Source organism: Synechococcus sp. UW105 (genome assembly GCF_900473935.1).
Classification (GTDB): Bacteria; Cyanobacteriota; Cyanobacteriia; order PCC-6307; family Cyanobiaceae; genus Synechococcus_C.
Window position 1 is genome coordinate 283,696 of sequence record NZ_UCNN01000030.1, and the last position, 53,907, is coordinate 337,602.

The following is a 53,907-nucleotide window of genomic DNA, read 5'->3' on the forward strand; positions in this document are numbered from 1 at the left end:
GACCTCCAACACCCGGTCCTCAGCGCTGAGGTCAGAGGCCTCAAGGATGTGATCGAGCACGCGTGCATCACGAAGCCAGTGCTGACCGAAGCGTTTTCGAGCGGTGTGACCAGAGAAACTCATCACCCCAGCCTGAAGGATCAAGGGGAAGGATGGACAGGCGTCATGTCCATTACAGGGATCCAGCGAACGGGACCATGAGCAGGCGGAAGGGGAACCAAGGCCAAGATCAGCTCGAGCAAGAAGTCATCACTCCAGGGATGAGCCTGTCGCCAACAGTCAACAGCCCGAATCAGTCTCCGACGCTTGTTGGCAGTCAACGAAGACAGACCCCAAGCATCACGACCACAGCGACTTCGACCTTTGACTTCGACCACTAACAAGCGCTGTTTCAGACCTGAGGATTTGACCATGAGGAGATCGATTTCTCCGTAATGACAACGCCAGCGCTGATCCAAACAACACCAGCCACTTGCAAGCAACAGATCGCGGGTGTGTCGTTCAGCCCAAAGGCCAGGATCCAAGCTCAAACGGGGATAGCACATGGCAGACAGGTCATCGCTGATCAGAACCATTCCCCATCGCCGATGCCAGAACACGTTCAATCGAGAAAATGTTGATCAGGGCCAAGCCCTCTTCAAGAGATCGACACTGACCAACCAGAATCCATGGTGACAAGCAAAACAGTGCCAAGAGAACGCGAGGACGACAGCCACCAACTCAGACCACAAGCACGAAGAGCAAAAGAGACGAAGATCAGTTGATTGCTGGGACGAGCAACTAGAAACCGCTTGACGACAAATCCCAATCAATGGATTCGATCGATTGATCACACGAATGATCCACTAGAAAGAAATGATAGGAATGAAACAGGATGCATATTGCAATCAGTGGTACTCATTCCCAGAACGAAGTGACCTTTGTGCGTGACTAGGTCAACCGTCATGCCCATAACGCCAGAAAAGAAGAGCCTTACCGTGCACGAGATCACGAGGGCTACAAGATTGGATGTCGCGATCAATGCAGCAAACTAGACAACGGCGCCCAGTTGTATTACAGAACTGGTCGAATCAATACCAAACAAAACCGCACGGATTGCGTCATGCTTGATCGGTGGCCAGTTGATGAGATTGCATACTCTCAATACACTGCAAACTGCAAAACAAGTGACATCAGCAACAACTTTGTGACAGATATGTTGCCGCATGCAAGAGAATCAATCCAGCACTTAGATCTACTGGTCTGGCTTCCCATCACCAATGCATGGCCTGTCGAGATGGAAGATGACGGCATCAGAACCATTGATCTGCCAGGTCGTGATGACGTCGATGCGATCTTGAAGCAGATTTGTCGAGAGCAACGGGTAGTTGTGATGAACGATTGCATCGCACCAGCCTTCATCGAACTTTGGGATGCCAGGGAGGAACATCTCGACAAACTCGTACAAGCAATCAAGAAGCCAATGGCCTGATCACCAACAACCGCTGATGGACCGAACCAAAACCTGCCCGCCTGAATGCGGAAGCGGCCTAGGCTTGACGGGTGCATACCATCCCCCGATGTGTCGACAGCTGCTGAACGCCTTGATCGCACTAGTCCTGGTGATCACCCTGCCGCTGGCTCCTGCTGAAGCCGCGATGGACTATGCCAAACAGGTCTTGATCGGGGCTGACTTTGCCGATCGTGACATGCAGGGAGTGACCTTTAACCTCACCAATCTGAGGGAGGCAAACTTGTCTGGAAGCAATTTGCAAGGGGCCAGCCTCTACGGAGCCAAGTTGCAGGATGCCGACTTCAGCAACAGCAACCTACGAGACGCCACTCTCGATTCAGCAGTACTGGAAGGCACTGACCTCACCAATGCTGTGCTCGAAGACGCCTTTGCCTTCAATACAAGGTTTATCAACGTCAAAATCAGCGGTGCTGATTTCACCAACGTGCCTGTGCGTGGGGATGTGCTGAAATCCCTCTGCGCAGCAGCAGAGGGAACAAATCCCGTCACTGGGCGCGAGACACGCGACACGCTTGGCTGCTGATGAGCTTTGACCCCCGTAGCTTGGAACGATTACGGCAACTCGGTCGAGAGTTGCCACAGCCACTTGACGCACCACAGCAAAAGACTGCGCCAGATTCCAAATCAAACCCCAAACGGCATCGTGTCGAGACGGAAGACGATCCCGAACTGCTCTTTCATGAGCTAATGAAGGTCAGCAATGACGGAAACGTTCCTGAACATCTAATGGCACGGCTAAAAAAGGCCGAACAAAAGAAGGATGAAGAGCGTCGACGCAAGGATCGATCGTCAGCACAACACGGTAATGAAAGTGGTGGTCAAGATCCATCTCAAGCAATGGAAGAGCTCACGAAAGGCTCCAGAGGAGAGAACAAAAAGGGTAAAAATACACGGCCCCGCCAGTTAACAGCGCCTCCAGGCAGCGAAGAGGAAAGCCTGTATGTGACGTTCGGACAACTCTTATTGGAAGACGACGAGGACGAGTCTTGAACCCAAGCCGATGCCGAATCCTGGCCGTGGGGAAGGTTCGCAAGGCATGGGTTCAGGAGGGGATCTCGATCTACCTCAAACGGCTTCCGGGCCTGACTGTGACCGAACTACGGGACAGCACCCCAGAGAAGGAGGCTGAGTGCATACGCCAAGCCCTGAAACCCGATGAGACCACAGTGATGCTGGCGGAAGAAGGAGATAGGTTTGATTCTGTGAATTTCGCCGCACAACTTGAGCGGTACGGATCGGAACGACTTGCCTTTGTGATTGGTGGTGCGGATGGGCTCACACAACAGCTCAAGCAGTCGGCCACATGGAGGCTGTCCTTATCACCCATGACTTTTCCACACGACCTGGCCCGATTGCTCTTACTGGAACAGCTGTTCAGAGCCAAAGCAATCCAATCAGGAAGCCCCTATCACCGCGGATAAAGGCAACAGACAGGGCCAGCAGGAGCATCAAAATACTCTCCTAGCGACACGTTAGATCCATACTTAATTCAAAAGCAAGAAGAAGAAGATAATGATGAGCAAAGACAAGCAACAATAGTATTCAAACCAATCGGAAGATGGCAAGCAAGTAGAAGAGCGAACAAATCGACTATCAAGCGAAACAGGAGAACATCATGCTCGAGTCTCTCTAACAACATTGCTGATCAGGTGTAGGCCAACAGGGCCCAAAGGAGAGAAACAATCCGATCAGAAGCATTGGTGACAACAAGAATGAGCCACTGATCACCACAGGCCGACTCATTGCGGAGCGAAACGCATCATTGACCGAAGAAAGTAGAGGTGACTCAAGGGAGGTCGTCCCTTTGGGTTGATCCGGGACTGAGGGGTGATGGCTTCCCCTCAGGCTCCTCGGGTGGACGGTTGTTGGGCTGGTGGGGGCTTGGAAATTTCCACCAGCACAACCCAGAACCTGATGGCTGAATGGGTGAAACAGATCATGCCCAAGCTGCGTGGATCCAACAGAACATCAAAGAGCAGAAGCAGATGACGACGACAACTTGCGTGACCAGGAAAGAATGCAGCGAACAATCCAGTCGAATCACTGCAGCAAGGAAAGCAGAGAAGAGCACGAGCAACTCTTCTCTACTCACCAAGACAGGCTCAGAGATGCTCGCCCTGAACCCGAATGATTGTTCATCGGATAAAGGGGTGATGAACACAAAATGATGCGACGGAGAGCAACCAAACAACAGGCCACGATGTCAAAAATGCTGCGAGACAATGACTTGATGGTTGACGAGACAAAAAAGCAGCCAAGGCCACAAGAATGATCGATCCAATAGGGGGGTGACGAGGTAAGCAGGAAATAACAAGTATGATGCCAGCCACCTTTACAATGGGAGGCGTGATCACAAGAACAAGACGCAATGAAAAGAATGAAACCTGACACAGTCTGTTCTGCTGAGATTTCAGTCGCTCCGATGAATGCGCAGATAACGAGAGCGAGAGAGAGGAACATTTAGGCTGCTGATGACGGGTAAGCAGAGAGACGATTATGTTGGATTGGCGTAGAGCTTGCCTGCCAATCACAGTATTCTCTCGATGCATCGCCTGATCAGCGGCCAAGCACATGCTTAAAGAAAAAGAAAAGGATCAACAGTGGTCTAAACAGCTCGAGTGAGGTGAACTGATGACAGAGAGAGGATCAACGGCACACCAATTCAACAAACAAGCAAACAGATGAACTACATTGCATCACCAACGCGGCGACGAACATCAGCGGCAATACAATCCGACAAATAAGGAGCAACGATGAAGCACCATTAGCACGAACGGGGAGCATCATTGATCACAAACAAAATAAAAAAATAAGCAGAAGAAGAAGATCCTATCCTCCACCCAATGACTCCATCACCGATAAAGTCATCAAGACTCTGGGGTGGTCGACACCTTGATTCACCCGGGTCAGAGAGGTGATGGCTTCCTCTCTGCCACCTGGGATACAGTGATATCGCACAAAAAGGCCGGCAAACTTATCACTAACAACATAAGTGACTAAGGAAGATCATTGGAATGAGTACAACCCGAAAAATGAGTCTCTGGTGTCAACAATCACAATCAATTCAGAGACAAGGATTGGATCAGCGAGAGTCTTTCTGGTCAAAATCTTACAAATCAAAAATAGAGCCAATAAACAGCCTGCATTTTGCCAATCATCAAAAGAATCAATGGTTTGACAGAGTGAATAATTTCTTTCGATCGTATAGACGCGGTAATAGAATCACTTGGCTACGCATGTGAGGATCAAATAAAACAAGCTTTGGTATGGAGCTGACATCAAGTTCCGACAGGGCAAGGCATCCTATTGAGAGACCCCATAAACACGATGGATCTACGCCTTATAGAATTCCTGGCACGATGCGAAGAAGAAGAACGAGAAGCCGTTGATCGTTGGTTCAACGAGTTTCAACCTATTGCACTTGAAACAATAGGTACGATGAAAGTGGCCCGTGGAACATCAATCAGTAGCGATTACTCAAGAAAGGAAAAATAGGGAACCAACGAGATCAGATCCCGGGAAGATTGATAGAGCAGCAGAAACTGCAATAACCATCAGCCATTTCAGGCGTACTTAGCGGTTATAAGGAATCGCAGCGATTAAATTAATCCAGAGCCAAACATATTAGAAGCCTCAATAAGCATTCAATCTCAAAAATAGTCAGCAAGTCGATCAATATTCGATCAACAACCAAAACCGAAACAGACGCACAATTGCAGAGGGCACTCACGTGCACACGCTACAAAGCATCGAATCATTCACTACAACAGTATTGAGACCAAATCCATTTGAATGGCGATGTGCAGGGTTAATTCCATGAGAGCCGAAAAGGTGATCCCTATGCCACGATGGTCGAATTCACAGCTCGAGGAATTCATAGACCATATCGAGTCAAATACAAAGGAACGCAACAATTGGCTTCAGTTAATCCGGACTATTGGCCTCGAAGAAACGTTGTCATTTTTCCGTCCTTCAAGTAATGGTATTGCCAATACGAGTGAGCAATTATGAGTTCGAAGCGTGAATAAAAAATCACCCTCTTGACGCTCATTGATCAAGGCGCTGAAGCGCATGACGGTTCAATATAAAAGTGTTCAGATTGCTTTTTCATGAGCCCCACAATTTTCTTCGCAACGTCCACTGGTAAAACAGAAGATATCGCTGACCGTCTAAAAGAACTACTACCCGGTTCGGAAGCCAAAGATGTGGATGATCTCGGGTCCGCAGACGAACTTGTGAATGCTGAATCATTAATCTGCTGCGTACCAACATGGAATACGGGTGCAGATGAAGGTCGTTCCGGCACATCATGGGATGAACATGTTACCGAAATTCCAAATATGGACTTTGCTGGTAAAACAGTAGCCATCGTAGGCCTAGGAGACTCCTCTTCGTATTCCGACTTTTTCTGCGATGCTATGGAAGAGCTGTATACAGCATTTTTAGCCGCTGGGGCAAATATAGTCGGCAAAGTAGATATTGATGGTTATACATATAATGCCTCTAAAAGTGTGGTTGATGGGAAGTTTTGTGGTCTTCCTATTGACGAGGACAATGAGCCTGATCTATCAGATGAAAGACTACAGAACTGGGTCGGACAAATAAAATCATCCTTGTGATAGAGCAGGGCAGGAACAATATTTCCTGCCCACCTCTATTATCGGTGAACCCAGTCGACCTTGAAATCGGTTCGGGTATTGAGGTATTTATCAATCGACATAGCCGCTATACAGCCATCAGAACTGGCCACTACAGCTTGCTTGAAAGGTGTATTACGGATATCACCAATTGCCCAAACCCCATCCATCTCTGTTTTCAATTCTGCATCTGTTTTTACTCCACCAAATTGATCCAATGGAATTTGGCCATGCAAAAAATCGATAATCGGTTTTGTTCCGTCAGCATAAATAAAAGCACCATCAATACTGAGCTCGAATTTGCGTGAGTTTGATTTCTCGTATAACATTAACGACTGTATTCCCTCTGAATTGCCTTGAATAGAGACGAGGCTGGTACGTTTTAAAACAGAAACATTAGCCTTGTCAGTCAAAGTATCGATATTATTTAATTTATTTGAGGGTTTAGAAGGTTGAATCCAGTACAGTTGCTTAACAAGCTTCGCCAACACGAGAGATTCATCAATCGACTCTTGGTTTGAACCATACACAGCCACATCCTGTTGCTTGAAAAAGGCAGCATCACATGTTGCGCAGTAGCTGATGCCTCTACCAAGGTAGGCTTCCTCTCCCTCAAAGGTCTTCTCCCGAGCCATCGCTCCAGTCGCCAAAACAAGAACCTTACCCCGATAGACACCATCAGGAGTGAAGACTGATTTATAGTCTTCATCTAGTTGAACTCCATAGACCTGAGCAACTTTGTACTCTGCTCCATATTGAATAGCCTGCTCACGCATCATCTCAAGCAGATTTAAACCTGAAATACTAGTTTTAACACCTGGATAGTTTGCAATTTTATGTGTAATTGCCAATGCTCCAGCACCAGGATTTTTATCGAGAATCAGTGTTTTCAGTGATGATCGGGATGTGTACAATGCACAACTACAACCCGCTGGCCCTCCACCAATAATGATGACATCGTAATCAAATGAATCCATCATTAGCCTGCCAAAAGAGTGAGTGTGTTAGGGATTGATAAATTGCATGTCATCATCAGAAATCGTTCAATTTCTGATGCACATTGTCTCGATTTGAAAAGCTGAGGGAAGTGATATCCGTCTTCAATAAAAGCAAATCTGTCTCCACTTTTGAGTAAATTTTGCCAGCGCTGCTCTGACTGTCGGTCAACGACAAAGTCTTTATCACCAACTAGTACCAGAACAGGTAGGTTTTGGGGGATCTGAATCGATTCCATATTAATAGGCTTAAGGACTGAGCCTTTGCAGTATTCCTTATCGAGTGTATTGAGGAATAAACCACTTATTTTTTGATGATCCACTCGATTGTCACTACCAAGCAACATTGGCACCAAATGATTAATAACCTGTTGGCGCTCAAGGTTTTCGTATAGATTTCTCATTTGATAATAATGAGAAAACCAATAGTTAGAGGTCTTTGTGTCAACTGAAATAAGAATCAATCCATCAACAAGGTCAGGATGTTTAGCAGCAAAATTGCTAGCAAAGAGGCCACTGATGCCATGGCCGATCAAAACTGGCTTTTCATCCTTGTTTTTGCGCAGTTCTTCAAGTAGATAGGATTCGATCAGTTGCGTAGTGCAATATTCGTCAGGCTCTTGATGAAACTCCCAGCGTCTGACAATATGATTAATAGTGGCCAGTTCGCAAGATAAACGTTTGCTAAAAGGTTTAAGACTTGGCTGTAGATCAATCCATAGCAGTTCTATGGGTTTTTGAAGTAATTTTGCCTTGAGTTGACTATAGGAATTCATTGGTAAAAGTTTGAATAGTCCTTGGCCTTGGTTCTTGTGGTAACTTTGATCAAGCCAGAACGAACCTCTGACAAGAGCTTGTCGACAAGTTTCTTGTCTGAACTGTCTTCCCATTGGTTGCTTTCTAACCAATGAAGATCAGTTTCGTTGATCACTTGTGCTGTAACTGAAGAAAGGTACACATCAACGATTTGTGGTTTATTTGGAATGGTAGTAGAGCGCTTATAATTCATTGAATAACCCATTCTTCAGCTGTAAGTTTGCCTATGATTTGAGGGGTTTGATTGGGAATCGGCTTAATGACATAGGTCACTCCCATTGGCTCAGGATAGATTCCAGTTGAGGCTTCAAAAGGATCATCATGTCCGACTAAAACAATATTCTTTCCAACACTTGGCGCTTGATTCAGTAGGGGGTCGACTCGTTGCTTATATTGAGATATTTGATCTTGATTACATATCTCACAAGGCAGGAAATTAAGTTGATCTGTTTTCTGATATTGACCAAATGCAAGCTCAGCGGTTTTCCATGCTCTACAGTATTCACTTGTTTGTACAGACTCTACTGGGATTGCATGGAATTTGATTCCTTCTCCGATCTGTTTTGCCTGATTGATTCCTTGTGAACTTAACTTCCTCTGAGTGGAACAATCATCAATATCTAACTGTGGTGATGCTTGATCAGCCCAGTCCTCAGTTGTTTGAGCATGGCGAATATAAAGAATGTATCCACCATCCTGGATCAAATCAATTAACTGCTCGCTAGAGAGCTCTGTCTGTGTATCAGCATGATTGTTCAAGGAACATCCCCCGATAAGCAAACCCAGGGCTCCCATCGAAATCAGTTGCTTAAGCTTCATCGTGCTATCTATTTCAAGTTAATTTATCCAGACACAGCTAACATTCGCTTTGATGCGATACGAAGAGAGATGATTTTCGACACGTTATTGTGTGATATTTAATCCTATGGCTACCCAAAAAAAATCCCCCTTCTGCTAGGGGGACTTCAGAGTATGACGCCTGAGTGTGATCACATCTCGAGGCAGAGGATCGATGGCGCGATTAGCTAACTTTACTTTCCCCAAGGTTGTCGAGTGCTTGACCAACTTTTTTGAAGTCAAAGCCCATCCCACGTAGAGCATGCCAAAAATGGCCTTGAAGGAAGAAGAAGCCTAGGTAGAAATGGGTATTCGCCAACCATGCACGCGCAGTATGTGCATCCCCTGTTAGCTGAGCAGTATCAGAAAAATAGGGTGAAAAGGCAAACTGAAGTTTCAGAGGTTCCCCATACAGCTCAACCGGATAAATAGTTGTATTCTGTGCACACCAAATGGCAGTCACAAAACCCATCAGTGCTAGACCGGCCAATGAATAGGAAAGAATTGACTCCCCATTGAAAATCAGAACCTTTTTAAATGGCCCAAAAGGAGAACTGATGATGTGCCATACACCACCGATGGTCAAAGCAAAGGCCAATACCGCATGGCCACCCATCACATCTTCAAGACTGGAAATTGAAAGGAAGTTGGTCTGATAACCCCAAACCATCCCCAAATCAATGTTTGGTTCAACAGTTCTTACTGCTCCCAGAGCAGCATCATAAATTCCATGATGCTTGGCCCATTCCACGAAGGCAATGGCACCTAAACCGAGAAAGATTAGGTGATGGCCAAGAATGAAGCTGAGTTTCTTCGGGTCGTCCCAGGCAAAGTCAAACTTCTTGGCTCGTCCCTCTGCTTCACCCAAGTCTTTGGGTGCGCGAAGCGTGTGCCATAGGCCTGCAGCTCCCAACACTGCAGATGAAACCAGGTGAAAGGCTGCAATCGCGATGTAGGGCTGTTGATCTAGCTGTGTTCCAACCCCGTCGTAGCCAAAACCTAATCCCGCCAGATGGGGCAGCAAAATGAGACCTTGCTCACCAAGAGCAATCGATGGGTCGTAGTGAGCTAGCTCAAACAGAGTAAATGCACCTGCCCAAAACATGATGAGGCCGGCATGGGCAGCGTGTGCCGCAATAAATGACCCTGATCGTTTCGCTACACCAGAATTACCTGCCCACCAGTCGTATGTGACTGATGGATTCCCATAGGACTGCATGATTTGAATGAGATGGCTTCTCGAAGCTAGTCCTCATCAACAATCCAATACTGTTGGTGTTTACATAGCTTTTTGCCGTCGTATTATCCAGTACTAAGCATTGTCAAATACAGCACATTTAAGTCTGTACGTATTTTACATGGGCGCACATCTTTTGGACTCTGTATCTTTTGAGCGTTTATCGACAAAGACCAAAGCACTTCTGTAACGGGTCTAAGACGTCGTTCCGGCACCCTTCTTGTGCATCTTCCCTGTATCACCTGAACCTCGCTCCGTACGGTTTGTTCTTTGTCACTTATGCATGCAGGGTATAAAAGTGATCCATGACTCAGAACTCAAATGCGATTTTCATACTCCTTGGGATCAATGTATGAATGGCGAGAGAAGCGGCTCGCCATGGCTATTGCTCTTCGTGCACAAAACTGGCCTTATTCAAAGATCTCCCAACATTTATGCATCTCACCAAAAGGAATCATGAGAGACATTAAGTGTTACTATCAAAAGCTTTACTCGGCCAACACTTAGGCCTTCCACGCTCGTATTAACAACAATAAATCGATTCAGTCAAACCATATCCATTGGTTCGATAAAGCTGTTTGCCTACAAATGTTCATTCGGCAATACTTTTCTGACGGAGAAGAGTGAATATCAGATCAAACTCAACCAACTGATCATCTGTGGACTGTTTTACTTCCCATTCCGTTTTAATAGAAATGATCAGGCTACGCTGGCTTGGCCTCTCAGTTCAATTAGGCTGCTTGACTTTTGACTTTTCAGCCTGAGCAGTATTCTCTGCTTTTTGAGTTGATACCTTATCTGGCTTGTCTGTCGGCTTTTGATCTCCCTTTGTGCTTTTCGCAGAGGTTTTCACAGTGGTCGTCGCAGTGGTTTTCTTCTTTGTCTGCGTACTGACTAGATTTTTCTCACCCATGCCTTTGTAGAGGCCAAATATAATTGCTGATAGTACTGGGATAGAGCTAATACCACCAACGGCCACTTCAAATTGACTGAGACTCATCTGAGTTTAATTTCACAGCTGTTCGGCAACCTTAATCCTAAGACTCGCTTTGCCTGTATACGTTGACCTCCTGGCCGGCCTCATACCCACGCCATACCTGTAGCAAATGAGTCGATCCAAATCCGTTGGCGTCTTGCCGCAATCCTCTTGATTCAGGCCTAGCTGAGAGTCCATGATCGAGCCGGATCAATCCCTAGTTTGATCTTGAGTATCAACCTGCTACTGCTTTTAACCACGGCATAGGGGATCAGCCATCAACCAAGCTCCCTGCCTTGAACGTGACCTATCGATCCGAAGCTGCTTCTGCTGGTGTGCACTCTGATGAGAGGAGGCGAGTGAGTTTATTGCAACGTTCAAGACTTGAAGACCTCCCTCTTGACCATCAATTCGCTTGCCTCCTGATCCTTTAAGCGATTCGAGGCTAAAGCCTCTGTCATTAGGCCAGAATGGAATACTCAATCCCGACTCAATCCATTCATTCTCGAGTCTCTGGATGGCTTTCAAGCAGCGCAGTGATCAAACACTGCGCCATGAGGCATCTCTAAATATCATCACTGGCCGATTCCAGTAAAGCCATCAATTCTTGAAGCTCTGTTCTGCTTAGCAGCCAATCACCATCTTGATCTTTGATCACATGAGATGTCTTCAGCATCCATGAGTCTTCCAACTTGATGAGCTGGAAGTGCTTTGAGTTGTGATCAGCCATGACAGAGTTAATTCCCTCGCAAGCTTAGCGGTGAGTTTAGGGATTGACTCTTAATTCCTGACCAAAATAGCCTTCATCATTCAACCAGTCTCAGCACTTGTCATCGCCTTGGTTGCTGACATCTCGATTGCAAAGCCAGACAGCTTTAGGCAAAAATGCCCCTGGTCGCATCGCTGCAGAGCTCGCACGATGACCCCATCATTCAGCAGGAATCGTCATGCATGTCACCACGCTGGAGGATGGCTGTCTGAGGGTGTGCCTCCAGCAAGATGGTTTTGAATCATGCTGTGTGGTCTCCAGTCACCACCTTGTAGACAGTAAAAAACGTCAGCTTGAACGGGCCAATCTCCGCCTTGCTTCCACAGCCATGGGTCTGGGTTGTGACCAGCATCACAGCAGTTTGTGAGCTGAATTATCGAATCGGTTGACCAGAACAGCGACGTTGATGGCATCCGGAGGTCAGAACCTCCACCAGCCTGAATCAATGATGTCGTTTGAATCTGGTCTGATCGGAGCCTTGCTGGCTCTCACCTCTGCCTTCACCCTCAACACGGCCGAGCCAATCACTCCCCTCGCCCCGTCCTCCTCCAGGATCCAGCTCTCGTCAATCTCAGCTGACCCCTGCACCACCACCCTTCAGTGGCAGCTGAAGTCAAGCGAAGAAGGGGTTTCACAACCCACCAGAGCCGAGCAGCTCTTGACCGGCTGAAGCATGACGATGCTTGATTATTCGCCAAATGGCTGAGCATCAGCACCTAAAGGCTCGCCTACCTCAGCCCGCAACCAGGCGGGGCGTTCAGAGCGAGGATGTCTCCAGGCCAGGCTCAGGAGCGACTGAATGACCCGAGGCCTGGGAGGCCAACGACACGCCGGAGAAGACTCTCCACTGCTGGGTGTCGTTGACATGGCTGACGAATGCATCACTTCCACCTCCAGGGGTACGTCCGGTCTAAACAAGGTGACGCAGGGATGAATGAGAGCAATCGCTTAATTCGTCGCCTGCTTTAGGTATTCCTCCTCAAGCGCGCAGGCCCAGTCAGTCCGAGGATGACTCCAACCGGAGACAGCCAATCATGCGCATGCTCAGAACCTCCTCCGGATTCACCGCTGACTTCATCCAAGGCGGTCGCTTCCGCATCTGCGACGCCGGCGATCACTGCCATGTCGTGAACGATCGCCTCACGGCCTACCGCCTTGTCACGACTGCAGAAACACGGGGCATCTCCCTGGATGCAGCCATCGCCGAACGTGACGGACGCTGAGCCGCCGTTGCCTGACCACCGACGCATCCTCTGTTTCGGTGATTCCAACACCTGGGGATTCAATCCCAATGGCAGTGGTCGAATTGCCGATGGTCTGCGCTGGCCACAGCAACTGGCAGAGAATCTCCACGAGCGTCGACCTGCCATGCAATGGCATGTCATTGAAGAAGGGCTGAATTCCCGCACATGGCTGTTGGACGATCCCATCGGAGCAGCGCGCTATGGAGCGGATTACAGCTGCAGCGGCCGGAGCACGTTGATGACATCTCTCCACAGCCACAAACCTCTCGATACGGTGGTTCTGGCCCTCGGATGCAATGACTGCAAGGCCTATCTCAACCTTGCGGCTGAACAGATCACCACAGGGGCGCAGATTCTCATTCACGACATCCGCAGAGCCCATGACTGTGGCCCCAGAGCCATGCCAAAGCAATCTCCGGCGATCATTCTGATGACGCCTCCTGCTATCCAGATCACTCCCCAGTCCTTGGCTTGGGGATTTGAAGGCGCCGACGAGAAGTCGATTGCCCTGGCCGAGCTCTATCGCCAACTAGCGGCGGAGATGGGAGTGATCTATTTCAACGTGCAGACCGTCGCGAGCCCATCCCAGGTCGACGGCGTTCACTTCGACTGCAGCAACCAGGCATTGATCGCTGACGCTCTTGCCGAGCTCATCGCGGCCAAGGCGTGAAGGTGAGTGGCTGAAACTTCTCGATTGCAACCGTCCAGGCCCTCCCAACGATCGCCTGCAGTCCCTCCTGAAAAGCCTCGGTGTCACCTGTGTTGAGCCAAGCCGCTTTGAGCGCCGGCAGATCCTCCGGGAGACGCTCCATCGGCAACTCCACCAACAGAAAACTGGCGGGGCCCGCCGCCCGCTGCAGAGAACCCTCATCGCTGCGCTGCCAAACCCGCAGCAGCAACTCGAGAGCCAGCTCACGGGCGATCGCATGGGGATTGTCACCGGTCAAATCAGAAGCGGCATCGGCCGGCAGAGATCGTCCTCCCAGCGGCAGGGCACGGCGCCCGTTCTGCTCCATCAACGCCAGAGCAACGAGATAAGGGGCGTCAGCCATCGCGAAAAGCCTTGTTGAGCAAGCATCCTCCGCCACCGGGCCACAACCACACCACTCCTCAATAGAACACCTGTACCATTAAAGGCAGATGCATGGTTCGCGCGTTGGAGCTCCCGAACACGCCGCTGCCGCTCCGGTCCCGGCGCCGTCTACTTGCACTCCCCCTCGCCGAAGCACGTGTAGCAGCAGGGTTCCCCTCCCCAGCCGACGACTATGTGGACGTCGGGATTGACCTCAATGAGCAGCTGATTCACCACCCCAGCAGCACGTTCTTCTTACGCGTCAGCGGCGACTCGATGATCGGTGCCGGCATCCATGACGGCGACCTGCTGGTGATCGACCGCAGCCTCGAGCCCAGGCCGGGCCGAGTGGTTGTAGCCGTGCTGGATGGCGCCTTCACGCTCAAGCGCCTGATGCGTGATGGGCATGGTCTGCACCTGGAGGCCGCCCATCCGGACTATCCAAACCTGGAGCTTCAGCGCTGCATCGATGTGCAGATCTGGGGCGTAGCCATACACGTGATCCACCCACTCTGATGCCCCAGGCCATCGCATTGATCGACGCCAACAACTTCTATGCCTCCTGCGAGCAGAGCCTCGATCCAGCTCTACAGGGGAAGCCGGTGGTGGTGCTCTCCAACAACGATGGCTGCATCGTGGCCCGCAGTGCTGAAGCACGGGCCCTGGGTATCGCGATGGGAACACCCTTCTTTCAAGCCCAACGGGAGCTGCAACGCCTGAATGTGGTGGTGCGCAGCTCTAATTACGCCCTCTACGCCGACATGAGCCAGCGTCTCATGAGCTTGCTGGAGGTCCAGGTGGAAGAGCTCGAGATCTATTCGATCGATGAAGCCTTCGCCCATCTCACCAGGCCCGCCAACGGCGATCTGAACGCATGGGCCCGGCTGCTGCGCGCCCAGATCAAACGCAACCTGGGGCTACCGATTGCCATCGGCCTGGGAAGCAGCAAAGGCCAGGCCAAGCTCGCCAACCATCTCGCCAAAGGCATGTCCTCCCATGCCGGCGTGTTTGATCTGGGGCACTGCGCCGATCCCGATCCCTGGCTGGAGGCGATCCCGATCGAAGACGTCTGGGGGATCGGCCGGAAGCTGGCCCATTGGTGCCGAAGCCGCGGCATCACCAATGCAAGGGAATTGCGCGATATGCCCACCGGCGTACTCCGGTCGAAAGCAGGCGTGGTGGGTTGTCGATTGCAGCGAGAACTGCAAGGCCAAGCGTGCCTGCCCCTTGCACTGGCACCAGCTCCGAAGCAGGAAACCTGCGTGAGTCGAAGCTTCAGCCGACCGATCACCAACATCGAAGAACTACGGGAAGCGATCGCCTCCTATGTGGTGCGCGCGGCTGAAAAACTACGCCAACAGAGACAACACACCGCTGCCCTCACGATCTACACCCGTACCAGCGCTTTCAGTCCGGGGTTTTACAGCAAAGCAGCCAGCACCAGGCTCGACTTACCCAGCAATGACACCACCGTTTTACTGAAGGCAGCACTTCCCCTGGTCACACGCATTTTTCAACCGCATCGGCCGCTGGCGAAAGCCGGCGTCCTGATGCAGCACCTCCAAGCAGCCAACCAACTACAGCACCACCTGCTGGTCCCCTGCAGCCCCAAGGAGCAACAACGACGGGAGGCGTTGATGCACACCATCGACCGACTGAATCAACGCTACGGAAACGGCACGGTCGGCTGGGCCGCCTGCGGGATGGCACCGAGCTGGATGATGCGGCGTCAGCGACTAGGGCGCGCCGCCACAACACGACTGAGCGATGTGCCGGTGGTGCGGGCCTGAATGGATCAATGCCCGCTCACCATCGCCTGCACGATCTCCTGCATTTTGGGCTCAGGAATGTTCTTGAAGATGAGATCCCTGATCCAGGCCCGGACACCGGCGGAGGTGGAACGGTCAAGACTCTGGCGGGAATCTTGGATCACCGCATCGGCCACTGGCTTTCGTGCCTGCTGAAAACACTCAAAAATCTCTGGAACCGGCCGGCCCGATCCAATCAGTTCCGCCAAAGCCGCAGCATCGGCAATCGCTGCACAGGCCCCCATTCCGGCATAGGGACTGGTGGCATGGGCCGCATCACCGATCATCAAGACTCGATCGCGATACCAAGAGGAAAGAGCAAGAAGATCACCCGCCTGGGTGTAAACCATCTGATCTTCATTGGTGAGATCCAAACAGTGCTGAATCAGATCGGGAATGGGGTTCAGTCGACTCAAGATCTGCTGTTTCTTCGACACGGTGGCACTGGCCTGCATCTCCGTGAATGCGGCGTACCATCGAGTTTCACCATGGCCAAGCTGGGCGACACCGGCCTTGCAACCAGGTAACCAGAAATCCATCTGATAGCCGAGGGGGAGGCCAGGAGGGATCTGATCGATCACCGCGATCCAACCTCCAGACCCCAGCATGTTCAGCGCCACATCGGGATGGAGGAACTGGCGCACAACGCTATTGGCGCCATCACAGGCGATCACCACATCAGCCTGCAAACGACGACCATCGGCGAAGGTCACCATCGCTTGTTGCGGAGTGCTGTCCACAGAGACGCATTCATCGCCAAGCCTGAGGTCATCACCCACCATCTCCGCAAGCGTCTGGGAGAGACGTAAACGGTTGACCTCATAACTATCCGCCCCATTGAGACGGGAGATCTCACCGATCGGCATATCAACCACAAACCGACCTTGACGACCGTGCATGCGGAAGACCTCCAGCGGAGCGCCAAACGCGTCCACGGGGACTCCAAGATCCTGAAGGATCTTGATGGCGTAACTCCAAATCAGAAACCCGGTGGGGTGACTCTGATAGTGGCTGTATTTTTCGTGTACCGACACCTCGATTCCCTGTCGCTTCAGGGCGATCGCGAGAGTCAAACCGGCGATGCCACCGCCGATGATTGCCACCTTGTTCACGGCAAGGGTTGACGATGCCATAGCAGCAGCACAATCACACCCCTAAAGGATGCGGGACTGAACGCAAGGTGGGGTTGGAAAAGATGCCATCTCAATCAACTGAGAGGAAAGATTGAGAGCAGATCATGAGCGCAGTTCGTGAGCGCAGTTCGTGAGCGCAGTTCGTGATGGTGGATCATCAACAAGAACAACCTGCCAGCACACCCACTAGAGATCACAAGACATGGAATTCAGAAGCTGGAGAGCCTTGGTCTGCATCAGCTTGATCGGCATTGGCGCGTCAGGATTCACAGCCGCCAAGCCACGGCTCTGTCGGCTCGAAACAGCCACGACAGTCGTGCCTGTGTATTGGGCTCCTGGAGAAGGAATCAGGACCAACATCATCATCAGCGACTCCACACAGGTGGAGGTGGTCGGCTACGCGAACACCAGCTCAGGCAGACGGTGGGCGAAGGTGTTCATGGCCAATGAGATGCTGCCGGGCTGGGTGGAGGCAAACGTCCTGACCAACTGTCAGCCCGGTTGCCTCAAAGACACCTTCTTTCATGGTCCTTGCCGACCAGATCAGACATGGGAGCGCGACTGACGCCACCACAGACCCCTCAGAGGGATGAAGGTCAGCCCCAGATCAACTGCAGCTCCTGGGCTCGCTTAGACAGGATGAGCACCATGCCATTGCCATGAGCATTCAGGCCGGTCTGTTCCCGGAGCAGCACCGAACTGGCCAGAGCAATTCCACAGGTCTCAATGAACAGCACTGGCACGGTGCCTTCTTTGCCGTGCATGCTCTGTAGATCGAGGGCCTGACGCACGGCCTGCTGAGACCGCGTTGTCCCCAAACGCTCCACAAAGGAGGGCCAGAGATGGTTAACGGCCGTAAATGCCGCGAAATCGAAGGACGACTCAACCATCAGGGCAACTGCTGCACAAGGGCTTCGCTGATCATGGATGCGCTGAGAGCAATCGTCTCCAACGGATCCTCATTGTCGAGATAGGCCTCAAAGGATGAAAAGCGTTCAATCCTGGGCTCGGCTCCCTCTGCTGCGCAGGCGGCTTCCCAGTCGCCGTCTTCGGGCTTGACGGACACATAGGCCTGCAGCGCCTCCTCGAGGTCACCGCCATCGCCGATGCCCTCCCCATGCCAGAACGCTTCGAGAAATGCCGTCATCGCACAACACCGAATAGAGCAGGCCAGCGAACGATGCCGCTGTTTCAGCCATCATCGGGCTCCGGCCGCTGAACCTGATCCGGTAACCATGGCTAGAGAGCCAACAACAGTCGCTAACGCGAGGGTGATGCAGTCAATCGAGGAGTACTGCAAGGTCTTTCAGGGGTTCGATCAGCCCTGGCCAGCTCTGCCTTTGAAGCCCTCTGCCCAGGAGCGTTGGTGGGCCGAATGGCTGGCCAATACAACGGCCGATCAGTCTTGGTCGACCCTGCGCAAGGGGCTGCCCCAGCTCTGGATAACGCCCCATCCGGACGCCGCCAACAGTGAGGCCTACAAACGGCTTGTGCTGCGGGGGGAGTCCCCAAACGCCAGCGATCAGGCGATGGCCCCAAGCTTGCAGGATCCAGAAGGACTGACGATCAGCCTGGCCGCCCATCCTTGTGGATCGATACCGGTGCTCGAGTTCCGTCATCACGATGACTTCGTTCTGGTCGTGCGCTGTCTTGCACATCGGTGTGCGAGCTCCACGATCCAGCCCACCGTCCATGCCCAGGCGGTGGCAGGCCTAATCCACTGGGGATTGATTCGTGAGCTCGGGAGAGATCAACGTGCCCAGTTGCTGATCCTGCACCGGGCGCCCTACAGCTCCCTCTCCAGCAGTGTTGTGCCGGGGCAACTCAGTGAAGAGGAATGGATCGAACGGTCGAGGTGCTGGCGTTTGGAACATGAACTCACCCACATCGCCTGCAAGCGCCTGGTCGGGGAGATGCGCATCAACCTGTTTGATGAACTGATCGCCGATGCCCTGGGGATGCTCGCAGCAATGGGCTGGTTTAACGCTGAGCTGTTTCGCCTCGGGCTCGGTTGCAGTGACGCAGGTGACTTGCGTGACGATGCCCGTGCCCATGTCTATCTCCAGGAGCTGGCAACAGATCACCATCGCGACGCCTGCAGGATGGTGATGCAACGGGCTCGGGAACTGGAAGCCATGCTGCAGCGCAAGGAACTGCCAAAGAACACGATGCAGCTGCTGCACGTGCTGACGCACAACCGTTTGGATCAACCACTAACGCGATGTCCATGACCGAGGAGCAATCGCGAGGAGATTGCCAACACCGTCAGGTCAGGGTGTTGATCGTGGGCCTCGGGCCTGCAGGTTCCGCCTGTGGCATGGGGCTTGCTGACAGCGAGCTTGATGTGCTGGCCATCGACCGAGCCCATTTCCCCCGCGACAAGATCTGCGGTGATGCCCTGCCGCTCAATAGCCAGACCCTGATTGAGAGGCTGGGACTGAACGACCAATCACCACAGCTGCAGAAACGGAGCTTCCTGGCGGAGCAGGGCAGTGTGAGAGCCAGGCAGTACAGCAACAGAAACAGTCATGGGGGCTGGCATAGGAACGGCAATGGAATTCTGTCCGGAACACCATGCATGCAAACCGTTCGTCGCCGCGAGCTTGACCACTGGCTGATGCAGCGCTGCAAAGATCACCAGCTCGTGATGCAATTCGGATGGCAGGCGGAGAGGCTGCACTGGGACGCCAATGAGCAGCGTTGGAAGGTGAGCGGCAGCATTCACGATCCAGCCGGACAACGAACGGGTCAGTTTGCGATCAAGGCAGAGTTCGTGGTGGGCTGCGATGGCGCCGGGTCGATGATCCAACGACACTGCCATCTGTCGCAGGGGCGACCTCTGCTTGCCTTGGCCAGTCGCTGTTATCTGGGAGACGAGGCCATGGCACGCTCAGATCGTGGTTCAGGCGAGCCAATCTCCCGCATTGACTACCGCTGGCCTGGAGAAGCCACCTATGCCTGGGCCTTTGCTGTGCCGGGCGGCTACAACTGCGGCGTGGCGGCGATGCCGACACCCGAAGGTGGCCATGGATTGCGGGGAAAGGAGCTGATCAAGCGCACACGCCTCTGGATCGACCATCTGCTTTGCCAACTGGATGGTCAGAGACCGATCAAAAGGCACGATGCGACGGCCTCCTCCCAAAGGGAGATCAGAACCATGGCAATTCCGGTGTTGCATCCCATTGCTCAACTGCAGCCACCTGCGGGGGTACTGCTCACCGGAGATGCTGCATCATTGGTCGATCCTCACCAAGGCCACGGCATCGACCGAGCCATGGAAAGCGGTGCCCTTGCCGCTGAGGTGCTTCGCAATGGGATTTCTGCAGGACTGGGCCCGCAAGAATTGACCGAACATTTTCAAGATCGTCTACACACCTGGATTGAGATCTGGCGGCAGGACTGGCACGCCCTGGCTCTGGAACGGATGGATGATCAGGCGCTCAATCAGGCACTAGTGGGCCTGAGCTGACCAAGCAACACACAACACGAAGCTGCACTCAAGCCGCAGGAGGAACGTCGTCTGTGACGACCTCATTGGGATTGGCATAACCGGCGCAACGCTGCTCATCGAGGTGGGCGATGTGTTTCCGCTCGCAGTAGTAGAGCTCCTGGAAGCGAAGAGCGTCGGCATTGAGGTCTTCAAACAGGGCGTGGATGCGCTGCTCCATATCGATGTTGGCCAGTGCCTGCGGCTGATCCTGCTCCTGGGCGATCAGCGATGCGATGCAACGTTCAAGCGTCTGCAGGCGTTGCCCACCCCAGGCTTCAAGCAGATGGCGACAACGCTTCAGACTTTTCTGACGTTCGAGAACGGCAGCTGTGCCGCGCAGCTGCTGCAGAGGGTTACTCAAGGCAAGTCGCTGAAGTTCACCCGGTTCGAGCAATGGGGTGAGCCGCGACACCAACGCACTGTTCTCAAGCAGAAGCTGATCAGTGAGCAGACGTGGCAAATCAAGGTCTGCCAGGTCCTCGCCACTGTCCTGACCGCGACTGACGGCCTCCAGCCGGCCGGAGCCGATGTTTGTTTCCTCCAGATCGGTGAGAGTTGCCCAGAGCAGCCGGTGATGTTGCAGCGCGAAATCTTCTAATTCGCGCTGACGCAGTTCCCGCCGAATCGCACTGCGATAGGAGGGGCAGTGGAGATACAGGCGCAGGATCTCGGCCTCAGAACGCTCCCGTTGGCTGGATTCGCCAGGTTGTTCGAACCGGGCCGATCGACCATGCCAGCGCTGACCCTTCACCTGCTGTCGCAGATCCTCCTCAAGCTGCAATGCCAGTCGTCCCTGCCCACCACTGAGTCGTTCCGCGACCCGTTGGAGGTAATGGGTGCGAATCGCTGATTGGGGCAGCTTGCCCAGCAGGGCCACCAAGGCACTAACACCCTGCTGGAACTGATCCGCTTTCGCCAGATCGCGGCCTTCAAGCACCTGCTCAATCTGCCAATCGAGCCAGAGCGGCGCCTGATCTAAGAGGGCGCGGTAATCACCGGAGCCGTGCTCCTTGAGGTAGTCATCGGGATCCTTGCCGGAAGGCAAGTGGAGCACCCGCAACTCAAGCTGGCCCTGAAGAGCCAACTGTTCCACCTCACCAATGGCACGGTTGGCGGCCCGAACCCCGGCACCATCGGCATCGAAATTGAGCACGATGCGCTTACCGTCACTACAACGGCAGAGCTGAGTGATCTGTTGCCCACTCAGGGCTGTGCCAAGGGCTGCCACAGCATTGGTGATGCCGGCGGCATGAAGAGCAATCACATCGAAATAGCCCTCCACGACAACAGCCCGGTCGTCTTTGCGAATGGCGTTGGCAGCTCGATCGAGACCAAACAGATGCTTGCCTTTCTCGAACACCTCCGTTTCTGGGGAGTTGAGGTATTTGGGCTCGCCTCCATCCAGACTGCGACCACCGAAACCGATCACCCGACCTTGACGGTCTCGGATCGGCACCATCACCCGATGGCGGAAACGGTCATAAAAACCATTGCCACCCTTACGGGGCACCACAAGACCGGCCGCCTCGAGGAGTTCCGGGGCCAAGCCTTCCACCTCCTGAAGGTGCTTCAGCAGGCCATCCCACTGTTCCGGGGCATAACCGAGTTCAAAGGCATCAAGAGTGGCCTCACTGAGCCCCCGGCTCTCGCGCAGATACTGCAGAGCACCCTGGCCAGCCTCACTGCGCAACTGAGTGCGGAACCAGCCCGAAGCCAAAGCCAGTGCGCGATGCAATTTCTCTCGCCGTGAGAGCTGCTGGCGGAGACGTTCCTGCTGCGGACCGTCGACGGTCTCCACAGGCAACTGATATTTGCGTGCCAGCTCCAGCACAACGTCGCTGAAGCTCTGCCGCTGCAGTTCCATCAGAAACTTGATGGAGTTCCCGCCTGCACCGCAAGAAAAGCAGTAATAGAACTGCTTGGCGGGCGACACCGTCATCGACGGCTTGCTGTCGTCATGGAACGGACAGATGCCGACGAACTCACGCCCCTTCTTCTTGAGAACGACGTGCTCACCGACCACATCAACAATGTCGGCCCGTTCCTTGACGGCGTCGATGGTGCGGGGGTGAAGACGGGGCATCGCCATGGCCCCATTCTGCGAGACCTTGCGCACATCGGTGAGGCAGCGTGCGGTGCGAAGGTTGGCCCGTGATCAACAACGGCCACGGATGCACCCTCTGCTGAATGCAATCCGAGGCAGTCAGTCGCCGAAGGAATGGCGCGCCTGCGCACTGCTGATTCTCTGCGCGCTGGCGTTCAGTGTGATGACCGTTTGCGTGAAGCAACTCGGTGGTGAGCTGCCTGTCGCAGAGATCGTGCTGGTTCGCTCATTGATCAGCATCCTGATCACCCTGGTGATGCTGAAACAAGCCCAGGTCTCCCCCTGGGGTCAGCAGCGAAGCCTGTTGCTGCTTCGTGGCGTCCTTGGCACCACGGCACTGCTCTGTTTTTTTGAAGCCCTGGCCCGTCTGCCCCTGGCAGCTGCCACCCTGCTGCAATACACCTACCCCACTCTGACGGCTCTCAGCGCCTGGGTTTGGCTAGGGGAACCGATCAGGCGACGGATCGGCCTCGCGGTGTTGCTCGGCTTGGCGGGTGTCATGCTCGTGGTCCAGCCTGAATGGATCGGAAGCCCCGTGTTGGGCTCACTGACAGGCTCAAGCACTACGAGCTTGGCCCCATCGACGGCAGCCTTGCCGGCCATAGCGGTGGTGATCGGCTTGGCTGGCGCCTTACTCACCGCTCTGGCCTACGTGAGCGTCCGACAATTGTCGGTGCGCGAACACCCGCTGGTGATCGTGTTCTATTTCCCATTGGTGTCGGTACCGGCCACGCTTCCGTTCCTCTGGGGAGACGCGATCTGGCCCAGCAGCGTGCAATGGTTTTGGCTTGTGGGTGTGGGAGTGTTCACCCAGCTCGGCCAGGTGTGGCTCACGGAAGGATTGGCAACGCTACCGGCGGCGCGAGCCACCTCGATCAATTACGTGCAGGTGGTCTTCGCGGCCCTCTGGGGTGTGATGTTTTTTGCTGAGCCGATCACGAGCACCATGGTGGTCGGTGCGGCTTGCGTGCTTGGAGCAACACTGATCAGCCTCAGCGCCCGTCAGCCACGCTGAGCAGTCATGCGCTCAGCCAGCATCAATCGGCAGGGGGAAGGTGAGCCAGTCCTGGGATCCACCGTCACTGCTGCCAGCCGGTTGAGCCAGACGCCAGCTCTCGCCCCGCTCTCCACGCTCCAAAAACAATTCGAACGGACTATCGACTCTCACCCTGTCACCAGGCAGACGCCAATCGAAGCGCCCGGTGAGATGCAAACCACGATGGTCAGCCAATGTGATCGCTTCCTGTGACTCCACCCTGACTCGACTGACCTCAGGGGCACCAGCTGCATCGAGGTCGAGGGAGGTGGCGATGGCGGACTGGGTGAGTTCGATCTGCAAACCCAGAGCTTTCAGCAGAACGGAGCGAGGAGGCTGATTCACACCCGTACAAGCCGTCATGCCCAAGCCGAGCACAACCACGCAAATCAAGGCAAGACCTCTTTGCATCCACCGTCTCAGACGGAGAACAAGGGGTGAAAGACTCGACAGGTCAGGCAGCATGGGCAGATCAGGAGCAACCCCATGATCGGCTGGCTGCAAGGGGATCGGATCGACACCTGGTCTCAAGGTGGGCGTCAGGGACTCGTCATCGCTTGCGGTGGCGTGGGTTACGAGGTTCAGTTCACATCTGGACATCGCATCAAACTGGAAGGTGAACGTCGCTGCACGGCATGGATCCATCAGGTGCAGCGCGAGGACGGATGCAGTCTGTTTGGATTTATTGAGCGACGCGAGCGGGATCTGTTCCGAACATTGATCAGCGTCAATGGTGTCGGACCCCAGATGGCTCTGGCCCTGCTCGAATGCTGTGGTGCCGAGGCTCTAGTGGAGGCGATTGTGGATGGGGATCTACGCCGTCTCAGCCAGGCCCAAGGTGTGGGGAAACGCACAGCTGAACGACTGGCCGTGGAATTGCGCGATCGCCTCAGCGAATGGAAGACACCAGACGCAGACAGCTTGTCGTTGGTAGATCGCAGCGATCTCAAAGCGCTACCGATTCAGGGGGACCCCCTCCAGGAGCTGCAGCAGACCCTAGAGACACTCGGCTACGAAGACTTGGAAATCCGCCGGGCGATGCGCGCCGTTGCATCAGGGGCTGAACCACCAGCAACAACTGACACCGATGGCTGGCTGCGCGAAAGCCTGCGTTGGCTCAGCCGATCATCGGCATAGGGGCAGGCGAGGGGGTAAATTGGTTGTTTGCACTGTCAGGGCCAGACGCCGCGCATGTCGCTCGATACCACTCAGAAGCAGCAACTGATCAACACGCACCAGACCCACGCCACCGATACCGGTTCGGCTGAGGTTCAGGTGGCCATGCTGACCGAGCGCATCTCGAAGCTCAGCAGCCATCTGCAGCAGAACATCCACGACTTCTCCTCCCGTCAGGGTCTGCTCAAGATGATCGGTCGCCGCAAGCGACTGCTGACCTATGTGCGTAACCAGAGCGAGCAGCGCTACAGCAATCTGATTGGCAAACTGGGCATCCGCGGCTGATTCGCCGCACCAGCAAGCTTTCTGCCATGGTCGACCAGCGCAAACCCTTGCCGTTTGAACCCCGCAGGTCAGCCGAGGAGAACAGCGGCAGCACAGGCCGCGCATCGGCAAAAGCGTCGTCCGAACCCATCCCCAAAGCGGTGGCGAATCGGATGGCGCGTCGTGTCGCCATTGCTACGGGTGTGCCCTCCGTGATGGGCATGGCGGTGTTTGTGATCAGCTATCTGCTGGTGAGTCGTCAGATCCTCGATATTCCACCAGGCGTCACCCTGATCAGCTCAGGCGCATGCTTCCTCTTGGGCCTCCTGGGCTTGAGTTATGGAGTGCTGTCTGCAAGCTGGGAACCGCAGCCTGGAAGTCTGCTGGGCATTGAGCACATCAAGCCCAACATGCAACGACTGCGGTCGTCAATGAAGGCACAGAACAGCAAGACCTGATCGTCCAACTCGTGAAGGCTTGCCAGGTCAGGGTGATTGGGCAGATGGGGCCCCACTAAACAGGGCTTTGGTGCTGGCTTCAAAGGCCTGCTCCTTGAGGTGACTGGCCGCCAGCTGGGCATTTTTGACACAGAACTGGGATCCCAAGCGCACATAACGCACGTCGGCCCCGTTGCGCACTGCGGCAACCACGGGAACACGCACGCCAAGTTCGTCCTGTTCCGGACGGTGGGCATGCAGGCATTCCCGGAGTTTGTGCTGCACAGCCACATCACTGGCCTGATCGGGTTGGAGCTCAACCAAGAGAAGATGCAGATCATCGATCGCCCGACAGTCATCGACGATCAGTTGCACGCGTTCATCCCTGCGATCAACGACTGCCCACACCAGCAAGCGTGCTTCCGCCATCAGATGATCTGAAAGACGGGCGTAGCTCTTGGGAAACACAACGGCTTCGCAGCTGCCGGTGAGATCTTCCAGGGTGAGAACCGCCATACGGTCTCCCTTTCGCGTCGTCACCTGGCGATATTCACTCACCATGGCGATCGCACTCACCTTGGCCTTGTCGGCCTGCTCCTCAAGGCTGCCTAAACCGATCGGTGCTAGCAGCTTGGCCGGGGCTGTGAGTTGCTTGAGGGGGTGATCGGAGAGATAAAAACCAACCAGTTCCTTCTCAAGTCTGAGCTTCTCAGTGGGGTGGTAATCAGGCACAGGGGAGGCCTTCGGAGCCATGCTCAGATCATTGGCCGTCTCGCCTTCAGTCGAGGTGGCGGCAGCCATCAGATCAAACAGATTGCCCTGGCCGCTCTGCCGATCCTTTGCCCTGGAGGAGGCCCAATCGAGAAGCAGATCAAGATCCGCCATCAATTGCGCACGGTTGGCATTGAGCTCAAGAGCATCAAGAGCTCCGCAGTGAATGAGCGATTCGAGGCTGCGACGATTGAGTACCGAGGAGGGCAGGCGATCACACAGATCAGGCAGCGATTGGAACGGACCGTCGGCCTCCCGGCTCGCAATCAGATGACGGATGGCGCCATCGCCAAGATTCCGAACAGCGGAAAGTCCAAACAGGATGCGCTGCCCCGTTGGGGTGAAGTCGATGCCTGAAGCATTCACATCGGGAGGCATCACTTCAATCCCCATGGCATTGCAATTGGAGATGTAGCGCTGCACCTTGTCACTCGCTCCGGCATTCACCGTGAGCAGAGCCGCCATGTACGCCACCGGGTAGTGGGCCTTGAGGAAAGCGGTTTGATAAGTGACCGCGCCATAGGCGGTGGAATGGCTCTTGTTGAAGCAATACTCAGCAAACAGAACCATCTGATCGAAGAGTTCGTCGGCAACCTTCTCGGCAACCCCACGTTCACTGGCACCCTTCACAAAGATGCCGCGATGCTTCTGCATCTCGGACACCTTTTTCTTGCCCATCGCACGGCGGAGCAGGTCGGCTTCACCAAGGGAATAACCCGCCAGATCCTGAGCGATCTTCATGATCTGCTCCTGATACACCATGATCCCGTAGGTCTCCTGGAGAATCGGCTCCAAGGCCTGATGAGCAAAATCAATCGCCTCACGCCCGTGCTTCCGGTTGATGAACTTGGGGATTAAGCCGGCATCCAGGGGCCCCGGTCGATAGAGGGCAAGAATCGAGGAAATGTCCTCCAGGGACGAAGGCCTTAGGTCGCGCACGATCTGGCGCATGCCGCTGGATTCAAGCTGGAAGATGCCCTCCAGGTCGCCACGGGCGAGAAGAGCAAACGTGTCTGGATCCTGGGGAGGAAGCTTGTCGGGATCGATGCGCTCACCAAAATTCGACTCCACCAGTTCCAGGGTCTTGTCGATCATCGTGAGGTTCTTCAACCCCAGGAAGTCCATCTTGAGCAGGCCCATCGACTCAACGTCTTCCATGAAGTATTGAGTGATCACCTGACCGTCGTTGTTGCGCTGTAACGGCACCAATTCGTCGAGGGGATCGGCTGCGATCACCACACCTGCGGCATGCACACCGAAGGTCTTGTTGGTGCCCTCGATCCGCATCGCCATGTCAACCCATCGTTTCACAACCGGATCCTTCTGATACTTCTCGCGGAAATCGGGATTGGGCGATTCATCGCCGATCATCGCCGCCAGCTTGGCTGGCTTGCCGCGGGCCACAGGGATCAGCTTGGCCAGACGATCGGCATCGCCATAGGGAATATCCAAAACGCGTGCCACATCCTTGAGAACCGCCTTTGAGGTCATGCGGTTGAAGGTGATGATCTGGGCCACCTTGTCTTCGCCGTAGCGACGGGTGACGTAATCGATCACCTCACCGCGGCGCTCGATGCAGAAGTCGGTGTCGATATCAGGCATCGACTTGCGCTCTGGATTGAGAAAACGCTCAAAGAGCAAACCGTTGCTGACTGGATCGATATTGGTGATTCCGAGGGCATAGGCCACTAAGGAGCCCGCTGCCGAGCCACGCCCTGGCCCCACAGGAATCCCCTGTTCTCTCGCAAAGCGGATGTAGTCCCAAACCACGAGGAAGTAGGTGGGGAAGCCCATCTGCTCCATGATTCCGAGCTCGTAGGTCAGGCGTTCGCCGTAGTCGGCATCGATCGATGCATCGGCAGCAAGACCCAGACGATCCCGAAGCCCCTGATCGGTCACCTCTTTGAGGTAGCTCACCGGACTATGCCCCTCCGGTATCGGGAAACGGGGCATTTGATAGCGGCCAAGGATGTCATAGTCCTCAACCTTGTCGGCCACGAGGGATGTGGTGGCAATCGCTTCTTGAACGATCTCGGGTTCGAGATGATCGGCGAACAACCGCCCCATCTCCTCTTCGCTGCGAATGAACTCCGTGCCGGTGTATCGCAGCCGTTTCTCGTCGGAGATCAGCTTGCCGGTAAGCACGCACAACAGGGCATCGTGCGCCTCCACGTCATGACGTGTGAGGTAGTGGGCGTCGTTGGTGGCGATCAGACCGATTCCCAGTTCCTTGGCAATCCGAGCGATCTCCACATTGACGATCCGGTCTTCCTGAGAGCCGTGGTCCTGAATCTCCAGATAAAAATCGTCGCCAAACACGCTCTGATACCAACGAGCCACATCCCGGGCCACTTCCGGACGACCGCGCAGAATTGCCTGAGGGATTTCGCCGCCGAGACAGGCAGTGGCGATGATCAACCCTTCGCTGTATTGCTGCAACAGGTGCTTATCAATGCAAGCCCTGGAAAAGATGCCGCGGCCCCGCATGCCACGTAGGTGACTGATGCTGGTGAGCTTGACCAGATTGCGGTAGCCGGTGGCGTTCTTCGCGAGAACGACCAGGTGATAGCGACGCTCCTTCTTCTGCTGCGGATCATCGATCGATCCGTTCACCACATACATCTCATTGCCGATGATCGGCTTGATACCAGCCCCCTTGCAGAGCTTCAACAGCTCCACAGCGCCATACATCACCCCATGATCGGTGAGCGCTAAGGCGGGCATCCCCAAGGCCTTGGCCCGCTCCACCATCTGCGGCAACTGTGATGCCCCATCCAGGAGGCTGTAATCACTGTGGTTGTGAAGAGGGACGAATGCCATGCCCCCAGCCTAAGAGGCAACGCAAGATGGAGGGTGCCACCCGAACACATGACCCCAGATCTAGGGGCCATGGGGCGTGATCAGGGTCAGGCAGGAATCAGAGCTCCCTGCGGTGATGCCGCCATCACCTGGGCTGACTGCTCGTACTGATGGGCCACCTGAAGCAGGCGGGACTCCTCCAGAACATTCCCGATCAGCTGCAGGCCGATGGGAAGGCCTGCACTGTCAAAACCACAGGGCACGCTGATCGCTGGCAGGCCAGCCAAATTGGCAGGGATGGTGAGCAGGTCCGCCAGGTACATCGCCAGGGGATCATCAGCATGGGCGCCATTGCGGAAGGAGGTGGTCGGCGCTGTTGGCGTCAGCAGAACGTCCACCGTCTGGTAGGCAGCATCGAAGTCACGGCGAATCAAGGTGCGCACCTGTTGAGCCTTTTTGTAATAGGCGTCGACATATCCAGCCGAGAGGGCATAGGTGCCAATCAGGATGCGACGCTGCACCTCACTGCCAAAACCCTCAGCCCGGCTGCGGGATGTCATGGCAGCAAGACTGTCTGCGTCTTCGGCCCGGAAGCCATACTTCACGCCGTCGTAGCGGGCCAGATTGGCGGAAGCCTCCGACGGCGCGATGACGTAATAGGTGGCGATGCCGTCGGTAAAGCGTGGGCAGCTGACATCCACCAATTCGGCACCGAGGGCCTGAAGCTGTTCAGCTGCAGCGAGAACAGAGGCCTTGACCTCAGCAGAGAGTCCGTCTTGCTCGAAACACTCACGCACAAGGCCAACCCTCAGGCCCTTAATCGGCTTCTCCAGATCAGCGCTGTAATCAGGAACAGGCACCTTCAGGGAGGTGGAATCACGAGGGTCGTAACCCGCCATCACCTGCAGTAACGCGGCTGTATCGGCGACGTTGGAGCTGAATGGTCCAACCTGGTCGAGGGAGCTGGCAAAGGCCACCAGGCCGTAACGACTAATGCGCCCATACGTGGGCTTGAGACCGACGACGCCACAGAAGGAGGCGGGTTGACGAATCGAGCCACCCGTATCGGAACCTAGTGAGGCCATGCACGCACCCGCAGCAAGGGCAGCGGCACTCCCGCCTGAACTGCCGCCCGGCACGTGGTCAACGTTCCATGGATTGGCCGTGGGGCCGAACGCTGAGGTCTCGGTGGAGCCGCCCATGGCGAATTCATCGAGGTTGGTCTTGCCCAGCAACACTGCTCCTGCATCCCAGAGTCGGCCAGTGACCGTGGACTCGTAAGGGGGCACGAAGCCAGCAAGCATGCGACTGGCACAAGTGGTGGGAACACCTTTGGTACAGAGGTTGTCCTTAATTGCGAGAGGAACGCCCGCCAATGGAGGCAAGTCATCGCCGGCACTGCGTGCCTGGTCGATGCGATCGGCATCGGCCCTGGCACGCTCAGCCGTCACCTCGAGATAGGCGTTGAGGCTTGGTTCAACGGCGGCGATACGCGCAAGATGTTGGTCCGTGAGTTCACGGGCCGACACCTCACCGCTCACCAGTTGCTGACGCCACTCGGCGATCGCCATCGTCATGGACTGCTACACAGCTGCGACGCTATCAGCCGTCGTCAGCGCTGATGGTGAATGGCTCACCACGACGACAGCGCAGAATGGTATGGCTGATATCAGATGGTGACTCAGAGGCCACATCCTCGAGGAAAGCAGGCAGCTGCTTCTGGAGGCTGGCGCGGGTGACGAACGGTCCGAACCAGTAAGAGACATCAGGGCCCTGGGTCTCAACCCGAGCCCACCAAGCCAATCCAAGACCGTTGGCAAAACTGCGCAGCGGCCTATTCAGGAGGCCCATCAACGAAGGAAGCAGAACAGTTCCATTCTGCACTGCTTCCTAACGCGTGGCTGCACTTGATCAGGGGAGTCGAGCAGAGGATCAAAGTTCAACGCTGTCCTGGAAGGGCACCGCATCCACCTGTGGTGCACTCTGTTGGTCTCGCTCGAGTTCGAGTTCAACCTCCGAAGGATGCTGCGACCCAGCCTCGAGAGCCGGTGCGATGTCGTCAGGATTTAGCGCGACCTCAGGTGATCCAACAGGTGCATCCTCGTGGGGAGGCTGAGGCGAAGCTTCAGCAGCAGCAATCGCCTCAGGCTCTAAAGCGCTCTCAGAAACTCCAACAGTCTCAGATCCAGCAGCAGTCTCAAGCGCCTCGTCCGCTCCAGCGGCCTCGTCTGTCTTGAGGCTGGCGATCGGGTCTGAATCCAAACCAGCGCAGCGCGGCCGAATGATCGGAGGAGACGGTGCCTGACCCTTGAGATCCTTCATCCAGCCGCGTCTAGCGACTTCATACAGACACATGGCGGTCGCCACAGAGGCATTCAGGCTTGGCGTGATGCCCCGCAATGGGATCCGGATCAACTGGTCGCAGTGGCGGCGTGTGAGCAACGACAAACCGTTGCCCTCTGAACCGGTGACCACCACAAGCGGCCCCTCCAGATCGGCTTCCGGCAAGGTCACATCACCTTCTTCCGCCAAGCCAACCACGCGATAACCAGCGTCTTTAAGGCTTTCCAGAGAGCGGTTGAGATTGACGACTCTTGCCACCGGTAGATGCTCCAAAGCACCGGCGGCAACCTTGGCCACAGAGCCGGTGAGCCCAGCACTACGCCGCTGAGGCAAAACAACGCCGTGGGCACCGAGGGCTTCAGCGGAACGCACAATGGCGCCGAGATTATGGGGATCGGTGAGGCCATCCAGGGCCAACAGCAGAGGCGGCTCACCCAGCGCAGCGCAACCCTCCACCAAGGTATGCAGATCAAGCGTTTCCGCAGAAGCGGTCTGCAGAGCAATGCCTTGATGCACAGCACCGCCGCTGAGCTGACCGAGTCGCGCCCAAGTGACCTCCTCAACCAACACACCGGAGGCCTTGGCATCCCTGAGCAATTGAAGGAATTTCGGTGAGCTACGCAGCTCAGCGGTGCACCAAATCCGGTGAATCGGACGCCCGGCCTCAAGGGCTGCCTGGGTGGCATGGCGTCCCCAGAGCATGTCATCAGCCTGGGCATCGGGGGAATGGGCTAGCTCCTCACCCTGCCGCTGGGCCTGATCAAACTGATCTGGGGAGGTGTCTCGGGCCCAGCCACCACGACGGGAGCCACTCCTGAACCCTTGGCGCCCCCTGAATCGATCCGAACTCGAAGACGATCCACGCTCAGGCCTGGAGGAGAAGCGTTGGTTGGAACGCTCGGAACGATGGCTCGGGTAACGGTCGCGGGGACCACGATCGCCTGAAAACCGGTCGCGGGAGGGACGGTCGTGGGGAAAGCGGTCAGATGAAGAACGCTCAGCGGGGCCACGGTCAACTGGGCCACGGTCAGCGGGGCCACGGTCGCGGCGATCGAAACGCTCCTTGCCTTCAAAGCGATCCTTGCGATCAAAGCGTCCGTTTCGCTCGACGCGACCAGGCCGGCCAGGAGCTGCTTTGCGGTCAAAACGATCAAATCGAGAGCGACCACCGACGTCAGAACTGCGCTCCGAGCGGGCCTCCTGATTGAAGCGGCCATCCCTGTTAAAGCGTCCCTCTCTCTGGGGTCGTTCTCCTTGATCAAAGCGATTGCCACGTTCAAAGCGATCCCCGCGTGGAGATCGGCCATCACGGTCAGCACCGCCATCGCGGTCGACACGGCGATCGCGATCGGAACGCCCACGAAATGGCCTACCTCCAGCAGAGGAGCGAGATGCACCCCCTGGACGTCCTGCACCGGAAGAACGACCGCCACTAAAGGGACGGCCATCGCCGGAAGAACGGCGATCAGAACGGAAACTCATGAACGAAACAGAGGGCTATGACAGGTCGTTTTCGGTCTCCTCCAGTTGATCAAACAGCTCGGCAAGCCGGGCCGGATTCTGCAAAAAGAGCCAGCCAACCATTGTCTCAAATCCCGTGGCCCGTCCATACACAGATCCTTCTCCCCGGCGAGGGCCACGACCAGCCCGATTGCGGCCACGACGGACAAGATCCCTTTCCTGATCGGAGAGAAAAGGATCGAGAGTGTCTAAAACCGAAGCCTGGGCGTCTGCTTTCACCTCCGCCACGACGGCCCGGTGCAAATCATCTGAGCGACCGGGATGGCGGCAATGGCGCAGACGTTGATGCAGCTCCCAAACAGCATCTCCTAACCAAGCAAGTTGTAAAGGTCCAAGCTCAGCAGCACCACCACGGCCCTGCTGTGATCGAATCCAATCGGTCAAGCCGCCAACTTGCTGAGAGCACTATCCAGATCGGGAACGAGATGGAGGAACTCCTCCAGGCGAACCAGCTTGACGGTCTGGGCCACCCGGGCATTGCCCACGACAAGAAAGCTGCGCTTGGCGTCATTGCACTGCTTCGCCAGTTGCACCATCGCTCCGAGTCCGGAGGAATCAAGAAAATCGATCTTGCTGAGATCAATCACCAATGAAGAGGCATTGGCCTTGAGCACATCACTGACGTAGGTCAGAAATTGCTTCTCGGAATACGCATCCAACTGGCCGGTGAAGTGAAACAACAGGCAGTTGTCACGCTGCTCGAAGCCACCGCGGAGAGAAACGGTGAGTCGCTGCAGTTCAGTAATGGAAACAGTCCCCCTCAGGCGCGTTGTGCCGAAGTGTAGGGAGCTTGCAGCGGGAGGACCACCGTCAGCGACGTTCTGCCATCAGCTCAACAAAACGCGCGAAATGATGGTCCGCATCGTGGGGACCAGGACTGGCCTCAGGGTGGTACTGCACGCCGAACACCGGCTGATGCGCATGGGCCATGGCGGCCACGGTCTGATCGTTGAGATTGAGGTGGGTCACCACAACGGTGTCGGCAGGCAATGACTGGGCATCAAGGGCAAAACCATGGTTCTGACTCGTGATCTCCACTTGCCCCGTGGTGCCGCAGGGGTGATTAAGCCCGCGATGACCAAACGCGAGCTTGAAGGTGGTCCCCCCCAGCGCCAGACCGAGAATTTGATGGCCGAGGCAGATCCCGAATAACGGCAGGTTCTTCTGCTGCAGCAATCCTTTGGCCAGGGCGATACCTCCGGTCACAGCAGAGGGGTCACCCGGTCCATTGGAGAGAAACACACCCTCGGGCTGATGGCGGATCACCTCATCCAGGGTCGTGGATGCAGGCAGAACGATCACCTCGCAACCGTGGCCCACGAGGCGATCAAGGATGGCGCGTTTAATACCAAAATCAATTGCCACAACGCGAAAAGGACGCTCGGGGCGAGGCTGGAGTCGCTGGTCGAACGCAGCGGCACAACGACTGGTCCAGGTGTAGGCCTCTGTTGTGCTGACACGATCGGCCAGATTTAGGCCCTGCATGGATGGGGCCGATCTGAGGTCTTCGAGCAGAGCCTGAGGCGAACGTCCATCCGAACTGATCACCCCATTCATCGCGCCTGCATCGCGCAGGTGACGGACCAAGGCACGGGTGTCGATGCCATGGATACCGATCACACCATGATGATCAAGCCAATCGGGCAGGCTCTGACTACAGCGCCAATTGCTAGCGAGGGGAGCCAGCTGACGAGCAATCAGCCCCAGGGCATGGGGTTGGTCAGCCTCCTGATCCTGATCATTCACCCCCGTGTTGCCGAGCTCCGGATAGGTGAACGTGACCAGCTGACCGGAGTAACTGGGATCTGTCATCACTTCTTGATAACCGGTCATGCCGGTGTTGAACACCACCTCACCGACGACGCTGCCGCGCCGACCACACGCCAGCCCCTGGAACACCGTGCCATCCGCCAGCACAAGCACTGCCGGGGCCTTGGAGGTGGCAAAAGTCATGGGCAAGCAGACCCTGGGAACAACAGTTCGTCTTCTTATTGTTCCTCGCCGCCGCGCAACCCCTGGCTGAGAGTCTCAAGCCGCTGCCAAGCACGACCTTCCTCTAGGCAGGCCAAAGCTTGCTGGGCACCAGCACGGAGATCGGTTTGAACGCCAGCAACCCAGAGCACTAAAGCAGTGTTGAAGGCCACCACATCCCGCTGCGCTGCAGTGCCACGACCCTGGAGCAGATCACGGAGGATCGTTTTGTTCATCTCAAGATCACCCCCCCTCAGGGCGGACAGCGGCGCCTCTTCCAAGCCCAGATCGGCGGGGATGATCGACTCGGAACGGAGCTGGCCGGCCTCGATGATGCGCAGATCATTCGGGCCCGCCAAGGAAGCCTCATCCAGGCCGCCGGCACCATGCACCACAACGGCTCGCTGCTGACCCAGCCGCTGAAGAGCTTCCGCCATCGGATCCAGCAGATCGGGGCGGGCAACGCCCAGAACCTGGCCATCGGGCTGGAGCGGATTCACCAGGGGCCCCAGCAGGTTGAACACTGTGCGCACGCCAAGACTGCGCCGAAGCGGAGCCAGATTTACCAGGGCGGGGTGCCAGGCAGGAGCGAACAAAAAGGTGACCCCAGCCTTAGGGAGAACATCCACCACCTGGGCGGCAGAAGCCTTCAGGTCGAGCCCCAACCCCTCAAGCACATCGGCTGATCCCACCTTGCCGCTGGCACTGCGATTGCCGTGCTTGGCCACCACCGCACCACAGGCCGCCGCGGTCAAAGCCACCGCAGTCGAAATATTGAAGGTGTCTGCGCCATCACCACCGGTGCCGCAGGTATCCACCATCAACAGATTGGGCCTCGCACAGGGCAACGGGCAGGCCTGACGCAAGACGCGGGCCATGGCAGCAAGTTCTGTGCCGTTCACAGGCCGTGCTCGAAGCGCCACAAGGAAGGCACCGGTCTGAACCGGTGTGAGCGCTTCCGATAGCCAGGCCTCCATCAAGGCTGTGGCCTCGTCATCACGAAGCGAGCCCCCCTGCAGGAGATGTTCCAACAGTTGCGGCCAGGACACGGATGGATTCGGCATGAGTGGACAGAAAAAAACCCGGGTGCTGAGCACGCCGGGCCGGGTGATGGGGACACATCCAATATCCCTTAAAAGATGGCGTCTGGCCAGAAGCGCATCAAATCTCGATTCAGGCCCTCTCCAGCGGTCCCAACGCGAACCCCTCAGGCCAACGGCCAAGGCCCCACACTTGCCACAGGGGTCGGTGCCTAGGTTGTTGCCTGCGCTCACCCACGGATGGCAGCCTTCCGTCTCGACCTGATCGGTCGCTACCTACGCCCGCATCGGCGCACGGTTCTGCTCGGGGCCGTGGCCTTGGTGGTCGTCAACATGCTGAGCGTCACCATCCCCCTTGAGGTAAGGAGGGTGATCGACGACCTACAGGACGGCTTTGCCATTACTGATGTGCTTCGTCAGGCCGGCTGGATTGTCGTGCTGGCGAGCTCGATGGGGGTGGTGCGTCTGATCTCCAGGCAACTGGTGTTCGGCGTCGGTCGACAGGTGGAAGTGGAACTTCGCCAGCGGTTGTTCGACCACATGCTTCGGCAGGACCCTGGCTGGGTGCAGGAAACAGGCAGCGGAGAGGTGATCAGCCGAGCAACAAGCGACGTGGAAAACGTGCGTCGACTTTTGGGCTTTGCCGTGCTGAGCCTGACGAACACCGGCTTGGCTTATGCATTCACCCTACCGGCGATGCTGGCGATCGACCCTGGACTCACCGTGGCGGCGATCGCGCTCTACCCAGTGATGCTTGGCACTGTGCGCCTGTTTGGAGGGCGAATGATGCGCCAGCAGCGCCGTCAGCAGGAACAACTGGCCGGCCTGAGCGAGCTGATCCAAGAAGACCTCTCTGGCATCGCCGCCATCAAGATCTACGGCCAGGAAGCCCAAGAGCAACAAGCCTTCGAAGCTCGAAACGACAACTACCGCGATGCTGCGATTCGGCTGGCCCGTACGCGAAGCACGCTGTTCCCACTCTTAGAGGGCATCTCATCCATCTCTCTGCTCTTGCTGCTGGCCCTGGGGAGCGGACAACTGGAAGCGGGCACGCTCAGCATCGGTGGCCTGGTGGCACTCATCCTTTATGTAGAGCGCCTGGTCTTTCCCACAGCTCTGCTCGGATTCACCCTCAACACCTTCCAAACAGGCCAAGTGAGTCTTGAGCGTGTTGAGGAACTCCTCCAGCGCGCACCGGTGATTGCAGACCCAGAAGCACCTCAAACCCTCTCGACTCCTGTGCTCGGCAGGATCGAAGCCCGAGAACTTTCCATTCGCTACGAGGACAGCGATCGCGACACTCTCTCCAAGCTCTCCTTCGTGATTGAGCCAGGTGAGTTGGTGGCTGTGGTGGGGCCTGTTGGCTGCGGCAAAACAACCCTGGCCCGGGCCCTGGGTCGCATGGTCAACGTGAGCGGCGGCCAGCTGTTTCTTGATGGCTGTGACCTAACAACAATGCGACTCAGCGATCTCCGCCATCAGATCGCCCTGGTGCCCCAGGAGGGGTATCTCTTCACCAGCAGCCTTGCGGACAACCTCCGATATGGCGATCCGGAAGCCGACACTGCACGAGTGGAGGCGGCTGCCGAGCAGGCTCGCCTACTGGATGATGTCCGCGGCTTCCCTGATGGCTTTGACACGCTGGTGGGCGAACGTGGAATCACGTTGAGTGGTGGACAGCGCCAACGCACCGCATTGGGAAGAGCCCTGCTGATGACATCGCCTGTGCTGGTCCTCGATGACGCCCTCGCCAGCGTGGACAACAACACTGCAGCAGCGATCCTGGCATCGATCCGCAATCAGCGTGAACGAACGATCGTGATGATCAGCCATCAACTCTCTGCTGCTGCTGCCTGCGATCGGATTCTCGTGATCGAACAAGGAACCCTGGTCCAGCAGGGGCATCACCGCGACTTGGTCCAAGAAGAGGGGCTTTATAAACGTCTCTGGGAAAGAGAACAGGCTTCGGAACGTCTCGAAGCGGTGGCCTAATAGCAGATTTCTGGCTTAGCTGAAGTGGCCGTTTCAGGGTTGCATCACCATGTCCACCGCCAACCAATACGCGGTGCGTTGCACCCTCACCTTCGGTGACATCTACGCTCAGGTTCTGGCATGGATGGCGGTTATTTTCGTCAGCCTTGCTGCGGGGCTTGGCTTGATGGGTTCCAGTCGCCCCATCTTTGCCCTGGTTGGCGTTGGTCTGATTCTGGTGCTGAGCCTTCCTTTTCTGCTCTTCGCCTTTGTCACCACTCTGCTGAATCACATTCAGCTGCAGCCTGCTCAGGATTCCTAACCTTGAGTCAGTTCACGATGCCTCGATGCTGCCTTCTTGGTTGACCGGCGAAGCTGCTCAGCGTCCCAACGCAGAACCGCTGCGACATGCCGTACTGAGCACGTCGTTGAATGCCCCGTTGATGGACGACCAGGAGGAAGTGGTCTTCGGATGCGGCTGTTTCTGGGGAGCGGAAAAAGGCTTTTGGCGCCTTCCTGGCGTGGTGACGACCTCTGTTGGATACGCAGGAGGCCACAGCCCCAACCCCAGCTACGAACAGGTGTGCAGCGGCCGTAGCGGCCACACCGAGGTGGTGCGGGTGGTCTGGAGCACGCCTGCTCTCGATTTCAGTGATCTGCTCAAACTGTTCTGGGAATGCCACGACCCCACCCAAGGGGACCGACAAGGCAACGACCGTGGCAGTCAGTACCGCTCGGCGATCTACACGACAACAGAGCGACAGCAGCAACTGGCCCTGGCCAGTCAGGCTGCTTACCAAAAGGGCCTGAGCGACAGGGGACTCGGAGCAATCACAACGGAGATCAAGGCCGATCAGCCCTTCTTCGCTGCAGAGTCGTATCACCAGCAATACCTGGCCAAACCAGGCAGTCGTCCTTATTGCTCCGCCATGCCGAGCGGCGTTCTTCTGGAGCAGTTCGATGGTTGCGCCTACAAACTGCCTGCCAGCGTCTGGAAGTACTACGACTGGTCGATCAGTCACTGCGTGCTGCGTGGGGACAACAGTCCGATCGCGCTGGCATGAAACCCGCTTGGCCTGACTGGGCGGTGCTGACCGCAATCCTGCTGACCCTTCTGGTGGTGATCGGCCTGGCCTTCAGCCTCCGCCCCAGTCGCTCCGATGCGCCACCCCTTCTATGGCGGAGCCCAAGCGTCGACAGCGGAGACTCCCTTCAGATCTGACCACCACAGCACCGCAAGCAGCTCTGTTACTGCCATGGTGAAGCGCCTCTCCTGCTGTTTACACAGTCCGTGTCGGCTCCATCAGACCCCCGACAGCGACGTCAGCTGCATCCCCTTCCGAAGGGCCTGGTTGAGCTGTATGGGCTCATTGCCGTTCTGATGGTGCTGATACCGGAGTGGCTCGCCGAAGGGACTTTGTCGATCGACATCCGCAAAGGCGGGACTGCCATGCCGATGACCACACGAGCCTGGCGAACACTTCCCGAGCTCCAACTCGCCTCGATGAGCGTTCGGGAGCTACGTCAGCTGGCACGACAGCTGCGCCTGTGGGGTTACAGCAGCGACCCTCGCGACCTTCTCACCCAACGTTTGCTGCGGCGGATTCGCCGAAGGAACAGAGGGCGACATGCCTTGTGATAACTTCGTTCTGCCGGGGCGTAGCGCAGCTTGGTAGCGCACCACTTTGGGGTAGTGGGGGTCGTGGGTTCAAATCCCGCCGCTCCGATTCGGTTCCAATCTCATCTGGCAAGCGCTCCTCGTTTGAGGGGCGTTTTTTTTTGAGAATGACCGATTTCTGAGCAAACAAAACGGGGGCTGAACCGCCAACAGCGGTTCAGCCCAAGCAGGCGTCTGACAACTGACGGTTGATCAGCGCTGGGGCAAATGGGTGATCACCAGATGACGCTGCGCATCAAGCGTCAACCAGCCCTGATCACGGAGCTGACCAACCACGCGCGTCACGGTCACTCGTGTCGTACTGAGGGCACTTGCGATCTCCTGATGGGTGAGTCGCAGACCAACGCGTAGGCCTTGATCGCAAGGCTGCCCGTAGTCCTGGGCCATCAGCTCGAGGAAGGCACGCACGCGATCTTCCACCCGCCTCAAGCCGAGAAGTGAAAGCATGAACTCTGTCTGACGCACACGTGCAGCCACCGCATTCACCATCAGCATCGACAGATCTGAAGACTGAGAAATCTCCTCGAGCGTGAGGCAAATCAGATCGCAATCGGTGAGTGTGATGGCTTCATAGGCTTCCACCATGCTCAGCGGTTCACCAAACGGTTCGTTCGGACCCACAAGACCCAGGAGCAACTCATCGCCCTGCTCAGTCACGGCACCAAGTTTGACCATGCCATTGGCAACGATCCAGAGGCTGTTCCTCAACAAAGGAATCGAGCTGCCGGCAGTTAGATGAACCTGATTTTTTTTCGAAACTCCAGATTGCAACATCTGAGGCATTGTCTGCTGGGAGAGAACGCCGGGTCGTGTAGGTGTTGCAACCACGTCGTTGAATTCAACTTCAACTGAAGTTAATCACCCCCTTGAACCTTTTAAGCAAAGGAATGAAGAGTATCTCCTTAACAGCTGATTAAGATGATGCCTTCAAGCAAAAGGCCTCATGCCCTCCCCAGCGATGAAACATCAAAGGGAGTGAACAATGAGGCCAAAGGATCATGGATGCAGGTCCGCCTCGTAAGACGGACCCAGGCCAAGATCACTTGCTGATTTTGTTCACAGCAGCACGGGCCTTGCTGAGGATGGCGCCCTTGAGAGGGACAAAACCAAGGTCGTCAGCCTTCGCTTGAGCTTGGTCGCTCAACATGAAGTTGAAGGCCTTCCTGATCGCGGCGGTATTCGAGCCATTGCCGGTCTTGTAAGCCAGCACCCAGGTCAGAGTGGCGATCGGGTAAGCACCCTTGGCCGTCGGATTTGGGTTCTTACCGGCGAGATTGGCATCAAGCCTGATGCCATTCAAAGCCTTGGCACCGGAAGCAAAACTGGGCTTGACGTATTCACCAGACTTGTTCTGGACAGATGCAGCAACCACATTGCCTTTGATGTACGACTGGTTGACGTAACCGATCGCGCCCTTGGTGTTCTTGATCACACCGGCAACGCCCGAGTTGCCCTTGGCACCAACACCCGAGGGCCACTTCACCGACTTACCAGTGCCGAGGGTCCAGGTCTTAGAGAAGGCCTGCATGGAGTTCGTGAAAGCCTTGGTGGTACCGGAGCCATCGGAACGGTGCACCCAAACCATTTTCCCGGGCTTACATCCCACCTGCTTCCAGTTATTGATTTGCCCCATGGCAACTTTGACGGCCTGCTCCTGAGTGAGCTTGAGATTGCAGCCGGGATAGTTGTAACCAAAAGCGATCGTGCCGCCAACCATCGGGATCTGAACCACACCGCGCTTGACTTTCGCCATATCGGTGACCTTCATCGGGTCATCAGATGCACCGAAATTGACAGTCTGATCGATGAATGCTTTGCGCCCGGAACCGGAACCTACCGCCTGGTAGTTGACCTTAGGGCCACCAGACTTGGCCAGCTCAGCGAACCAGCGCTGATACATTTTGGCGGGAAATGATGCACCGGCACCATTCAGGCGGGGAGCCGCCGAAGCAGCCATACCGGCACCCAGAGCAAGCAGGGAAGAAAAAATCAGAGTCTTCTTAGCGAAGCTCATAGCAGGCCTTAAGAGAAATAGGCCACCAATGAATAGCGAAACTAAAGAACGACAGTCGTTAGGAACAATTTAAGAGATGGCTATTATTTAGCGCCAGACATTAACCGTGCCTTTACCCGCCTCGATGCGTTTCAGCCCCTGACGACTCCTCATCACTGCAATGAAGTCGTGTGGATGCGGCATAACCTTTCAACCATCGATTCACACGCAGGCGTTGCGATGGTGGAATTTCACCGAGGAGCTGAGATAACTCCAAAGCACCAAGACGCTTCAGTTCCTTGACATCAACATGCCAAAGCTGCTCGGCTTCACGGATGAGGCGCGCCCAGGTGCGAACGCGCTGCCATGCCTGCAGGCGCATACGGGGCAGATCAATCTGCACAGCTTGATGCTGAGCAGGCTTGCGAAGCCGATGGATTTTGCGTGGAAGCGCAGCCATAGCACCAGCCTGAAGACTGGATGGACAAGTGCACGAAACCTGCGGGGAGGTTTCCAACTGATAAAGCAAATCCTGTGATCAGGAGGCCATCGTTAGCGACGTGTCGAGTTTCTGTACTGCAAAGCTCAGAGCCTCAGCTTCCCTGGCACTAAGTCGACGCGTCCAAGCACCCGCCACGGGGTCATTCCAGCGGAAACCAGCATCTCGGGCGAGATGGCGCTCGTCGTAGCTCACCTGAGCTTTGAACAAACTGCGAGGCTCCAGGCCGTGGGCCAAGCGTTGTTCAAGATCGTCACAGCGTCGAAAGACGTCAGCGAGATAGATGCAATCGGTGAGTGCCCGATGGGCTGCCCACACAGGAATGTCATACGCCAGGGCCAGATCGCGCACGGATGGCCGGGGGCGAAGCTGACGGTCTGCAGGCCATCGCATTTCCTCCATGCTGCATAACCAGGGCTTCGAAACCGGCGGTAGGTGGCCGCGACCGAACCACTGACGGTCGAAGGCTGCGTTGTGAGCCACGAGAACATCCGCTGCATCAACCAGAGTCTGGAAGTACTGGAGTGCCGCTGCCCAGGGCTGAGCCACGCTGGTGACAGACGCGGGAATGCGGTTGATCGGCTCCGCAGCATTGGCCTGCACCGGCAACAAAAACGAGAGCTGTGCCAACACCTGCCGGCTTGAGACGTCAAAAAGGATGGCGCCCACTTCAAGACAGTGATCGCTGTCTGGGTTGAGACCCGTGGTTTCCGTGTCGAGGATCAGCAGAGTGCCGGGCACTGTTGTGGTTTGGCTTTGGCCCTGCGCCGGATCGTGTTCAGTTGCAGGCAACGTTTCGGGTGTTGAATCCTGATCCCGCCCCACAGTCGCCTCTGGCTGCCCTTCAGCCAACGGAGCTGACACCGTCTCGGGCTGCGGATCTGGCAAGGACTGAGCGGATGATGAATCGGCCGTGAAGGCCAGCAGGTCGAGTTGACCAGGAACCGACTGATTCTCCATGCGCATCCATCGCCCAGCTGCTGCCATTCTCCGTCCTTCGCAACCAATTCCTAGGGTGCGGTCTCGATGTTTAGGCCCAAGAGATGCCTCTCACTGTTGGTGACCGCGCCCCCTCGATCAGCCGTGAGGATCAAGACGGCAACATCTGCAACATCGGGGACCGCAACGGAACCATCTTGGTGCTGTTTTTCTATCCGAAAGACGACACCCCTGGTTGCACCGCAGAGGCTTGCGGCTTCCGGGATTCCCATGGCGAGCTGCAGACACTCGGTGCGCAGGTGTGGGGTGTCAGTGGCGACGATGCCATCAGCCATCGTCGTTTCGCCGAGCGCCACCAGCTGCCTTTCCCGCTTCTGAGCGACGCTGATCAAAGCCTGCGCCGCGCCTTTGGAGTGCCCAAGACCCTAGGACTGCTGCCCTCTCGCGTCACCTATGTGATCGATGGGGAGGGCGTGATCCGCCATGTGTTCAACAACCTGCTCGATGGTCCCGCCCATGTGCGCCAGGCCCAGCAGATTGTGCAATCGCTGCAGACCAAGGCATGAGCACTTGGCGCCGGCTGGATGACTGCTGGTGCCTGTGGCCCTCCCGACCCACCGCCGTCGTGGATTTCATTGGGGGGAGTTATCTGGCCGCCACACCGCAGATCAGTTATCGCCGGTTGCTGGAAGGGCTGGCCTCACGCAATCTGGCCGTTCATGCCTGGAGCTATGTGCCTGGGCTCGACCATCAACTTCAGGCCAGACAGGCCTGGGACAGCCTGCGTCAATGTCGGCGGCAGTTGCTGAACAGGCTTGGCACTCGCCTGGATCCATCGCTTCGGCTCGGTCACAGCCTGGGCTGCAAACTGCACTTGCTCGCCCCTGATGGCGGCCGGAGCAGCAAGGCCATGGTGGCGCTGAGCTTCAACAATTTCACCGCCGATCAGTCCATTCCCCTGCTCGGCGCCGTAGAAACCAGGCTTGGCCTGAAAACGGAATTCAGCCCCAGTCCACAGGAAACGCTGCGACTGATCGAGCGCCACTATCACCAACCCACCAATCTGGTGGTGCGGTTCAGGGATGACGAACTCGATCAGAGCAGCAGTTTGCTGACAGCGCTGCAGACACGTCCGCATGATGCAAGCGAAACACTCCAGCTAGCCGGCGATCACCTCACACCGGCCAGCGCAGGGCTGCGGCGACAGCTCCTTGGAGACTGGGCTGAGGGCCAGCAACGGCAACAACAGGTGGAACAGCTTCAGCAGCTGATTGCGTCCTGGGCGCAGATGGGCACCACCGCTTCCGGATAGATCACCGAATTGGCCTTTGGTTCGCCCCAGATCTCGTCCTCGCTCAGGTCGGTTTCAATCAGCTCGATTGGGGCACCATCGTCTTCGATCATGGCCACCTTGAACCCCTCAAATGGCTCATAAGGATCGAGCAGCAAGAGCTCACCTTCAATCGCAGCATCGAGATTGTCGACCTTGAAGGCAACGTGCGGAACGGTCTGAATCAAAGGGTGAAGGCTGCTCCCTGGCTCGAAGCGGTGATACTGAATCCGAAATCCAGCCGGATCCTCCCCACCGGAGCTGTACATCCGAAAGGTGGAGCTGTCGTGCTCGCCAGGGCGGCAAGCCGTCGTCGGGATGCCCAGGTGGTGATAGCGATAGCTGACGTGAGACTTTCGCTTCATGGTTGATGACGGCTGATGGGATCACCATGACGGGCTGACAGGTGAAGGTCTGGTGAAACCCAAAAGAAGCTTCGGTTGAACCACGCAATCCAACCAATTCAACCCGCATAAGCTGACTGAGAGATCGCAGACATGCCCTGATGGCGAGCAAAAGTGACATCGCCCTGCTTCAGATCGCCCAGGTGATTGCCCTGAGTGACGGGGCCATCTCCGATGACGAAGCCCAGATGATTGAGGAGCTTCCCCAACGCCTTGGGCTTCAAGCAGCCACACAGACCGGTCAAACATCCCTACCGACACTGGCCAACCTGGCGGAACAGCTCAACAGCGAGGCGGAACGCTGCCTAGCGGCCCGTATTGCCTGCCTGGTGGCAGGCGTGTCACGCAACCCCGAAGACACACAAGACATCAACGCAGACGAACGAACGGCTTACCGAGAACTGGTGGCCGCCCTGGGCTTAACGCACGAGGAGCTCAATGAAATTGAGTGGTCTGCGAAAACAGAGCTGAAGCAAGGCAAAAGCCTTCTGCAGTTGATTGGCGATGCCCTGCTCGGCGAAGGAGGATGGCCCGATCCGGCCCTGATGGGACCAGAGATTCCCGGCCTCTGATCCCAGACGTTGTTCTCTGCAGGCTTCAGGCCCGGAGACGATCGAGAACCGAGCGATCTTCCAGGGTGCTGGTGTCTCCACTCACTTCTTCACCGGCGGCAAGAGCCCGAAGAATCCGTCGCATGATCTTTCCGCTGCGGGTTTTGGGGAGAGCATCACTGCAGCGGATCTCATCGGGCCTGGCGATCGGACCGATCTCCTGGCCCACATGGGCCCTCAGCTCAGCCACAAGCGCGTCGGATCCTTCACGCCCCAGCTCAAGGGTGACGAAGGCCACGATGGCCTCGCCCTTGAGATCATCAGGTCTTCCGACCACAGCGGCTTCAGCAACGGCAGGGTGGCTAACCAGAGCGGACTCAATCTCCATCGTGCCCAGGCGATGACCAGAGACATTGATCACGTCATCCACCCGGCCCATGACCCAGAAGTAGCCATCACTGTCGCGACGGGCGCCATCACCGGCGAAATAGATGCGACTGCCGTCGGCAAGGCTGAGATGCTCCCAGTAGCTCTCGCGGAAGCGCTTCGGATTGCCATGCACAGTGCGCATCATCCCTGGCCAGGGCTGACGAACGACCAGGTAACCACCTTGATCAGCACCAACACTGTTGCCTTCGGCATCCACCACATCGGCCTGAATGCCAGGCAAAGGAAGGGTGGCCGATCCCGGCTTGGTGGGAGTGGCTCCAGGAAGTGGACTAATCATCACGCCGCCGGTTTCGGTCTGCCACCAGGTGTCAACGATTGGACAGCGATGGCCGCCAATCACGTCGCGATACCACATCCAGGCCTCGGGATTGATCGGCTCGCCGACGGTGCCAAGCAAGCGCAGACTGCGCATGTCGTACTGGTCAGGCACGTCACGGCCACTCTTCATGAAGGCACGGATCGCCGTTGGTGCCGTGTAGAAGATGGTGATGCCGTGCTTCTGAATCAGCTCCCAGAAGGCTCCAGGCTTGGAAGGACGCGGAGCGCCCTCATACATCACGCTGGTGGCGCCATTGGAGAGAGGGCCGTAGACGATGTAACTGTGGCCGGTGATCCAGCCCACATCCGCTGTGCACCAAAAGACGTCGTCGTCCTTGATGTCGAAGATCCACTGGAAAGTGAGGTGAGCCCAGAGGTTGTAGCCGGCAGTGGTGTGCACCACTCCCTTTGGTTTTCCTGTGGAGCCAGAGGTGTAGAGCACAAACAGACGGTCTTCGCTCTCCATCGGTTCGGCCGGGCAATCACTGGCCTGACCAGGAACGACGTCATGCCACCAAACATCACGGCCCTCAGCCATCGTCACTGAATCCTTGGTGCGCTGCACCACAAGCACAGACTGCACGCTTGGACAGGCACCATCGGCCAAGGCCGCATCCACCGCTGGCTTGAGCGCAACGGCTTTGTCTTTGCGGAATCCACCATCTGCAGTGATCACCGCTTTGGCCTCTCCATCGATGAGACGATCACGAAGGGCTTCGGCGGAAAAGCCTCCGAAGACCACCGAGTGGGGGGCTCCGATCCGGGCGCAGGCCAACATAGCGATGGCAGCCTCGGGGATCATGGGCATATAGAGAGCCACAAGATCACCCTTGCCAAGGCCCATCCCTTTCAAGGCATTGGCGGCACGACAGACCTCAGCGTGCAGCTCGCGATAGGTAAATCGGCGTACATCACCCGGCTCCCCCTCCCAGATCAACGCCGTCTTGTCGGCCTTGGGGCCATCGAGATGCCGATCGAGACAGTTGTAGGAGAGGTTGGTCTTGCCACCATCGAACCACTTGGCAAACGGGGCATCACTCCAATCGAGCACGGTGTGAAAAGGCTCAAACCAGTGCAGCTCTTTCCTTGCCGCATCTCCCCAGAAGCGATCGGGATCCTGCGCAGCAGCGTCTGCCAGAGCCCGATAGGCCTCCATGCTGCCGATACTGGCCTTGGAGGCAAGATCGGCAGGAGGGGCAAACACGCGCTGTTCATGCAGCACTGATTCGATCGTGGAAGCTTCACTCATCGCCCGTGGCCTGCAAGCACTCACTCGGGAAGGTTATCCAGAGCTCCCAAGGATGGAAGTGCTGTCGTTGCCAAGCGTTGCCAGAGGCGACCGACTTTGTTGTCTGAACTGGAGGTCACCAACAAACTTGGCGAACAAAGGCCTGCGGAGACGGAGCGGCCAGGAAGGAGCTGATCTGATGTCCCTCTCAGCCGAGGCCGCGATCGGCGGCTTCTGCGCCACCTGCAGCTGGTTGCAACAGCCCACGTGAACAGCACTCAACACAAGCCTGGATTGAAGACGCTGCCCCAGGCATGCCTGTTTGATCTCGATGGGCTCTTGCTCAACACCGAACCTCTGCATGGCCAAGCTTGGGAAGCCGCTGCCGCCCATTTCGGCACCCAGCTAAGGCAAGCCCAACTGCTGGCGCTGCGCGGACGCCGCCGTCGCGACTGCGCCGACCAGGTGGTGCGTTGGTTGGATGCGTCGATTGGCAGCGACGAACTGCTCGCGATTCAGCAGCCCATCGCCCGAAGGCTGCTGCCGACAGCGAAGCCAAACGCCGGTGCACAACAGCTTGTGAGCTGGTGTGCCCAACACACCATGCCGATGGCACTCGTGACAAGCAGTGCCCAAGAGTCGGTCGCCTACAAGACCGCTGGCCATCCCTGGATCAATCAAATCACCACCCGGGTGCTCGGCGACGACCCCAACCTGGAGGCCGGTAAACCTGCGCCTGATCCTTTTCTACTGGCAGCCCAACGGCTAAACGTTGATGCCTCCAGCTGCTGGGCTTTCGAGGATTCTGCGGCTGGCACGCATGCAGCATTAGCCGCTGGGTGCCATGTCTGGGTGCTGAACCCAGACGGCAACAACCTGGATTGCGACAACCTTCCGAGGGATGGGGCCTGGCAGACGATCGCAAGCCTGAACGATGTACTAACGGCTTTGAAGACTCAGTAAAGGCGACTGAGCACAAACTCAGGCAGCTCCAGCAAGGCGCGGCGAGAGGGTGAATCAGGGAGCCATTGCAGCGATTCACGGGCCTCGCGGGCGAAGGTTTCCGCGAGGGCACGGCTGCGGGGAATGGCATCAGAAGCCCGCACCAAGTCGAGGGCCTGTTCGAGGTCACCCTCACCACTGAACTCACGTTCAATCAGTCCAGCCAGGACGGGTTGCTCTTCCAAGGCATAGAGAGCTGGAGCCGTGAGGAGGCCGCTGGCTAAATCACTGGCGGCGGGCTTGCCGAGCTGCTGCTCGCTGCCAGTGAAATCGAGGATGTCATCAACAACCTGGAAGGCGAGACCGAGCTGGCGGCCAAAGCGATACAGCTGATCGAGTTGCTGGGGGGTCTGATCACTGAGGACCCCAGAGGCACGAGCACTGTTCGCAATCAGAGAAGCCGTCTTGCAATAGCTCTTCTCGAGGTAGGTCTCGAAGGATTGGCCGGTGTCATAACGGAACAGGCCCTGCTTCACCTCGCCGTCGGCAAGGTCCATGATCACGCGGCTGAGCAACTTCACCACCTCGAGATCGTCGAGATTGGCGAGATGCCAACTGGCCTGTGCAAACAGGAAGTCGCCTGCAAGCACGGCCACACGATGGTTGAAGCGGCTGTGCACAGTGGCCACACCACGCCGCGTCGCCGCTTCGTCCACCACATCATCGTGAACGAGGGAGGCCGTATGGATCATTTCAGTGATCTCGGCCAGCCGACGATGCCGAGCGGTGAGATCACCTTCCGGCGACAGTGCCCGGGAAATCAGCAGAACAATCCCGGGGCGGATCTTCTTTCCACCTGCACTGAAAAGATGCTCTGCAGCCGCCTGCAGGATTGGGTGACCAGCCCCGATCAGGCTGCGCAGGTCACTGAGCAGAGTTTCGAGATCGAGCTCGACCGGCTGCAAAAGCTCAGTGACGGTGGCCATGGATCCCCTCGGTGTGGCGATCCTAGAAGGCGCAGGCCGCTCATCGCAGCGTGACAGCCTCAACCCGAGGCCGCCCCCCCAGCCAAGGGGTGGCACGAAGGGCGAAACCGTCCGGATCGGCTGTCACACAGAGACGCGTGTGGCCCAGCGACAAGGGGAAATCCGGACGGCCCGGAGCGGGGGCCCCTAGCAGGGCATCGAGTTGGCGAGCAACAGCCTCGGCTGGATCAATCAGCCGCACCTCTGGGGGCAGCAGGCTGCGCAACAGCGGCTCCAATAAGGGGTAGTGGGTGCAGCCGAGAATCACCGACTCAACCGAGGCCTCCAGTAGCGGAGCGAGGTAGTGGATCGCCGACTGGCGCAGCTCCGGACTCGATAGATCTCCAGCCTCGATCAAGGGAACGAAACGTGGGCAGGCCTGTTGCACCACCATTGTTCCTGGGTTGAGGGCCTCGATGCTTTCTCGGTATGCACCCGAAGCAACGGTGGCTGGCGTCGCCAACACCCCAACCCGAGACTCGCGAACCATGGCAGCAGCGGCACCGATCAGGCCCACCACCGGCACGCCGGCCTGTCCTTCAGCCACATCACGAGCAAGAGCATTGGTGGTGTTGCATGCCATCACAACCGTCGACACCTTCTGCACTTTCAACCACGCCACCACTTCGGCGGCAATCGAGCGAATCTCAGAAGGAGAACGACTGCCGTACGGAACACGGGCCGTATCACCGAGATAGACCGTGGGCAAAGGGCCATGGCGGAGAAGGATGCTGCGCAGCACGGTCAGACCGCCCACTCCACTATCAAAAAGGCCAAGACAAACGCTCATCGCAGCCCCCGCAGATACTCAAGAATTCCTGTGGCGATCGCCAGGGACAAACGACGACGGTGGCCCTGATTGGCAAGCCGGGGAGAATCCAATCGTCCGGTGACAAAACCGGTTTCAACAAGTATTGAAGGCATGGTGGTGCGGCGGATCACAAAAAAGCGACCACGACGCACGCCACGGTTGGGACTGCCAGGAGACACATTCAGCACCTGCTGTTGCACGTGTGCAGCAAGCCGTGCCGAACGGGGATCGGAGAAATAGAAGGTTTCAATCCCGTTCACCTCAGGCCGCGACATGCTGATGGCATTGGCGTGAATACTGACAAACGCTGAAGCACCAACACGGTTGGCCAGGGCAACCCTGGGAGGGAGGTCAACATCCACTTCGGCTGTTCGGGTCATCACCACTTGCACACCCTTGGCCTCAAGCAACTGGGCGACCTGCAGCGACACATCCAGCACCACATCGGTCTCTCTCAGACCCCTGATACCAACGGCACCGGGATCGGGCCCCCCATGGCCTGGATCGATCACGACGCGATAACGACCGCGGGGCACATTCGGCAGACCAGAAGGATCCACGGGGGTTTTCGTGGGTTGAATCCTGATACCAGGACTCCACTGTCCACTGCTACGGGTGAGATCTCCCTCCCCAATCGGACGCAAACCACGCGTGGCCAGCCCCTCAAAGGTCATGGTCCAACGATCCTTCGCCGTGCCGACAAGCTTGAGGCGGCCGGGATCGAGCTCGGTGCCAGGTTGAAATTCGAGCACCAGACGCGTCGCGCCTGGATTGGGCTTGCCCAAGCGGATCTGCCGAACCGGTCCACTACCGCGTAGCTTTCTGGGCCGACTGAGCTCCCCTGGAAAATCAATCCAAACGCGCGGGCCGCGTTGGCGATCTCCCGCTTCAAAGAACGCCTCTAATCGTGCTCCGGTAGCGGTGCGCAGCTGAAGGACGCCTTCACTGGTCAGCGCCCAAGCCGCCAGGGCGCTGGCCGCTCGAGCCGGCAGGGCTGACAGCAATGCACCGAGCTGCAGGCACACGGCAGCCAGCAGAGCAAGACGTCGAGACTGCGCCGAAACCATGGGGGTTCAGAACAGGGCGGGCTGGCGATGCTGAAGGCTTGGCATCTGGCCGCGGATGTGCTGCAGATGGCCAGTATCCACAGGGGCGATCGCCGCTCCAGGCACGCCACCGGCATCAGCGAGAACAGTGCCCCAGGGGTCGATGACCATGGCATGGCCATGGGTCTGGCGACGGCCGTAATGAATGCCTGTCTGGGCGGGTGCGACCACAAAGGCCGTGTTCTCGATCGCCCTGGCCTGGAGCAAAACTTGCCAATGATCCTTGCCGGTATAGGCCGTGAATGCAGCGGGGATCATCAACACCTCAGCTCCTGCACCAATCAGATGGCGATAGAGCTCAGGGAAGCGCACGTCGTAGCAAATGGACACCCCCACCTTGCACAAACCCGGAACATCCACCACAGGAGGAAGCTCGCGTCCAGGGGTGACCGTGGTCGACTCCCTGTAGGTGATGCCATCAGGTAAATCAACGTCAAAGAGGTGAATCTTGTCGTAGCGGGCCAGAAGCTGGCCATCACGCCCAACGAGCTCCGCCCTGTTGAGGGTGTGGGTTCCATCGCCAGTGGGAACGGGAAAGCCACCTCCGAGGATCACCACCTGATAGCGCCTGGCCATGGTGACCAGGAAGCGGCTGCTCTGTTCGGCCAGGGCAGGAGCCAGTTCAAGCCGAGCGGCGTCATCGCCCATAAAGGCGAAGTTCTCAGGCAGGCCCACCAATTCCGCACCACGGCGGGCAGCCAGTTCAATCTGCTCCTCGGCAGCGGTGAAATTGCTCTCCGGATCCGAGGTGCTTGTGAGTTGCACGGCGGCGGCCAGAAAGTCACTCACGGGAGGGCTTTAAAAGAACAAACTTTAGGGGGATCAAGGGGCTGAATCAGCAAGATCGATGGCTCGCAACACGCCGCGCTCCACCTGGGTGGGCACCACACTCAACTGATCCAAGCCGGAACAACAGCGAAAGTCGGCATCATGATTGCCAATGCGAATCAACCGCTGTCCATGCGTGGCCTGGCGCAGACAAGTTTCAGGCTGCGACTGCCAACGCTCCCAGAGCACAATGGCGGCCTGCATCTCATCGTTTGCAGTAACGGCTCCCTGCTCGATCAAGGCCGAAGCAAGCGCGCCAGCCGCAAGGGAATCCTCAAGCGAATAAGCGCCCTCCCAGCCACTACCAACGATCCAAACCTGATCAAGAGACTCCTGGAGTAAACGCTCTGCAACAGCACGACGATTGGGCAAAGCTGCCGTGAACACCCTGGCCAGATCACGCACCTTCTGGAGAGAGCGGGTGCCGTTGGTGGTGCTCATGAACAGCCGTTTGCCTTGCACAACATCGGGAATCACCGCAACAGGGGAATTGCCAAGATCGAAACCTTCCAGGGTCTTACCTCCCCGTTCGCCAACAAGAAGCCGTTGTGGTTCAGGCCAGCGCTGCGCCGTAGACCGCAGCTCATCGAGATCACTGAAGGTCTGAACGGCCTCAGCACCGTTGTGAAGAGCCCAGGCGATCGTGGTGGTGGCCCGGAGCACATCAATGACCACCGCAGCATCAGCCTTGTCGGAGGCTTGCACCGAGGGGTCGCAGTCCGGCACGTCCGCGGCGACATGGAAATAGCTGAGCTTCATGGCCACGTTGGAGGGTCGGCGTGCGTCACAGTAATCAGATCGCCAGTCCAGCAACGATTCGCTCTATGGCCTTGTTTCGCTCCGGTCCGGCGACCCGTGATCTGCGGGGCTTCCTGAAGCTGCTGGAAGCCAAAGGTCAGCTGCGCAGAGTGAGCGCGCCGGTGGATCCCGATCTCGAGCTCGCCGCCATCGCTGATCGGGTGCTGGGGATGGGCGGACCGGCTCTGCTGTTTGAAAACGTGATCGGCTCCTCGATGCCAGTCGCCGTCAATCTGTTGGGCACGGTGGAACGGGTCGTATGGAGCATGGGTCTTGAGCGGGCCGAACAGCTGGAGGAACTAGGCAGCCGTCTCGCCCTGTTACAGCAACCCAAACCTCCGAAGGGGATTCAGGAAACAAAAGCCTTTGCCAAGGTGTTCTGGGATCTGATCAAGGCTGTACCGGATCGCGATCTCACGCCTCCCTGCCACCAACAGGTGTGGAAAGGAGACGACGTCAATCTCGATGCGTTACCCCTCATTCGTCCGTGGCCTGGCGACGCTGGTGGTGTCGTCACCCTCGGACTGGTGATCACCAAAGATCCAGAAACCGGGGTGCCAAATGTGGGGGTTTACCGGCTGCAAAAGCAGTCCGCCACAACGATGACGGTGCACTGGTTAAGCGTGCGAGGTGGCGCGCGTCACCTGCGCAAAGCCGCTGCAATGGGCAAAAAGCTCGAAGTCGCGGTGGCGATTGGCGTGCATCCACTCTTGGTGATGGCCGCAGCCACACCGATTCCGGTGCAATTGAGCGAATGGTTGTTTGCAGGCCTTTATGCCGGTGAAGGCGTGCGATTAGCACGCTGCAAAACCCTGGATCTATCCGTGCCCAGCCACAGCGAAATTGTGTTGGAGGGAACGATCACGCCAGGGGAAGTGATGCCGGATGGACCGTTCGGTGACCACATGGGCTTCTACGGCAATGTCGAAGATTCACCCTTGGTGCGCTTCCACTGCATCACGCAACGAAGGGATCCAATCATGCTCACCACCTTCAGCGGCCGACCGCCGAAGGAGGAAGCGATGCTGGCCATCGCCCTAAATCGGA

At 56.7% G+C, this 53,907-nt stretch carries 64 protein-coding genes and 1 tRNA gene (2 of these 65 cut by a window edge); 31 read left to right on the plus strand and 34 right to left on the minus strand.

The window, feature by feature from the left end:
• Both rsmA and DXY16_RS13745 read right to left on the minus strand, forming a co-directional pair.
• Positions 1 to 123, minus strand: the 5' end (the start) of a protein-coding gene (rsmA, locus tag DXY16_RS13740; protein ID WP_115121795.1) for a 16S rRNA (adenine(1518)-N(6)/adenine(1519)-N(6))-dimethyltransferase RsmA. It extends 711 nt beyond the left edge of the window; 123 of the gene's 834 nt are visible here — the first part of the coding sequence; its start codon is at positions 121 to 123; its stop codon lies beyond the left edge, outside the window.
• Positions 124 to 140: 17 nt separating this feature from the next.
• Positions 141 to 575, minus strand: coding sequence for a YraN family protein (locus tag DXY16_RS13745; RefSeq protein WP_244281698.1), 435 nt, complete (start codon positions 573 to 575; stop codon positions 141 to 143).
• A gap of 527 nt (positions 576 to 1,102) precedes the next feature.
• On the opposite strand from DXY16_RS13745, the gene DXY16_RS15220 reads away from it, so the two are divergent.
• From DXY16_RS15220 to fldA, 6 genes are all read left to right on the plus strand, one after another.
• Positions 1,103 to 1,471: a hypothetical protein gene (locus tag DXY16_RS15220; RefSeq protein ID WP_244281699.1), complete on the plus strand. Its 369-nt coding sequence runs from the start codon at positions 1,103 to 1,105 to the stop codon at positions 1,469 to 1,471.
• An 88-nt stretch (positions 1,472 to 1,559) separates the two neighbouring features.
• A complete protein-coding gene (locus tag DXY16_RS13755) occupies positions 1,560 to 2,036 on the plus strand; it encodes a pentapeptide repeat-containing protein (RefSeq protein ID WP_115121686.1) in 477 nt (158 codons plus the stop codon).
• The gene (locus DXY16_RS13760) at positions 2,036 to 2,503 is read left to right on the plus strand and encodes a hypothetical protein (protein WP_115121687.1); all 468 of its coding nucleotides are present in this window, start codon (positions 2,036 to 2,038) and stop codon (positions 2,501 to 2,503) included. The genes DXY16_RS13755 and DXY16_RS13760 overlap by 1 nt, the downstream gene beginning before the upstream one ends.
• The gene (locus DXY16_RS13765; RefSeq protein ID WP_115121688.1) at positions 2,500 to 2,934 is read left to right on the plus strand and encodes a 23S rRNA (pseudouridine(1915)-N(3))-methyltransferase RlmH; all 435 of its coding nucleotides are present in this window, start codon (positions 2,500 to 2,502) and stop codon (positions 2,932 to 2,934) included. Before DXY16_RS13760 ends, DXY16_RS13765 begins: the two co-directional genes overlap by 4 nt.
• A gap of 501 nt (positions 2,935 to 3,435) precedes the next feature.
• Positions 3,436 to 3,681 carry a hypothetical protein gene (locus DXY16_RS14470; protein WP_137007107.1) on the plus strand — a complete coding sequence of 82 codons (246 nt, stop codon included), beginning with the start codon at positions 3,436 to 3,438 and terminating at the stop codon, positions 3,679 to 3,681.
• Between the two features lie 1,941 nt (positions 3,682 to 5,622).
• Positions 5,623 to 6,132, plus strand: a complete 510-nt coding sequence (fldA, locus tag DXY16_RS13775; RefSeq protein ID WP_115018182.1) for a flavodoxin FldA — start codon at positions 5,623 to 5,625, stop codon at positions 6,130 to 6,132.
• A gap of 38 nt (positions 6,133 to 6,170) precedes the next feature.
• Here the strand turns inward: fldA and DXY16_RS13780 are convergent, their stop codons facing one another.
• The 7 genes from DXY16_RS13780 to DXY16_RS14935 all read right to left on the minus strand — a co-directional run bounded on the left by DXY16_RS13780 (position 6,171) and on the right by DXY16_RS14935 (position 11,741).
• Entirely contained in the window at positions 6,171 to 7,127 is a 957-nt protein-coding gene (locus DXY16_RS13780) for an NAD(P)/FAD-dependent oxidoreductase (RefSeq protein WP_115121797.1), read from the minus strand.
• A 2-nt stretch (positions 7,128 to 7,129) separates the two neighbouring features.
• Positions 7,130 to 7,921: an alpha/beta fold hydrolase gene (locus DXY16_RS13785; protein WP_206749564.1), complete on the minus strand. Its 792-nt coding sequence runs from the start codon at positions 7,919 to 7,921 to the stop codon at positions 7,130 to 7,132.
• On the minus strand, positions 7,918 to 8,154 hold the full coding sequence (locus DXY16_RS15050; protein ID WP_206749565.1) for a hypothetical protein: 237 nt from the start codon (positions 8,152 to 8,154) through the stop codon (positions 7,918 to 7,920). The genes DXY16_RS13785 and DXY16_RS15050 overlap by 4 nt, the downstream gene beginning before the upstream one ends.
• Positions 8,151 to 8,780, minus strand: a complete 630-nt coding sequence (locus DXY16_RS13790; RefSeq protein ID WP_115121691.1) for a histidine phosphatase family protein — start codon at positions 8,778 to 8,780, stop codon at positions 8,151 to 8,153. Before DXY16_RS13790 ends, DXY16_RS15050 begins: the two co-directional genes overlap by 4 nt.
• A 202-nt stretch (positions 8,781 to 8,982) precedes the next feature.
• The gene (locus tag DXY16_RS13795) at positions 8,983 to 10,017 is read right to left on the minus strand and encodes a chlorophyll a/b binding light-harvesting protein (RefSeq protein WP_115121692.1); all 1,035 of its coding nucleotides are present in this window, start codon (positions 10,015 to 10,017) and stop codon (positions 8,983 to 8,985) included.
• A 745-nt stretch (positions 10,018 to 10,762) separates the two neighbouring features.
• Complete coding sequence (locus DXY16_RS13800; RefSeq protein WP_115121693.1) at positions 10,763 to 11,035, minus strand: hypothetical protein; 273 nt, start codon at positions 11,033 to 11,035, stop codon at positions 10,763 to 10,765.
• 541 nt (positions 11,036 to 11,576) lie between these two features.
• Positions 11,577 to 11,741, minus strand: a complete 165-nt coding sequence (locus DXY16_RS14935; protein ID WP_170953971.1) for a hypothetical protein — start codon at positions 11,739 to 11,741, stop codon at positions 11,577 to 11,579.
• Positions 11,742 to 12,186: 445 nt separating this feature from the next.
• Here DXY16_RS14935 and DXY16_RS13810 point away from each other — a divergent pair, with 445 nt between their 5' ends.
• From DXY16_RS13810 to DXY16_RS13820, 4 genes are all read left to right on the plus strand, one after another.
• Positions 12,187 to 12,450, plus strand: coding sequence for a hypothetical protein (locus DXY16_RS13810; RefSeq protein WP_115121694.1), 264 nt, complete (start codon positions 12,187 to 12,189; stop codon positions 12,448 to 12,450).
• 129 nt (positions 12,451 to 12,579) lie between these two features.
• Positions 12,580 to 12,714: a hypothetical protein gene (locus DXY16_RS15305; RefSeq protein WP_256359596.1), complete on the plus strand. Its 135-nt coding sequence runs from the start codon at positions 12,580 to 12,582 to the stop codon at positions 12,712 to 12,714.
• A 100-nt stretch (positions 12,715 to 12,814) separates the two neighbouring features.
• A complete protein-coding gene (locus DXY16_RS13815) occupies positions 12,815 to 13,003 on the plus strand; it encodes a hypothetical protein (RefSeq protein WP_115018157.1) in 189 nt (62 codons plus the stop codon).
• Positions 12,990 to 13,694, plus strand: coding sequence for an SGNH/GDSL hydrolase family protein (locus DXY16_RS13820; RefSeq protein WP_244281700.1), 705 nt, complete (start codon positions 12,990 to 12,992; stop codon positions 13,692 to 13,694). The genes DXY16_RS13815 and DXY16_RS13820 overlap by 14 nt, the downstream gene beginning before the upstream one ends.
• Here DXY16_RS13820 and DXY16_RS13825 read toward each other — a convergent pair.
• Positions 13,675 to 14,076, minus strand: coding sequence for a hypothetical protein (locus tag DXY16_RS13825; protein WP_115121696.1), 402 nt, complete (start codon positions 14,074 to 14,076; stop codon positions 13,675 to 13,677). The genes DXY16_RS13820 and DXY16_RS13825 overlap by 20 nt on opposite strands.
• A gap of 92 nt (positions 14,077 to 14,168) precedes the next feature.
• Between DXY16_RS13825 and DXY16_RS13830 the strand changes: the two genes are divergently transcribed.
• Positions 14,169 to 14,612 carry a LexA family transcriptional regulator gene (locus DXY16_RS13830; protein WP_170953972.1) on the plus strand — a complete coding sequence of 148 codons (444 nt, stop codon included), beginning with the start codon at positions 14,169 to 14,171 and terminating at the stop codon, positions 14,610 to 14,612.
• The gene (locus tag DXY16_RS13835) at positions 14,612 to 15,886 is read left to right on the plus strand and encodes a Y-family DNA polymerase (protein ID WP_115121697.1); all 1,275 of its coding nucleotides are present in this window, start codon (positions 14,612 to 14,614) and stop codon (positions 15,884 to 15,886) included. Before DXY16_RS13830 ends, DXY16_RS13835 begins: the two co-directional genes overlap by 1 nt.
• Positions 15,887 to 15,891: 5 nt before the next feature.
• Here the strand turns inward: DXY16_RS13835 and DXY16_RS13840 are convergent, their stop codons facing one another.
• Entirely contained in the window at positions 15,892 to 17,037 is a 1,146-nt protein-coding gene (locus DXY16_RS13840; RefSeq protein WP_115121698.1) for an NAD(P)/FAD-dependent oxidoreductase, read from the minus strand.
• 202 nt (positions 17,038 to 17,239) lie between these two features.
• Between DXY16_RS13840 and DXY16_RS13845 the strand changes: the two genes are divergently transcribed.
• The gene (locus DXY16_RS13845; protein WP_115121699.1) at positions 17,240 to 17,602 is read left to right on the plus strand and encodes a hypothetical protein; all 363 of its coding nucleotides are present in this window, start codon (positions 17,240 to 17,242) and stop codon (positions 17,600 to 17,602) included.
• Between the two features lie 31 nt (positions 17,603 to 17,633).
• Here the strand turns inward: DXY16_RS13845 and DXY16_RS13850 are convergent, their stop codons facing one another.
• A complete protein-coding gene (locus DXY16_RS13850; RefSeq protein WP_115121700.1) occupies positions 17,634 to 17,927 on the minus strand; it encodes a hypothetical protein in 294 nt (97 codons plus the stop codon).
• Positions 17,927 to 18,184 carry a hypothetical protein gene (locus DXY16_RS13855; RefSeq protein WP_115121701.1) on the minus strand — a complete coding sequence of 86 codons (258 nt, stop codon included), beginning with the start codon at positions 18,182 to 18,184 and terminating at the stop codon, positions 17,927 to 17,929. The genes DXY16_RS13850 and DXY16_RS13855 overlap by 1 nt, the downstream gene beginning before the upstream one ends.
• Before the next feature lie 88 nt (positions 18,185 to 18,272).
• Here DXY16_RS13855 and DXY16_RS13860 point away from each other — a divergent pair, with 88 nt between their 5' ends.
• Positions 18,273 to 19,268: a hypothetical protein gene (locus DXY16_RS13860; protein ID WP_244281701.1), complete on the plus strand. Its 996-nt coding sequence runs from the start codon at positions 18,273 to 18,275 to the stop codon at positions 19,266 to 19,268.
• Positions 19,265 to 20,506 carry an NAD(P)/FAD-dependent oxidoreductase gene (locus DXY16_RS13865; protein ID WP_170953973.1) on the plus strand — a complete coding sequence of 414 codons (1,242 nt, stop codon included), beginning with the start codon at positions 19,265 to 19,267 and terminating at the stop codon, positions 20,504 to 20,506. The genes DXY16_RS13860 and DXY16_RS13865 overlap by 4 nt, the downstream gene beginning before the upstream one ends.
• A 28-nt stretch (positions 20,507 to 20,534) precedes the next feature.
• On the opposite strand, the gene dnaG is transcribed toward DXY16_RS13865, so the two are convergent.
• On the minus strand, positions 20,535 to 22,616 hold the full coding sequence (gene dnaG / locus DXY16_RS13870; protein WP_115121704.1) for a DNA primase: 2,082 nt from the start codon (positions 22,614 to 22,616) through the stop codon (positions 20,535 to 20,537).
• 82 nt (positions 22,617 to 22,698) lie between these two features.
• On the opposite strand from dnaG, the gene DXY16_RS13875 reads away from it, so the two are divergent.
• Positions 22,699 to 23,646 carry a DMT family transporter gene (locus DXY16_RS13875; protein WP_115121799.1) on the plus strand — a complete coding sequence of 316 codons (948 nt, stop codon included), beginning with the start codon at positions 22,699 to 22,701 and terminating at the stop codon, positions 23,644 to 23,646.
• 12 nt (positions 23,647 to 23,658) lie between these two features.
• On the opposite strand, the gene DXY16_RS13880 is transcribed toward DXY16_RS13875, so the two are convergent.
• Positions 23,659 to 24,132, minus strand: coding sequence for a hypothetical protein (locus DXY16_RS13880; protein ID WP_115121705.1), 474 nt, complete (start codon positions 24,130 to 24,132; stop codon positions 23,659 to 23,661).
• A gap of 21 nt (positions 24,133 to 24,153) precedes the next feature.
• On the opposite strand from DXY16_RS13880, the gene ruvA reads away from it, so the two are divergent.
• Genes ruvA through DXY16_RS13895 form a run of 3 tightly spaced genes read left to right on the plus strand, consistent with a single transcriptional unit; the run spans position 24,154 to position 25,565 of the window.
• A complete protein-coding gene (ruvA, locus tag DXY16_RS13885; protein ID WP_115121706.1) occupies positions 24,154 to 24,804 on the plus strand; it encodes a Holliday junction branch migration protein RuvA in 651 nt (216 codons plus the stop codon).
• A gap of 54 nt (positions 24,805 to 24,858) precedes the next feature.
• The gene (rpsO, locus tag DXY16_RS13890) at positions 24,859 to 25,128 is read left to right on the plus strand and encodes a 30S ribosomal protein S15 (protein ID WP_115121707.1); all 270 of its coding nucleotides are present in this window, start codon (positions 24,859 to 24,861) and stop codon (positions 25,126 to 25,128) included.
• 26 nt (positions 25,129 to 25,154) lie between these two features.
• Positions 25,155 to 25,565 carry a PAM68 family protein gene (locus tag DXY16_RS13895; RefSeq protein ID WP_115121708.1) on the plus strand — a complete coding sequence of 137 codons (411 nt, stop codon included), beginning with the start codon at positions 25,155 to 25,157 and terminating at the stop codon, positions 25,563 to 25,565.
• 27 nt (positions 25,566 to 25,592) lie between these two features.
• Here DXY16_RS13895 and DXY16_RS13900 read toward each other — a convergent pair whose 3' ends face one another.
• The 8 genes from DXY16_RS13900 to trpD form a co-directional block, all read right to left on the minus strand.
• Positions 25,593 to 29,135, minus strand: a complete 3,543-nt coding sequence (locus DXY16_RS13900; RefSeq protein WP_115121709.1) for a DNA polymerase III subunit alpha — start codon at positions 29,133 to 29,135, stop codon at positions 25,593 to 25,595.
• An 86-nt stretch (positions 29,136 to 29,221) separates the two neighbouring features.
• Positions 29,222 to 30,685, minus strand: a complete 1,464-nt coding sequence (gene gatA, locus DXY16_RS13905) for an Asp-tRNA(Asn)/Glu-tRNA(Gln) amidotransferase subunit GatA (protein ID WP_115121800.1) — start codon at positions 30,683 to 30,685, stop codon at positions 29,222 to 29,224.
• A gap of 31 nt (positions 30,686 to 30,716) precedes the next feature.
• Positions 30,717 to 30,965, minus strand: a complete 249-nt coding sequence (locus tag DXY16_RS13910; RefSeq protein WP_115121801.1) for a DUF1816 domain-containing protein — start codon at positions 30,963 to 30,965, stop codon at positions 30,717 to 30,719.
• Between the two features lie 81 nt (positions 30,966 to 31,046).
• Positions 31,047 to 32,939 carry a 23S rRNA (guanosine(2251)-2'-O)-methyltransferase RlmB gene (rlmB, locus tag DXY16_RS13915; protein WP_115121710.1) on the minus strand — a complete coding sequence of 631 codons (1,893 nt, stop codon included), beginning with the start codon at positions 32,937 to 32,939 and terminating at the stop codon, positions 31,047 to 31,049.
• 15 nt (positions 32,940 to 32,954) lie between these two features.
• On the minus strand, positions 32,955 to 33,362 hold the full coding sequence (locus tag DXY16_RS13920) for a ribonuclease III domain-containing protein (protein WP_115121711.1): 408 nt from the start codon (positions 33,360 to 33,362) through the stop codon (positions 32,955 to 32,957).
• Entirely contained in the window at positions 33,359 to 33,715 is a 357-nt protein-coding gene (locus tag DXY16_RS13925) for an STAS domain-containing protein (protein WP_115121712.1), read from the minus strand. Before DXY16_RS13925 ends, DXY16_RS13920 begins: the two co-directional genes overlap by 4 nt.
• Positions 33,716 to 33,788: 73 nt before the next feature.
• Positions 33,789 to 34,931 (minus strand): glutamine-hydrolyzing carbamoyl-phosphate synthase small subunit, encoded by a 1,143-nt coding sequence (gene carA, locus DXY16_RS13930; protein ID WP_115121713.1) that lies wholly within the window; start codon positions 34,929 to 34,931, stop codon positions 33,789 to 33,791.
• Positions 34,932 to 34,966: 35 nt separating this feature from the next.
• The gene (trpD, locus tag DXY16_RS13935) at positions 34,967 to 36,013 is read right to left on the minus strand and encodes an anthranilate phosphoribosyltransferase (protein WP_115121714.1); all 1,047 of its coding nucleotides are present in this window, start codon (positions 36,011 to 36,013) and stop codon (positions 34,967 to 34,969) included.
• 216 nt (positions 36,014 to 36,229) lie between these two features.
• Here trpD and DXY16_RS13940 point away from each other — a divergent pair, with 216 nt between their 5' ends.
• From DXY16_RS13940 to DXY16_RS13960, 6 genes are all read left to right on the plus strand, one after another.
• Positions 36,230 to 37,981 carry an ABC transporter ATP-binding protein gene (locus DXY16_RS13940; RefSeq protein ID WP_115121715.1) on the plus strand — a complete coding sequence of 584 codons (1,752 nt, stop codon included), beginning with the start codon at positions 36,230 to 36,232 and terminating at the stop codon, positions 37,979 to 37,981.
• A gap of 49 nt (positions 37,982 to 38,030) precedes the next feature.
• Positions 38,031 to 38,282 carry a hypothetical protein gene (locus tag DXY16_RS13945; protein ID WP_115018097.1) on the plus strand — a complete coding sequence of 84 codons (252 nt, stop codon included), beginning with the start codon at positions 38,031 to 38,033 and terminating at the stop codon, positions 38,280 to 38,282.
• Positions 38,283 to 38,307: 25 nt separating this feature from the next.
• Positions 38,308 to 39,024 carry a peptide-methionine (S)-S-oxide reductase MsrA gene (msrA, locus tag DXY16_RS13950; protein ID WP_115121716.1) on the plus strand — a complete coding sequence of 239 codons (717 nt, stop codon included), beginning with the start codon at positions 38,308 to 38,310 and terminating at the stop codon, positions 39,022 to 39,024.
• A complete protein-coding gene (locus DXY16_RS14940; protein WP_170953974.1) occupies positions 39,021 to 39,182 on the plus strand; it encodes a hypothetical protein in 162 nt (53 codons plus the stop codon). The genes msrA and DXY16_RS14940 overlap by 4 nt, the downstream gene beginning before the upstream one ends.
• A gap of 69 nt (positions 39,183 to 39,251) precedes the next feature.
• A complete protein-coding gene (locus tag DXY16_RS13955; protein ID WP_115121717.1) occupies positions 39,252 to 39,599 on the plus strand; it encodes a hypothetical protein in 348 nt (115 codons plus the stop codon).
• A gap of 14 nt (positions 39,600 to 39,613) precedes the next feature.
• Positions 39,614 to 39,687: transfer RNA gene (locus DXY16_RS13960), tRNA-Pro, on the plus strand.
• Positions 39,688 to 39,830: 143 nt separating this feature from the next.
• Here DXY16_RS13960 and DXY16_RS13965 read toward each other — a convergent pair.
• From DXY16_RS13965 to DXY16_RS13980, 4 genes are all read right to left on the minus strand, one after another.
• Positions 39,831 to 40,421, minus strand: coding sequence for a Crp/Fnr family transcriptional regulator (locus DXY16_RS13965; protein WP_115121718.1), 591 nt, complete (start codon positions 40,419 to 40,421; stop codon positions 39,831 to 39,833).
• 256 nt (positions 40,422 to 40,677) lie between these two features.
• Positions 40,678 to 41,652: a phosphate ABC transporter substrate-binding protein PstS gene (pstS, locus tag DXY16_RS13970; RefSeq protein ID WP_115121719.1), complete on the minus strand. Its 975-nt coding sequence runs from the start codon at positions 41,650 to 41,652 to the stop codon at positions 40,678 to 40,680.
• A gap of 112 nt (positions 41,653 to 41,764) precedes the next feature.
• On the minus strand, positions 41,765 to 42,091 hold the full coding sequence (locus tag DXY16_RS13975; protein ID WP_371410926.1) for a hypothetical protein: 327 nt from the start codon (positions 42,089 to 42,091) through the stop codon (positions 41,765 to 41,767).
• 78 nt (positions 42,092 to 42,169) lie between these two features.
• Positions 42,170 to 43,090, minus strand: coding sequence for a 3'-5' exonuclease (locus DXY16_RS13980; RefSeq protein WP_115121803.1), 921 nt, complete (start codon positions 43,088 to 43,090; stop codon positions 42,170 to 42,172).
• 83 nt (positions 43,091 to 43,173) lie between these two features.
• On the opposite strand from DXY16_RS13980, the gene DXY16_RS13985 reads away from it, so the two are divergent.
• Positions 43,174 to 43,635 carry a peroxiredoxin gene (locus tag DXY16_RS13985; RefSeq protein WP_115121720.1) on the plus strand — a complete coding sequence of 154 codons (462 nt, stop codon included), beginning with the start codon at positions 43,174 to 43,176 and terminating at the stop codon, positions 43,633 to 43,635.
• Positions 43,632 to 44,381, plus strand: a complete 750-nt coding sequence (locus tag DXY16_RS13990; protein WP_115121721.1) for a DUF1350 family protein — start codon at positions 43,632 to 43,634, stop codon at positions 44,379 to 44,381. The genes DXY16_RS13985 and DXY16_RS13990 overlap by 4 nt, the downstream gene beginning before the upstream one ends.
• Here the strand turns inward: DXY16_RS13990 and DXY16_RS13995 are convergent.
• Positions 44,330 to 44,764 carry a VOC family protein gene (locus tag DXY16_RS13995; RefSeq protein ID WP_115121722.1) on the minus strand — a complete coding sequence of 145 codons (435 nt, stop codon included), beginning with the start codon at positions 44,762 to 44,764 and terminating at the stop codon, positions 44,330 to 44,332. The two genes, DXY16_RS13990 and DXY16_RS13995, sit on opposite strands and share 52 nt — an antisense overlap.
• A gap of 140 nt (positions 44,765 to 44,904) precedes the next feature.
• Between DXY16_RS13995 and DXY16_RS14000 the strand changes: the two genes are divergently transcribed.
• Positions 44,905 to 45,375: a TerB family tellurite resistance protein gene (locus tag DXY16_RS14000; RefSeq protein ID WP_115121723.1), complete on the plus strand. Its 471-nt coding sequence runs from the start codon at positions 44,905 to 44,907 to the stop codon at positions 45,373 to 45,375.
• Between the two features lie 25 nt (positions 45,376 to 45,400).
• On the opposite strand, the gene acs is transcribed toward DXY16_RS14000, so the two are convergent.
• Positions 45,401 to 47,371: an acetate--CoA ligase gene (acs, locus tag DXY16_RS14005; RefSeq protein ID WP_115121724.1), complete on the minus strand. Its 1,971-nt coding sequence runs from the start codon at positions 47,369 to 47,371 to the stop codon at positions 45,401 to 45,403.
• Positions 47,372 to 47,498: 127 nt separating this feature from the next.
• On the opposite strand from acs, the gene DXY16_RS15310 reads away from it, so the two are divergent.
• On the plus strand, positions 47,499 to 47,621 hold the full coding sequence (locus DXY16_RS15310) for a hypothetical protein (RefSeq protein WP_256359597.1): 123 nt from the start codon (positions 47,499 to 47,501) through the stop codon (positions 47,619 to 47,621).
• Positions 47,618 to 48,313, plus strand: a complete 696-nt coding sequence (locus tag DXY16_RS14010) for an HAD family phosphatase (RefSeq protein ID WP_244281702.1) — start codon at positions 47,618 to 47,620, stop codon at positions 48,311 to 48,313. Before DXY16_RS15310 ends, DXY16_RS14010 begins: the two co-directional genes overlap by 4 nt.
• On the opposite strand, the gene sds is transcribed toward DXY16_RS14010, so the two are convergent.
• Genes sds through DXY16_RS14035 form a run of 5 tightly spaced genes read right to left on the minus strand, consistent with a single transcriptional unit; the run spans position 48,307 to position 52,821 of the window.
• On the minus strand, positions 48,307 to 49,278 hold the full coding sequence (sds, locus tag DXY16_RS14015; RefSeq protein ID WP_115121725.1) for a solanesyl diphosphate synthase: 972 nt from the start codon (positions 49,276 to 49,278) through the stop codon (positions 48,307 to 48,309). The two genes, DXY16_RS14010 and sds, sit on opposite strands and share 7 nt — an antisense overlap.
• A 40-nt stretch (positions 49,279 to 49,318) precedes the next feature.
• The gene (murI, locus tag DXY16_RS14020; protein WP_115121726.1) at positions 49,319 to 50,107 is read right to left on the minus strand and encodes a glutamate racemase; all 789 of its coding nucleotides are present in this window, start codon (positions 50,105 to 50,107) and stop codon (positions 49,319 to 49,321) included.
• Positions 50,104 to 51,195, minus strand: coding sequence for an N-acetylmuramoyl-L-alanine amidase (locus tag DXY16_RS14025; protein WP_115121727.1), 1,092 nt, complete (start codon positions 51,193 to 51,195; stop codon positions 50,104 to 50,106). The genes murI and DXY16_RS14025 overlap by 4 nt, the downstream gene beginning before the upstream one ends.
• Before the next feature lie 6 nt (positions 51,196 to 51,201).
• Positions 51,202 to 52,023, minus strand: a complete 822-nt coding sequence (locus tag DXY16_RS14030) for a carbon-nitrogen hydrolase family protein (protein ID WP_115121728.1) — start codon at positions 52,021 to 52,023, stop codon at positions 51,202 to 51,204.
• A gap of 33 nt (positions 52,024 to 52,056) precedes the next feature.
• Positions 52,057 to 52,821, minus strand: coding sequence for a 2-phosphosulfolactate phosphatase family protein (locus tag DXY16_RS14035; RefSeq protein WP_115121729.1), 765 nt, complete (start codon positions 52,819 to 52,821; stop codon positions 52,057 to 52,059).
• A gap of 65 nt (positions 52,822 to 52,886) precedes the next feature.
• On the opposite strand from DXY16_RS14035, the gene DXY16_RS14040 reads away from it, so the two are divergent.
• Positions 52,887 to 53,907, plus strand: partial view of a UbiD family decarboxylase gene (locus tag DXY16_RS14040; protein WP_115121730.1) — the 5' portion only. 542 nt of this gene lie beyond the right edge of the window; the window shows 1,021 of its 1,563 coding nt (coding positions 1–1,021); the start codon lies at positions 52,887 to 52,889; its stop codon lies off the right edge, out of view.

What these genes read in the sequence shown, in the direction of transcription:
- dnaG (WP_115121704.1), bottom strand. Translation starts at nt 22,616, where the DNA reads ATGGCGATGCCCCGTCTTCACCCCCGCACCATCGACGCCGTCAAGGAA.
- DXY16_RS13755 (WP_115121686.1), top strand. Translation starts at nt 1,560, where the DNA reads ATGTGTCGACAGCTGCTGAACGCCTTGATCGCACTAGTCCTGGTGATC.
- DXY16_RS13860 (WP_244281701.1), top strand. Translation starts at nt 18,273, where the DNA reads ATGGCTAGAGAGCCAACAACAGTCGCTAACGCGAGGGTGATGCAGTCA.
- DXY16_RS14000 (WP_115121723.1), top strand. Translation starts at nt 44,905, where the DNA reads ATGGCGAGCAAAAGTGACATCGCCCTGCTTCAGATCGCCCAGGTGATT.
- DXY16_RS15220 (WP_244281699.1), top strand. Translation starts at nt 1,103, where the DNA reads ATGCTTGATCGGTGGCCAGTTGATGAGATTGCATACTCTCAATACACT.
- DXY16_RS13910 (WP_115121801.1), bottom strand. Translation starts at nt 30,965, where the DNA reads ATGGGCCTCCTGAATAGGCCGCTGCGCAGTTTTGCCAACGGTCTTGGA.
- DXY16_RS13855 (WP_115121701.1), bottom strand. Translation starts at nt 18,184, where the DNA reads ATGACGGCATTTCTCGAAGCGTTCTGGCATGGGGAGGGCATCGGCGAT.
- DXY16_RS13795 (WP_115121692.1), bottom strand. Translation starts at nt 10,017, where the DNA reads ATGCAGTCCTATGGGAATCCATCAGTCACATACGACTGGTGGGCAGGT.
- DXY16_RS13990 (WP_115121721.1), top strand. Translation starts at nt 43,632, where the DNA reads ATGAGCACTTGGCGCCGGCTGGATGACTGCTGGTGCCTGTGGCCCTCC.
- DXY16_RS13830 (WP_170953972.1), top strand. Translation starts at nt 14,169, where the DNA reads ATGGTTCGCGCGTTGGAGCTCCCGAACACGCCGCTGCCGCTCCGGTCC.
- DXY16_RS13745 (WP_244281698.1), bottom strand. Translation starts at nt 575, where the DNA reads ATGGTTCTGATCAGCGATGACCTGTCTGCCATGTGCTATCCCCGTTTG.
- rpsO (WP_115121707.1), top strand. Translation starts at nt 24,859, where the DNA reads ATGTCGCTCGATACCACTCAGAAGCAGCAACTGATCAACACGCACCAG.
- DXY16_RS15050 (WP_206749565.1), bottom strand. Translation starts at nt 8,154, where the DNA reads ATGAATTATAAGCGCTCTACTACCATTCCAAATAAACCACAAATCGTT.
- rlmB (WP_115121710.1), bottom strand. Translation starts at nt 32,939, where the DNA reads ATGAGTTTCCGTTCTGATCGCCGTTCTTCCGGCGATGGCCGTCCCTTT.
- DXY16_RS13785 (WP_206749564.1), bottom strand. Translation starts at nt 7,921, where the DNA reads ATGAATTCCTATAGTCAACTCAAGGCAAAATTACTTCAAAAACCCATA.
- DXY16_RS13995 (WP_115121722.1), bottom strand. Translation starts at nt 44,764, where the DNA reads ATGAAGCGAAAGTCTCACGTCAGCTATCGCTATCACCACCTGGGCATC.
- DXY16_RS13835 (WP_115121697.1), top strand. Translation starts at nt 14,612, where the DNA reads ATGCCCCAGGCCATCGCATTGATCGACGCCAACAACTTCTATGCCTCC.
- trpD (WP_115121714.1), bottom strand. Translation starts at nt 36,013, where the DNA reads ATGCCGAATCCATCCGTGTCCTGGCCGCAACTGTTGGAACATCTCCTG.
- DXY16_RS13940 (WP_115121715.1), top strand. Translation starts at nt 36,230, where the DNA reads ATGGCAGCCTTCCGTCTCGACCTGATCGGTCGCTACCTACGCCCGCAT.
- DXY16_RS13760 (WP_115121687.1), top strand. Translation starts at nt 2,036, where the DNA reads ATGAGCTTTGACCCCCGTAGCTTGGAACGATTACGGCAACTCGGTCGA.
- DXY16_RS13825 (WP_115121696.1), bottom strand. Translation starts at nt 14,076, where the DNA reads ATGGCTGACGCCCCTTATCTCGTTGCTCTGGCGTTGATGGAGCAGAAC.
- DXY16_RS13815 (WP_115018157.1), top strand. Translation starts at nt 12,815, where the DNA reads ATGCGCATGCTCAGAACCTCCTCCGGATTCACCGCTGACTTCATCCAA.
- DXY16_RS13865 (WP_170953973.1), top strand. Translation starts at nt 19,265, where the DNA reads ATGACCGAGGAGCAATCGCGAGGAGATTGCCAACACCGTCAGGTCAGG.
- DXY16_RS13850 (WP_115121700.1), bottom strand. Translation starts at nt 17,927, where the DNA reads ATGGTTGAGTCGTCCTTCGATTTCGCGGCATTTACGGCCGTTAACCAT.
- DXY16_RS13985 (WP_115121720.1), top strand. Translation starts at nt 43,174, where the DNA reads ATGCCTCTCACTGTTGGTGACCGCGCCCCCTCGATCAGCCGTGAGGAT.
- DXY16_RS14035 (WP_115121729.1), bottom strand. Translation starts at nt 52,821, where the DNA reads ATGAAGCTCAGCTATTTCCATGTCGCCGCGGACGTGCCGGACTGCGAC.
- msrA (WP_115121716.1), top strand. Translation starts at nt 38,308, where the DNA reads ATGCTGCCTTCTTGGTTGACCGGCGAAGCTGCTCAGCGTCCCAACGCA.
- carA (WP_115121713.1), bottom strand. Translation starts at nt 34,931, where the DNA reads ATGACTTTTGCCACCTCCAAGGCCCCGGCAGTGCTTGTGCTGGCGGAT.
- DXY16_RS13880 (WP_115121705.1), bottom strand. Translation starts at nt 24,132, where the DNA reads ATGCTGCCTGACCTGTCGAGTCTTTCACCCCTTGTTCTCCGTCTGAGA.
- DXY16_RS13980 (WP_115121803.1), bottom strand. Translation starts at nt 43,090, where the DNA reads ATGGAGAATCAGTCGGTTCCTGGTCAACTCGACCTGCTGGCCTTCACG.
- sds (WP_115121725.1), bottom strand. Translation starts at nt 49,278, where the DNA reads ATGGCCACCGTCACTGAGCTTTTGCAGCCGGTCGAGCTCGATCTCGAA.
- DXY16_RS13790 (WP_115121691.1), bottom strand. Translation starts at nt 8,780, where the DNA reads ATGAAGCTTAAGCAACTGATTTCGATGGGAGCCCTGGGTTTGCTTATC.
- DXY16_RS13780 (WP_115121797.1), bottom strand. Translation starts at nt 7,127, where the DNA reads ATGGATTCATTTGATTACGATGTCATCATTATTGGTGGAGGGCCAGCG.
- DXY16_RS15305 (WP_256359596.1), top strand. Translation starts at nt 12,580, where the DNA reads ATGACCCGAGGCCTGGGAGGCCAACGACACGCCGGAGAAGACTCTCCA.
- DXY16_RS14940 (WP_170953974.1), top strand. Translation starts at nt 39,021, where the DNA reads ATGAAACCCGCTTGGCCTGACTGGGCGGTGCTGACCGCAATCCTGCTG.
- DXY16_RS14935 (WP_170953971.1), bottom strand. Translation starts at nt 11,741, where the DNA reads ATGGCTGATCACAACTCAAAGCACTTCCAGCTCATCAAGTTGGAAGAC.
- DXY16_RS13900 (WP_115121709.1), bottom strand. Translation starts at nt 29,135, where the DNA reads ATGGCATTCGTCCCTCTTCACAACCACAGTGATTACAGCCTCCTGGAT.
- DXY16_RS13945 (WP_115018097.1), top strand. Translation starts at nt 38,031, where the DNA reads ATGTCCACCGCCAACCAATACGCGGTGCGTTGCACCCTCACCTTCGGT.
- DXY16_RS13845 (WP_115121699.1), top strand. Translation starts at nt 17,240, where the DNA reads ATGGAATTCAGAAGCTGGAGAGCCTTGGTCTGCATCAGCTTGATCGGC.
- acs (WP_115121724.1), bottom strand. Translation starts at nt 47,371, where the DNA reads ATGAGTGAAGCTTCCACGATCGAATCAGTGCTGCATGAACAGCGCGTG.
- DXY16_RS13875 (WP_115121799.1), top strand. Translation starts at nt 22,699, where the DNA reads ATGCACCCTCTGCTGAATGCAATCCGAGGCAGTCAGTCGCCGAAGGAA.
- DXY16_RS14470 (WP_137007107.1), top strand. Translation starts at nt 3,436, where the DNA reads ATGGGTGAAACAGATCATGCCCAAGCTGCGTGGATCCAACAGAACATC.
- pstS (WP_115121719.1), bottom strand. Translation starts at nt 41,652, where the DNA reads ATGAGCTTCGCTAAGAAGACTCTGATTTTTTCTTCCCTGCTTGCTCTG.
- gatA (WP_115121800.1), bottom strand. Translation starts at nt 30,685, where the DNA reads ATGGCGATCGCCGAGTGGCGTCAGCAACTGGTGAGCGGTGAGGTGTCG.
- DXY16_RS13965 (WP_115121718.1), bottom strand. Translation starts at nt 40,421, where the DNA reads ATGCCTCAGATGTTGCAATCTGGAGTTTCGAAAAAAAATCAGGTTCAT.
- DXY16_RS13810 (WP_115121694.1), top strand. Translation starts at nt 12,187, where the DNA reads ATGGCATCCGGAGGTCAGAACCTCCACCAGCCTGAATCAATGATGTCG.
- ruvA (WP_115121706.1), top strand. Translation starts at nt 24,154, where the DNA reads ATGATCGGCTGGCTGCAAGGGGATCGGATCGACACCTGGTCTCAAGGT.
- fldA (WP_115018182.1), top strand. Translation starts at nt 5,623, where the DNA reads ATGAGCCCCACAATTTTCTTCGCAACGTCCACTGGTAAAACAGAAGAT.
- murI (WP_115121726.1), bottom strand. Translation starts at nt 50,107, where the DNA reads ATGAGCGTTTGTCTTGGCCTTTTTGATAGTGGAGTGGGCGGTCTGACC.
- DXY16_RS13975 (WP_371410926.1), bottom strand. Translation starts at nt 42,091, where the DNA reads ATGGCTGCGCTTCCACGCAAAATCCATCGGCTTCGCAAGCCTGCTCAG.
- DXY16_RS13840 (WP_115121698.1), bottom strand. Translation starts at nt 17,037, where the DNA reads ATGGCATCGTCAACCCTTGCCGTGAACAAGGTGGCAATCATCGGCGGT.
- DXY16_RS13895 (WP_115121708.1), top strand. Translation starts at nt 25,155, where the DNA reads ATGGTCGACCAGCGCAAACCCTTGCCGTTTGAACCCCGCAGGTCAGCC.
- DXY16_RS13800 (WP_115121693.1), bottom strand. Translation starts at nt 11,035, where the DNA reads ATGAGTCTCAGTCAATTTGAAGTGGCCGTTGGTGGTATTAGCTCTATC.
- DXY16_RS14025 (WP_115121727.1), bottom strand. Translation starts at nt 51,195, where the DNA reads ATGGTTTCGGCGCAGTCTCGACGTCTTGCTCTGCTGGCTGCCGTGTGC.